General features: G+C 66.7%; 51 protein-coding genes and 1 other RNA gene. 28 read left to right on the forward strand and 24 right to left on the reverse strand.

Annotation, left to right across the window (positions count from 1 at the left end; all coding sequences use genetic code 11):
• Positions 1-71: 71 nt before the first annotated feature.
• A complete protein-coding gene (locus tag ABW18_RS06970) occupies positions 72-1,580 on the forward strand; it encodes a bifunctional phosphatase PAP2/diacylglycerol kinase family protein (protein ID WP_049698262.1) in 1,509 nt (502 codons plus the stop codon).
• Positions 1,581-1,620: 40 nt separating this feature from the next.
• On the opposite strand, the gene ABW18_RS06975 is transcribed toward ABW18_RS06970, so the two are convergent.
• From ABW18_RS06975 to ctaC, 3 genes are read right to left on the reverse strand one after another with little or no spacing between them, the layout of a single operon-like run.
• Positions 1,621-2,172 (reverse strand): GNAT family N-acetyltransferase, encoded by a 552-nt coding sequence (locus ABW18_RS06975; RefSeq protein ID WP_049698263.1) that lies wholly within the window; start codon positions 2,170-2,172, stop codon positions 1,621-1,623.
• A 39-nt stretch (positions 2,173-2,211) separates the two neighbouring features.
• Complete coding sequence (locus ABW18_RS06980) at positions 2,212-2,628, reverse strand: cytochrome c oxidase subunit 4 (RefSeq protein ID WP_049698264.1); 417 nt, start codon at positions 2,626-2,628, stop codon at positions 2,212-2,214.
• Positions 2,625-3,722, reverse strand: a complete 1,098-nt coding sequence (gene ctaC / locus ABW18_RS06985) for an aa3-type cytochrome oxidase subunit II (RefSeq protein ID WP_049698589.1) — start codon at positions 3,720-3,722, stop codon at positions 2,625-2,627. Before ctaC ends, ABW18_RS06980 begins: the two co-directional genes overlap by 4 nt.
• Before the next feature lie 416 nt (positions 3,723-4,138).
• Between ctaC and asnB the strand changes: the two genes are divergently transcribed.
• On the forward strand, positions 4,139-6,064 hold the full coding sequence (gene asnB, locus ABW18_RS06990) for an asparagine synthase (glutamine-hydrolyzing) (protein ID WP_049698590.1): 1,926 nt from the start codon (positions 4,139-4,141) through the stop codon (positions 6,062-6,064).
• A gap of 228 nt (positions 6,065-6,292) precedes the next feature.
• Here the strand turns inward: asnB and ABW18_RS06995 are convergent, their stop codons facing one another.
• The 3 genes from ABW18_RS06995 to ABW18_RS07005 all read right to left on the reverse strand — a co-directional run bounded on the left by ABW18_RS06995 (position 6,293) and on the right by ABW18_RS07005 (position 9,082).
• The gene (locus ABW18_RS06995; protein ID WP_200903225.1) at positions 6,293-7,264 is read right to left on the reverse strand and encodes a carbohydrate kinase family protein; all 972 of its coding nucleotides are present in this window, start codon (positions 7,262-7,264) and stop codon (positions 6,293-6,295) included.
• A gap of 175 nt (positions 7,265-7,439) precedes the next feature.
• Positions 7,440-7,799, reverse strand: coding sequence for a HesB/IscA family protein (locus tag ABW18_RS07000; RefSeq protein WP_005209017.1), 360 nt, complete (start codon positions 7,797-7,799; stop codon positions 7,440-7,442).
• Positions 7,800-8,011: 212 nt separating this feature from the next.
• The gene (locus ABW18_RS07005; RefSeq protein WP_049698266.1) at positions 8,012-9,082 is read right to left on the reverse strand and encodes a glycerate kinase family protein; all 1,071 of its coding nucleotides are present in this window, start codon (positions 9,080-9,082) and stop codon (positions 8,012-8,014) included.
• 145 nt (positions 9,083-9,227) lie between these two features.
• On the opposite strand from ABW18_RS07005, the gene ABW18_RS07010 reads away from it, so the two are divergent.
• From ABW18_RS07010 to ABW18_RS07020, 3 genes are read left to right on the forward strand one after another with little or no spacing between them, the layout of a single operon-like run.
• Positions 9,228-9,911 carry a DUF3043 domain-containing protein gene (locus ABW18_RS07010; protein WP_049698267.1) on the forward strand — a complete coding sequence of 228 codons (684 nt, stop codon included), beginning with the start codon at positions 9,228-9,230 and terminating at the stop codon, positions 9,909-9,911.
• 7 nt (positions 9,912-9,918) lie between these two features.
• A complete protein-coding gene (gene cobT / locus ABW18_RS07015) occupies positions 9,919-11,706 on the forward strand; it encodes a nicotinate-nucleotide--dimethylbenzimidazole phosphoribosyltransferase (RefSeq protein ID WP_049698268.1) in 1,788 nt (595 codons plus the stop codon).
• A gap of 19 nt (positions 11,707-11,725) precedes the next feature.
• Positions 11,726-12,511: an adenosylcobinamide-GDP ribazoletransferase gene (locus ABW18_RS07020; RefSeq protein WP_049698269.1), complete on the forward strand. Its 786-nt coding sequence runs from the start codon at positions 11,726-11,728 to the stop codon at positions 12,509-12,511.
• Positions 12,512-12,619: 108 nt separating this feature from the next.
• Here ABW18_RS07020 and ABW18_RS07025 read toward each other — a convergent pair whose 3' ends face one another.
• Together ABW18_RS07025 and gcvT are read right to left on the reverse strand one after the other, a co-directional pair.
• Positions 12,620-13,726 (reverse strand): branched-chain amino acid aminotransferase, encoded by a 1,107-nt coding sequence (locus ABW18_RS07025; RefSeq protein WP_049698270.1) that lies wholly within the window; start codon positions 13,724-13,726, stop codon positions 12,620-12,622.
• Positions 13,727-13,879: 153 nt separating this feature from the next.
• A complete protein-coding gene (gene gcvT / locus ABW18_RS07030) occupies positions 13,880-14,989 on the reverse strand; it encodes a glycine cleavage system aminomethyltransferase GcvT (RefSeq protein ID WP_049698271.1) in 1,110 nt (369 codons plus the stop codon).
• Positions 14,990-15,280: 291 nt separating this feature from the next.
• On the opposite strand from gcvT, the gene ABW18_RS07040 reads away from it, so the two are divergent.
• From ABW18_RS07040 to ABW18_RS07070, 7 genes are all read left to right on the forward strand, one after another.
• Positions 15,281-16,834, forward strand: a complete 1,554-nt coding sequence (locus tag ABW18_RS07040; RefSeq protein ID WP_049698273.1) for a leucyl aminopeptidase — start codon at positions 15,281-15,283, stop codon at positions 16,832-16,834.
• 198 nt (positions 16,835-17,032) lie between these two features.
• Positions 17,033-18,811 (forward strand): 2-oxoglutarate dehydrogenase, E2 component, dihydrolipoamide succinyltransferase, encoded by a 1,779-nt coding sequence (gene sucB, locus ABW18_RS07045; RefSeq protein ID WP_049698274.1) that lies wholly within the window; start codon positions 17,033-17,035, stop codon positions 18,809-18,811.
• 7 nt (positions 18,812-18,818) lie between these two features.
• Positions 18,819-19,703, forward strand: a complete 885-nt coding sequence (locus ABW18_RS07050) for a TIGR01777 family oxidoreductase (protein WP_049698275.1) — start codon at positions 18,819-18,821, stop codon at positions 19,701-19,703.
• An 8-nt stretch (positions 19,704-19,711) separates the two neighbouring features.
• Positions 19,712-20,443, forward strand: coding sequence for a lipoyl(octanoyl) transferase LipB (lipB, locus tag ABW18_RS07055; protein ID WP_049698276.1), 732 nt, complete (start codon positions 19,712-19,714; stop codon positions 20,441-20,443).
• A complete protein-coding gene (gene lipA, locus ABW18_RS07060) occupies positions 20,440-21,477 on the forward strand; it encodes a lipoyl synthase (protein WP_049698277.1) in 1,038 nt (345 codons plus the stop codon). The genes lipB and lipA overlap by 4 nt, the downstream gene beginning before the upstream one ends.
• A gap of 101 nt (positions 21,478-21,578) precedes the next feature.
• A complete protein-coding gene (locus ABW18_RS07065) occupies positions 21,579-22,322 on the forward strand; it encodes a DUF4191 domain-containing protein (RefSeq protein ID WP_049698278.1) in 744 nt (247 codons plus the stop codon).
• A 15-nt stretch (positions 22,323-22,337) separates the two neighbouring features.
• A complete protein-coding gene (locus tag ABW18_RS07070; RefSeq protein WP_049698279.1) occupies positions 22,338-22,742 on the forward strand; it encodes a nuclear transport factor 2 family protein in 405 nt (134 codons plus the stop codon).
• Here ABW18_RS07070 and ABW18_RS07075 read toward each other — a convergent pair.
• The gene (locus tag ABW18_RS07075; protein ID WP_049698280.1) at positions 22,729-23,232 is read right to left on the reverse strand and encodes an RDD family protein; all 504 of its coding nucleotides are present in this window, start codon (positions 23,230-23,232) and stop codon (positions 22,729-22,731) included. The genes ABW18_RS07070 and ABW18_RS07075 overlap by 14 nt on opposite strands.
• Positions 23,233-23,636: 404 nt before the next feature.
• On the opposite strand from ABW18_RS07075, the gene glnA (ABW18_RS07080) reads away from it, so the two are divergent.
• From glnA (ABW18_RS07080) to ABW18_RS07090, 3 genes are all read left to right on the forward strand, one after another.
• The gene (gene glnA, locus ABW18_RS07080; RefSeq protein WP_049698281.1) at positions 23,637-25,070 is read left to right on the forward strand and encodes a type I glutamate--ammonia ligase; all 1,434 of its coding nucleotides are present in this window, start codon (positions 23,637-23,639) and stop codon (positions 25,068-25,070) included.
• A gap of 342 nt (positions 25,071-25,412) precedes the next feature.
• Positions 25,413-25,916: a DUF4189 domain-containing protein gene (locus tag ABW18_RS07085; RefSeq protein WP_235434304.1), complete on the forward strand. Its 504-nt coding sequence runs from the start codon at positions 25,413-25,415 to the stop codon at positions 25,914-25,916.
• 58 nt (positions 25,917-25,974) lie between these two features.
• On the forward strand, positions 25,975-26,187 hold the full coding sequence (locus ABW18_RS07090) for a hypothetical protein (RefSeq protein WP_152930030.1): 213 nt from the start codon (positions 25,975-25,977) through the stop codon (positions 26,185-26,187).
• Here the strand turns inward: ABW18_RS07090 and ABW18_RS07095 are convergent.
• Positions 26,168-27,682 carry an MFS transporter gene (locus tag ABW18_RS07095; protein ID WP_049698284.1) on the reverse strand — a complete coding sequence of 505 codons (1,515 nt, stop codon included), beginning with the start codon at positions 27,680-27,682 and terminating at the stop codon, positions 26,168-26,170. The genes ABW18_RS07090 and ABW18_RS07095 overlap by 20 nt on opposite strands.
• A gap of 99 nt (positions 27,683-27,781) precedes the next feature.
• Here ABW18_RS07095 and ABW18_RS07100 point away from each other — a divergent pair, with 99 nt between their 5' ends.
• Entirely contained in the window at positions 27,782-28,591 is an 810-nt protein-coding gene (locus tag ABW18_RS07100; RefSeq protein ID WP_049698285.1) for a TetR/AcrR family transcriptional regulator, read from the forward strand.
• Here ABW18_RS07100 and ABW18_RS07105 read toward each other — a convergent pair.
• The 5 genes from ABW18_RS07105 to ABW18_RS07125 form a co-directional block, all read right to left on the reverse strand.
• Positions 28,537-29,175, reverse strand: a complete 639-nt coding sequence (locus ABW18_RS07105) for a biliverdin-producing heme oxygenase (RefSeq protein ID WP_049698286.1) — start codon at positions 29,173-29,175, stop codon at positions 28,537-28,539. The two genes, ABW18_RS07100 and ABW18_RS07105, sit on opposite strands and share 55 nt — an antisense overlap.
• Complete coding sequence (locus ABW18_RS07110) at positions 29,172-30,122, reverse strand: endonuclease/exonuclease/phosphatase family protein (protein WP_049698287.1); 951 nt, start codon at positions 30,120-30,122, stop codon at positions 29,172-29,174. Before ABW18_RS07110 ends, ABW18_RS07105 begins: the two co-directional genes overlap by 4 nt.
• A gap of 19 nt (positions 30,123-30,141) precedes the next feature.
• Positions 30,142-33,150 carry a bifunctional [glutamine synthetase] adenylyltransferase/[glutamine synthetase]-adenylyl-L-tyrosine phosphorylase gene (locus tag ABW18_RS07115; RefSeq protein WP_083444326.1) on the reverse strand — a complete coding sequence of 1,003 codons (3,009 nt, stop codon included), beginning with the start codon at positions 33,148-33,150 and terminating at the stop codon, positions 30,142-30,144.
• Between the two features lie 55 nt (positions 33,151-33,205).
• Positions 33,206-34,546 carry a type I glutamate--ammonia ligase gene (gene glnA / locus ABW18_RS07120; protein WP_049698592.1) on the reverse strand — a complete coding sequence of 447 codons (1,341 nt, stop codon included), beginning with the start codon at positions 34,544-34,546 and terminating at the stop codon, positions 33,206-33,208.
• 85 nt (positions 34,547-34,631) lie between these two features.
• On the reverse strand, positions 34,632-36,146 hold the full coding sequence (locus ABW18_RS07125; RefSeq protein WP_235434305.1) for an alpha/beta hydrolase: 1,515 nt from the start codon (positions 36,144-36,146) through the stop codon (positions 34,632-34,634).
• A 218-nt stretch (positions 36,147-36,364) separates the two neighbouring features.
• On the opposite strand from ABW18_RS07125, the gene panB reads away from it, so the two are divergent.
• From panB to ABW18_RS07140, 3 genes are all read left to right on the forward strand, one after another.
• Positions 36,365-37,234 carry a 3-methyl-2-oxobutanoate hydroxymethyltransferase gene (gene panB / locus ABW18_RS07130; RefSeq protein ID WP_049698288.1) on the forward strand — a complete coding sequence of 290 codons (870 nt, stop codon included), beginning with the start codon at positions 36,365-36,367 and terminating at the stop codon, positions 37,232-37,234.
• 98 nt (positions 37,235-37,332) lie between these two features.
• Complete coding sequence (pip, locus tag ABW18_RS07135; RefSeq protein WP_049698289.1) at positions 37,333-38,301, forward strand: prolyl aminopeptidase; 969 nt, start codon at positions 37,333-37,335, stop codon at positions 38,299-38,301.
• 46 nt (positions 38,302-38,347) lie between these two features.
• Complete coding sequence (locus tag ABW18_RS07140) at positions 38,348-39,844, forward strand: CYTH and CHAD domain-containing protein (RefSeq protein WP_049698290.1); 1,497 nt, start codon at positions 38,348-38,350, stop codon at positions 39,842-39,844.
• Positions 39,845-39,871: 27 nt separating this feature from the next.
• Here ABW18_RS07140 and ABW18_RS07145 read toward each other — a convergent pair whose 3' ends face one another.
• Positions 39,872-41,305, reverse strand: a complete 1,434-nt coding sequence (locus ABW18_RS07145) for an RNB domain-containing ribonuclease (RefSeq protein WP_049698594.1) — start codon at positions 41,303-41,305, stop codon at positions 39,872-39,874.
• A gap of 215 nt (positions 41,306-41,520) precedes the next feature.
• Here ABW18_RS07145 and rnpB point away from each other — a divergent pair.
• An RNA gene (gene rnpB / locus ABW18_RS22245) (RNase P RNA component class A) lies at positions 41,521-41,924 on the forward strand.
• A 73-nt stretch (positions 41,925-41,997) separates the two neighbouring features.
• On the opposite strand, the gene ABW18_RS07150 is transcribed toward rnpB, so the two are convergent.
• The 4 genes from ABW18_RS07150 to cobC form a co-directional block, all read right to left on the reverse strand.
• Complete coding sequence (locus ABW18_RS07150; protein ID WP_049698291.1) at positions 41,998-42,657, reverse strand: histidine phosphatase family protein; 660 nt, start codon at positions 42,655-42,657, stop codon at positions 41,998-42,000.
• Between the two features lie 8 nt (positions 42,658-42,665).
• Positions 42,666-43,403, reverse strand: a complete 738-nt coding sequence (locus ABW18_RS07155) for a zinc ribbon domain-containing protein (protein WP_049698292.1) — start codon at positions 43,401-43,403, stop codon at positions 42,666-42,668.
• 70 nt (positions 43,404-43,473) lie between these two features.
• The gene (locus ABW18_RS07160) at positions 43,474-44,631 is read right to left on the reverse strand and encodes a Nif3-like dinuclear metal center hexameric protein (protein ID WP_049698293.1); all 1,158 of its coding nucleotides are present in this window, start codon (positions 44,629-44,631) and stop codon (positions 43,474-43,476) included.
• A complete protein-coding gene (cobC, locus tag ABW18_RS07165; RefSeq protein WP_049698294.1) occupies positions 44,621-45,712 on the reverse strand; it encodes an Rv2231c family histidinol phosphate aminotransferase CobC in 1,092 nt (363 codons plus the stop codon). The genes ABW18_RS07160 and cobC overlap by 11 nt, the downstream gene beginning before the upstream one ends.
• Before the next feature lie 91 nt (positions 45,713-45,803).
• Between cobC and ABW18_RS07170 the strand changes: the two genes are divergently transcribed.
• The 3 genes from ABW18_RS07170 to ABW18_RS07180 all read left to right on the forward strand — a co-directional run bounded on the left by ABW18_RS07170 (position 45,804) and on the right by ABW18_RS07180 (position 48,008).
• Entirely contained in the window at positions 45,804-46,490 is a 687-nt protein-coding gene (locus tag ABW18_RS07170; RefSeq protein ID WP_049698295.1) for an HAD hydrolase-like protein, read from the forward strand.
• Positions 46,483-46,959, forward strand: coding sequence for a low molecular weight protein-tyrosine-phosphatase (locus ABW18_RS07175; protein ID WP_049698296.1), 477 nt, complete (start codon positions 46,483-46,485; stop codon positions 46,957-46,959). Before ABW18_RS07170 ends, ABW18_RS07175 begins: the two co-directional genes overlap by 8 nt.
• A gap of 65 nt (positions 46,960-47,024) precedes the next feature.
• The gene (locus ABW18_RS07180; protein ID WP_049698297.1) at positions 47,025-48,008 is read left to right on the forward strand and encodes an SURF1 family cytochrome oxidase biogenesis protein; all 984 of its coding nucleotides are present in this window, start codon (positions 47,025-47,027) and stop codon (positions 48,006-48,008) included.
• On the opposite strand, the gene ABW18_RS07185 is transcribed toward ABW18_RS07180, so the two are convergent.
• Positions 47,986-49,005, reverse strand: coding sequence for a cobalamin biosynthesis protein (locus ABW18_RS07185; RefSeq protein ID WP_049698298.1), 1,020 nt, complete (start codon positions 49,003-49,005; stop codon positions 47,986-47,988). The two genes, ABW18_RS07180 and ABW18_RS07185, sit on opposite strands and share 23 nt — an antisense overlap.
• 22 nt (positions 49,006-49,027) lie before the next feature.
• Here ABW18_RS07185 and ABW18_RS07190 point away from each other — a divergent pair, with 22 nt between their 5' ends.
• On the forward strand, positions 49,028-49,852 hold the full coding sequence (locus tag ABW18_RS07190) for a spermidine synthase (protein WP_049698299.1): 825 nt from the start codon (positions 49,028-49,030) through the stop codon (positions 49,850-49,852).
• Positions 49,853-49,968: 116 nt separating this feature from the next.
• Here ABW18_RS07190 and ABW18_RS07195 read toward each other — a convergent pair whose 3' ends face one another.
• The 3 genes from ABW18_RS07195 to ABW18_RS07205 all read right to left on the reverse strand — a co-directional run bounded on the left by ABW18_RS07195 (position 49,969) and on the right by ABW18_RS07205 (position 53,462).
• Positions 49,969-50,793 (reverse strand): maleylpyruvate isomerase family mycothiol-dependent enzyme, encoded by an 825-nt coding sequence (locus ABW18_RS07195; protein ID WP_049698300.1) that lies wholly within the window; start codon positions 50,791-50,793, stop codon positions 49,969-49,971.
• 66 nt (positions 50,794-50,859) lie between these two features.
• Positions 50,860-52,092 carry an oxygenase MpaB family protein gene (locus ABW18_RS07200; RefSeq protein ID WP_083444328.1) on the reverse strand — a complete coding sequence of 411 codons (1,233 nt, stop codon included), beginning with the start codon at positions 52,090-52,092 and terminating at the stop codon, positions 50,860-50,862.
• 68 nt (positions 52,093-52,160) lie between these two features.
• Positions 52,161-53,462 (reverse strand): family 1 glycosylhydrolase, encoded by a 1,302-nt coding sequence (locus ABW18_RS07205; RefSeq protein WP_049698301.1) that lies wholly within the window; start codon positions 53,460-53,462, stop codon positions 52,161-52,163.
• A gap of 215 nt (positions 53,463-53,677) precedes the next feature.
• Between ABW18_RS07205 and ABW18_RS07210 the strand changes: the two genes are divergently transcribed.
• The 4 genes from ABW18_RS07210 to ABW18_RS07225 all read left to right on the forward strand — a co-directional run bounded on the left by ABW18_RS07210 (position 53,678) and on the right by ABW18_RS07225 (position 57,594).
• Complete coding sequence (locus ABW18_RS07210; RefSeq protein WP_235434306.1) at positions 53,678-54,661, forward strand: CE1 family esterase; 984 nt, start codon at positions 53,678-53,680, stop codon at positions 54,659-54,661.
• A 55-nt stretch (positions 54,662-54,716) separates the two neighbouring features.
• Positions 54,717-55,685: a helix-turn-helix transcriptional regulator gene (locus ABW18_RS07215; protein ID WP_049698302.1), complete on the forward strand. Its 969-nt coding sequence runs from the start codon at positions 54,717-54,719 to the stop codon at positions 55,683-55,685.
• Between the two features lie 98 nt (positions 55,686-55,783).
• Positions 55,784-56,884 carry an NAD(P)H-binding protein gene (locus tag ABW18_RS07220; protein ID WP_049698303.1) on the forward strand — a complete coding sequence of 367 codons (1,101 nt, stop codon included), beginning with the start codon at positions 55,784-55,786 and terminating at the stop codon, positions 56,882-56,884.
• On the forward strand, positions 56,884-57,594 hold the full coding sequence (locus ABW18_RS07225; RefSeq protein WP_049698304.1) for a CPBP family intramembrane glutamic endopeptidase: 711 nt from the start codon (positions 56,884-56,886) through the stop codon (positions 57,592-57,594). Before ABW18_RS07220 ends, ABW18_RS07225 begins: the two co-directional genes overlap by 1 nt.
• Positions 57,595-57,671 lie beyond the last annotated feature (77 nt).

Below are 57,671 nucleotides of genomic sequence, written 5' to 3' on the forward strand. Positions count from 1 at the left end.
GTGTGTGATGTGGGCCGTGTGTTGTTGTGGGACAAGCACTCCCCTCCCCCGCCGACCGCTACGGTTGAACGATGACACGAGTGCGACACATCGGACATCGCGACAAAGACCCACTACATCAGCTGACGAAGGAGCTCGGCACACTCGACGCCAACCTCTTCCAGGCGATCGCTCGTTCACCGAGCCCGTTGCTCGATGAGACAATGCCCAAACTCACCGCGGCAGCCGACTATTCGAAGCTGTGGATGGGCATCGGAGCCGGACTCATACTCAGTGGGCGCCCTCGCTGGCAGCGAGCCGCGGTCCGTGGCCTGGCATCGCTCGCAGTGTCCAGTCTCGTCACCAACCAGGGCGCGAAACGAATCCGGCAACGCAAGCGACCCTCACCGTCGGTCGTGCCATTGGTGCGGCGGGCGGCGCACCAGCCGACGTCGAATTCGCTGCCGTCGGGCCATTCAGCAAGCGCCGCAGCCTTTTCCGTCGGCGTGGCGCTCGAGTCGCCGCCACTGGGCCTGGTGATGTCTGCGCTCGCAGGCCTTGTCGGATTGTCCCGCGTCGCGACCGGAGCGCACTATCCGGGCGACGTGTTCATCGGGTTCGGGATCGGCGCCGCCGTCGCCACGCTGGGCGGCAAGATCGCTCCGCCGATCATCCCGCACAACATCGCGGTTCCCGCACCCACCACCGAGGCCGCACCGCTACCCGTCGACGGTTCGGGTCTCGTGGTCCTCGGAAACCCGGCGTCGGGAGACGGCAACAGCGAGAAGGTCCTTGCGGCCGTCCGGACAGAGCTTCCGGGCGCCGAGATCATCGAACTCGGGCCGGACGACGACTACGCGTCGGTCGCCGATGACGCGGCCCGACGGGCCACCGCGCTCGGGGTCTGTGGCGGAGACGGCACGGTGGCCACCGTCGCAGCGGCAGCGCACGCCGCGGACCTCCCGCTCGCCGTCTTCCCCGGTGGCACGTTCAACCACTTCGCACGCGACATCGGGTGCGACACCGTCGACGCGGCGCTCGCCAAGATACGGGCAGGCGTCACCACCTCGGTCGACGCGGCGACACTCAACGAGGAACGGCTCATCCTCAACACGGCGAGCATCGGTGCATACCCCCATTACGTACGCGCCAGGACCAAATGGGAGCACCGCGTGGGCAAGGGTGCTGCCAGTGCACTGGCGATGCTCCAGGTCGCACGACACTCCACACCGGTCGAGATCACCATCGACGGTAAGACCGTCAAGACATCGCTGTTCCTGGTGGGGACGTCGATGTACGGTTCGGCAGGGTTTGCACCGGCACGACGCGAGCGGCTCGACGACGGGCTGCTCGACGTCCGCTTCCTCGAGGCCGGCAAGCGGTTGGCGACGCTGCGAGTACTGGGAAGCCTCGTGACAGGGCTCCTACAGCGATCGAAGCTGTACCACGAGATGCAGGTACCCGAGTTCACCTTCACCACAGCCGAACCCACCACCATCGCCCACGACGGCGAGGTCGGCGAGTCGTATACATCCGCCCGTTTTCGCGCTGAATACCGGACGCTGAAGGTCTACGGCCACAGCATCGTCGGCGACGACTGAGCTCTGGTCGCAGCACCGGACCAAGCGCTCAACCGCAGGATCACCAGACGTCGCCGGCTCTCCAATCGCAGGAGAGCCGGGCGACGGCTGAATCGAGTCCTCCTATGTTGCGAACCAGGACAGCGCCTTCGTCGTCGGGGGTCGGCGCCCATCCGTCCGGGCTGAGCACACCGAGCGTGCCGACCCACGGAATCCAGCCCCGCGACTCGTACAAGCGCATGCCCGCGTCCGACGCGCCGAGTGCGCCCAGGTCGTAGGCGTTGTCGATGACGTCCTCGATGGCAGCCATCAGCGCACCTCCCAGCCCCTCACGTTGATGTGTTGGCGAGACGGCGACGGCCTCGACGTAGCCGCATCGTCGTGGTTGGTCGTCGACGAGGACCGACCGGGCGACGACGGCCGCGTGGCCGATGAGTTCGTCGGATTCGTCGACGATGAGTGCGTGCATTCCGCCGAGCGCGTGGTCGAGGTCGGTGTCGTCGAAGTCACCGTCGAACGCGGCGTCGAGCAGGCGCATCAACTGGGGCATTCGTCCCGGCTCGAGGTGCGCGGTATGACAAAGCCGCACCCGGTGGTCGGATGCGGCTGTCATGGGATGCGAAGGGTTGTCCAGCGTGAAAGGGCTGCTATGTCAGTGCTTCTCGGGTCCGACGATGTACTCGAAGACCATTCCGGCAGCACCACCGATGATGCACGCCGCCGCGAAGATCGCGAGCCAGAGGTTGCCGGTGGCGAATGCGACGGCAAACAGCGCTGCGCACCCGGCGATCACGATCGGCCACCACGAGCCCGGGCTGAAGAAGCCGAGTTCGCCGGCGCCGTCCTCGATCTCGGCGTCCTCGTAGTCCTCGGGACGGATCTCGACGCGTCGTGAGACGAACCGGAAGTAGGTACCGGCGATCAGCGTCAGTCCGGCGCTGAAGAACATGCCGGTGACACCGACCCATTCGACGCCGTTATTGGTGAGTGCGGTCAGCACGGTGTAGACGACACCGCAACCTGCGAAGAAGAGCGTGAGCAGTTCGAAGAGTCTCGCTTCGATTTTCACTGGAGTGCTCCGATCGTGCAGTTCGCAATCTTCGTGTTGCCGGCGTCACCGGACGCTCCGACGGACCCGTCAGTCGCCCGACGCGTATCGAACGGAACCGTCACAACCGACTCGGGCTGCTGGCAGATGTGCTGCAGCGCTTGCGCGTTCGTCTTGCCGGGGTTCTCCTGCCGGTACTTGATGTACGCGTCGAAGTCCTGTGGCGACACTGCACGAACCTCGAAGTTCATCATCGAGTGGTACGTGCCGCACATCTCGGCGCAGCGTCCGACAAAGGCGCCTTCACGGTCGATCGAGGAGATCTGGAAGCGGTTGTCGGTGTGGTTCTGCTTCGGGAACGGCATGACGTCGCGCTTGAAGAGGAACTCCGGAACCCAGAACGAGTGGATGACGTCGGCCGAGGCGAGGTCGAACTCGATCCGCTTGGTTGTCGGGAGCACCAGCACCGGGATGGTCGCAGACGATCCGACAGTCTCGATCTGGTTGAACTTCAGGTAGTCGCGCACGTCGTTGCTGCGGCCGCCGTCGGGACCGGGCAGCTCGATGGTCTCGCCGCCGTGGATCTCACGCGTGTTCTCGGTCTCGAGATCGAACGGGTTTCCGTCGCGGACGAAGCCGTTGTACTTGGTGCCGTCGTCGAACGTGACGTCGCGGTAGCCGAACTTCCAGTTCCACTGGAACGCGGTGACATCGACGACGACCTTCGAGTCGTCGGTCTTCTTCTCGACGTTGGTCTGCACGATGACCGTGAAGTAGAAGAGCACCGCGATGATCACGAACGGGATGGCCGTATATGCCAACTCGAGCGGCACGTTGTACGCAGTCTGACGAGGGAACTCGTCTTTGCCCTTGCCGGGCTTGTAGCGGTGGAAGGTGATCGTCCAGAAGATCAGCGCCCAGACGATGATGCCCATCACGAGTGCGGCGATGACCGACCAGCTCCACAGGTCGCCCATGTCCTTGGCCTCGGGGGTCACGCCATGCGGCCAGCCGAACCGCATCGCGGTTCTCCCGTCGCAACCCGACATCAACAGTGCGCCGACGCCAAGCGCCGCGACAGCTCCGACCCGCTTGAGGCCGACCCGGTTGGCCATCCGCGACGTCGACGCGACACGCCGTACGCGGGGCCGTTCACCGTGTGCCAATTTCACGCCTTCCTGCCAGCTCGGAACCGTCGATCCGACGTCCGAGTCGCATCCCACCTGACCTGCAATGACACGGTCGGCGACATCGGACCCGCAGGCAACTCTCACCGTGCAGCGGGCACCGAAGCGCAGCCTTCGCGCCATGTACTACGCAGCGTAGACCAACTCGCGGGAACTTTTTCGGTTGGGGTGACTTCGCGCGTCGAAATCGTTTCCCGGCCCAGGTAATACCCTCCCGACCGCGTGTTTCGACGACCCGCGAGCCCTATCCGAGGGGTCGCGCCCACCCCGCATACGGCATACTCGTGACCGCGGCGATGACGTCATCGCCGACCATCGTCCCCGCGTCGAAAGAGGCTTTACTGGTGTGTGGCTTGCTCGGTCTGCTGACCTCCGATGAGACGGCGACTGATGCCGTCGATCTCGTCGCCAACGCCTCGCACTGCATGCGCCACCGCGGCCCGGACGAGCCCGGCACGTGGAATGACGCCGACATCGTGCTCGGCTTCAATCGACTGTCGATCATCGACATCGATCATTCGCATCAGCCACTTCGGTGGGGACCGCCGGAGAACCCCGACAGGTACGCCCTCGTCTTCAACGGCGAGATCTACAACTACCTGGAGATCCGCGCGCAACTCGCCGCTGACGAGGGCGCGACGTTCCGCACCGAGGGCGACGGTGAGGCGATCGTCGCGGCCTTCCATCACTGGGGACCCGACGCGGTCCGACGTCTTCGTGGCATGTTCGCCTTCGCCATCTGGGACACCGAGACGCGCTCACTGTTCCTGGCCCGCGATCCGTTCGGCATCAAGCCGATGTTCATCGCGACCGGACCCGGCGGCACCGCGTTCGGCAGCGAGAAGAAGAGCCTCCTGGAGCTGATCGGACGCCTCGGCCTGCCCGACACTCTCGACGAGCGCGCTCTCGAGCACTACGTCGTGCTGCAGTACGTTCCGGAGCCCGAGTCGCTGCACTCGTCGATCCGCCGTCTCGAATCGGGTTCGTACGCGACGGTCCGTCCCGGCAGCGCGCCGTCGGTCACCCGCTACTTCAGCCCGCAGTTCTCGGTCCGTCCCTTCACCGACGCCACACGTCAGAAGCGCTACGACGAGATCGCCGACGTCCTCTCCGACTCCGTCGCCAAGCACATGCGCGCCGACGTCACCGTCGGGTCGTTCCTGTCCGGCGGTATCGATTCGACGGCCATCGCGGCGCTCGCGATCCAGCACAACCCCGACCTGATCACCTTCACCGCGGCGTTCGAGCGTGAAGGCTATTCGGAGGCCGACGTCGCGGCGGAGTCCGCGGCAGCCATCGGCGCCAGGCACATCGTGCGGACGGTCACCCCCGAGGAGTACATCGCCGCGATCCCGGAGATCATCTGGTACCTCGACGATCCGGTCGCCGACCCCGCGCTCGTCCCGCTGTACTTCGTCGCGCAGACCGCCCGCGAACACGTGAAGGTGGTGCTCTCGGGCGAGGGCGCCGACGAACTCTTCGGCGGCTACACCATCTACAAGGAGCCTCTCTCGTTGAAGGGGTTCGACCGCCTGCCCTCCACTCTTCGACGCCTCGCGGGCAAGGTCTCCGACCGCATCCCCGAGGGGACCCGCGGCAAGAGCTTGCTGCATCGCGGGTCGCTGACCCTCGAGGAGCGCTACTACGGCAACGCACGCAGCTTCGACGACGCCCGGCTGCGCGCGGTGCTGCGCGACTACCGACCCGAGTGGACTCACACCGACGTCACCGAACCGATCTACGCGCGCAGCGATGGCTGGGACCCTGTGGCACGGATGCAGCACATCGATCTCTACACGTGGCTGCGCGGCGACATCCTGGTCAAGGCCGACAAGATGACGATGGCCAATTCATTGGAACTGCGAGTGCCGTTCTTGGACAACGAGGTGTTCAAGGTCGCCGAGGCGCTGCCGTTCGACGAGAAGATCAGCCACGGCACCACCAAATACGCGCTACGCAAGGCACTCGAGCAGATCGTTCCGCCGCACGTGCTGCATCGCAAGAAGCTCGGTTTCCCCGTCCCCATCCGCCACTGGCTCGCCGGGCCGGAGATGTACGACTGGGCACGCGAGACGATCGAGAAGTCGCAGACCGAGTACCTGCTGAACAAGCAGCCGATCCTCGACATGCTCGACGAGCACCGCGCGGGCACCGTCGACAACAGCCGACGCCTCTGGACGCTCCTGATGTTCATGATCTGGCACGCGATCTTCGTCGAGAAGACCCTCGTACCCGACATCACCGACCACAGCTACCCCGTGCGGCTGTAGATCCCAACCGCTGGTTGAGCAGGCCGCGAGCGCAGCGAGCAGCCGTAGTCGAAACCACCCCACCCCCACTGTTGAGCCGGCGTTGGCTGAAGTGATCTCGACAAGCTCGATCAGCGGAGGTGGCTCGATCAGCGGAGGTGGCTCGAGCAGCCGCCCCCACCGCTGGTTGAGCAGGCCGCGAGCGCAGCGAGCAGCCGTCCGTCGAAACCACCCGCCGCGCGGCCGCGCTCAGATCGCTGCGGCGATCTCCTTCGCGGCGGCGGGGCCGTACGCGCCCTCGATGCGACTGAGCGCGGAGTCGCGGTCCCACGACCAATCCTGCGTCGACACGGTTTCGAGGACCAGCACGGCAACCATCGAGCCGACCTGTGCGGCGCGCTCGAATCCGAGGCCTGCGGACAGCGACGAAAGGAATCCCGCGCGGAAGCCGTCGCCGACGCCGGTCGGGTCGACCTTCTCCGTCTCCGGCACGACGTCGACGCGCGTGCGCGTGCCCTCGCGGTCGATGATCTCGACGCCGCCGGCACCGAGTGTGGTGACGCGCACGCCGATCAGCTCGGCGACCTGCGCCTCCGACAGCCCGGTCTTCTGACGCAGGAGACCCCACTCGTACTCGTTGGTGAACAGGTAGGCGGCACCATCGATCAGCTCCCGCGCCTGCTCGCCGTCGAGTCGCGCGAGCTGCTGCGACGGGTCGGCGGCGAACGGGATGCCGAGGCGTCGACATTCCTTGGTGTGCCGCAGCATCGCTGCGGGATCGTCGGCGCCGATCAGCACGATCTCCGGTGCACCGACGCGTTCGACGACCTCACCGAGATCGATCTCGCGCGCCTCACTCATCGCTCCCGCGTAGAACGTCGCGAGCTGCGCCATCGTCTGGTCAGTGGTGCACATGAAGCGAGCAGTGTGCTGTGTCTCGGAGATGCGCACGCCACGGCAGTCGACGCCGTGCGCCTCGAGCCACTGACGATAGTCGTGAAAGTCCGAGCCAACCGAACCGACGAGCACCGGCGACTGCCCCAGCTCGCCCATCGCGTACGTGATGTTGCCCGCGACGCCGCCACGTCGGACCACGAGATCTTCCACCAGGAAGCTGAGCGAGATGTGCTCGAGATGATCGGCGAGGATCTGCTCCGAAAACTTCCCCGGAAACTTCATCAGATGATCTGTCGCGATGGAACCACATACAACGATTGCCACGTACTCCCCCAGCCTCTCAGCGTTTTGTGATGACCGCTGCGCGTGTCAGCGCCTTTACCGGCCCGCCGCACGAGCCGACCATGAACCGCATCACACGCTACCGAAAGCCCCGGAAATGACTGACCGCACCCCGGCATGGCCGAGGTGCGGTCAGAAAATCTGGTGCGCCGACGTATCAGTTGAACGAGTCGCCGCAGGCGCAGCTACCCGTCGCGTTCGGGTTGTCGATCGTGAAACCCTGCTTCTCGATGGTGTCGACGAAGTCGATCGTCGCGCCCTGCACGTACGGCGAGCTCATCCGGTCGACAGCCAGCTTCACGCCACCGAAGTCTGCGGTGAGGTCGCCGTCGAGCGAGCGGTCGTCGAAGAAGAGCTGGTAGCGCAGGCCTGCGCAGCCACCGGGCTGCACGGCGATACGCAGCGCGAGGTCGTCGCGGCCCTCTTGGTCGAGCAGCGCCTTGGCCTTGGCGGCTGCAGCGTCGGTCAGGATGACGCCGGTGGTGGTGGCGGTTCCGGATTCGTTCTGAACGGTCATCGATGCTCCTCGTACTGTGATGGTGCCGTTGGTGCTCGGCCTCGGTCGTGCTGCCATGTGTCACACAGCTCTGATGTACGCCGCGCTGTGGCAGCGACTCGAACGCGTCGGCTGACGATGCAGGCCTTTTGTTCGTCTGTTGTCAACGGTACCCCCTATGTGCGTATTCCCGGAGTGTGCACATATCTGCGTGCCGTCAACCGCAGGTTTTCTCACCCGGTCGGGAGCCACGATGCCGCGGCGCGGGCAGCGAGAGCGGTGAGTTGGTTGCGCGCGTCGCTCATCGCGAGTTCGACCGATCCCGCCTGTTCGACGATCGAGTGGGCACCGGCGATCCCGGCCTCGGCGATCTCGTCCGGGGTCAACGCCACCTGACCCGCGAAGACGACGGTCGGCGCACCAACCTCGGTCGCCGCGGCGTTCAGCGCCGACACGACTTTTCCGCGCAGCGTCTGGGAATCGAACTTCCCCTCGCCGGTCAGCACGAGATCGGTGCGCGCGATCTCCGCGGCCTGATCGGTGGCCTCGCCGACGATCGTCGCACCGGACACCCGGCGTGCGCCCAGTGCGAGCAATGCCGCCCCGAGCCCACCGGCGGCTCCGGCTCCCGGCTCACCACTGACGTCACGACCAGCAATCGATGCCAGCACTCGCGACCACTGCGTGAGTCGCTCCTCGAGACGGCCGACGGTCTCGGCGTCGGCACCCTTTTGCGGACCGAACACGGATGCGGCACCCAGCGGTCCCAGCAGGGGATTCTCGACGTCGGACGCCGCGATCAGCGCGACGTCGGCGAAACGCTCCGCAGCCTTCGCCGACCCGCCCAGGGCGTCGATCAACCCGTGGCCGCCGTCGGTGGTGGCACTCCCGCCGAGACCTACGACCACCTCGCGTGCTCCGGCCTTCAACGCGGCGTCGACGAGCAGGCCGACCCCGTACGTGTCGGCCGACTGGGCGGTGCGCGGCGTCGGCCCACCACCGAGTTGGTGCAGACCGCACGCCTGCGCACACTCAATGTAGGCGACGAGCCTCTCGGAGTCCCTGTCGTCGAGCAGCCATCGCGCCGTGACCGCGGCACCGAGCGGACCGACGACGCGCTCGGTCACGGTGCGCCCGAAACGCGCGGCGAGGACGTCGACGAATCCCGGTCCCCCGTCGGACTGCGGCGCGAGCGTGATCTCGTCGTCCGGTCGGCCCGCCGACCATCCCTCGCCGATGGCGTTCGCGGCCTCGACCGCCGTCAGCGTGTCGCCGAACGAATCCGGCGCTATCAGGACCCGCATTCGCCCCACCTCTGTTCGCTCGACACCCTGGCGTCGACGCAGGTGCGCGCGGTTGTCTCCCACACGTGACTGCTCGGGCCCATGCCCGGGAAGTATAGGGAGGTCGGCGAACCGCGGCAGCGCTAGATCACCTACCCTCGAAGGCGTGAGACTGCCATGGAACAAGGACGACGACACCGCCGACGAGGGCACGGTGTCACTCGACAAAGCGACGACGACCGTCGACGAAGCCGAGACCACCTCCGAGACCAAAGGCAGCGCATACACAGCGGGCAAGGGGCGCCCGACACCGTCGCGTCGTGAGGCCGAAGGCCGTCGTCGTGGCCCGGTCGCACCTCCGCCGACCACCCGCGCCGAGGCACGCGCCCGGAAGAAGCAGCTCAAGAGCTCGATGTCGCGTGAGGATCGTCGCAAACTCAGCGATGAACGCCGCAACCAGCGCGCAGAGCAGCGCGAGAAGATGATGGCGGGCGACGAGCGCTATCTGATGCCCCGCGACAAGGGTCCTGTCCGGCGCTACGCCCGCGATCTCGTCGATTCGCGACGCAACTTCGCCGGCCTGTTCATGCCGTTCGCGGTGGTGCTGATCGTGGTGATGTTCCTTCCGTCGATCGCCGCGTACGCGAACTTCGTGTTGCTGGCGTTCGTGGTCCTGATGGCCATCGATGCCGTGATCCTGGGCAGGCTGGTCAACAAGCGCGTTCGCGAGCGCTTCCCCGACACCGACGACACCGGCTTCCGCCTCGGTTGGTACGCATTCACCCGCGCCATGCAGCTCCGCCGCATGCGCGCACCCAAGCCACAGGTCTCTGCGGGCGACGAGGTCTGATCCGACGATGACCACGAGGGGCACCCGCACACTGGTGCTCGGGGGCGTGCGGTCGGGCAAATCGGGGGTGGGCGAGGCACTGCTCGCCGAGCACACCGAGGTCCGCTACATCGCAACCGGGCCGACGCTGACCTCCGATGCGGAGTGGGTCGCGCGAGTCGAGGAACATCGACGACGCCGCGACGAGCGATACACGACCGTCGAGACGACCGATCTCACCACCGAACTGTCGACCACGCCCGACGTCGCCACACTGGTCGACGACCTCGGCAACTGGTTGGCCGCCGACATCGACGCCACCAACGGCTGGGAATCGCCGATCGACCGCTCCGATCGCACGAAGCAATTGTGCGCGGCGATCAGTGCCGTCACCGCGGACCTCGTCATCATCAGCCCCGAGGTCGGGCTGGCACCGGTCCCCTCGACCGCCGTCGGCCGCACGTTCCAGGACGAACTCGGTGCCCTGAATTCGGCCGTCGCAGCCGTCTGCGACCGCGTCCTGCTCGTCGTAGCCGGCCGCGTCGTCGAACTCCCCGCCGACTTCCCGGCCCCGGAGGCGCAGACGGCACAGCAGCAAAGGTCACCACAGAAACCGGCGGCACCCGACGTCGCACCGGCGGCGGCCGTTACTGCAGCCGCTACTGAACCGGCGGCTCCGCACACCGCACCGGCAGCGTCCGGCAGCATGTCGGAGCCTCACGAAGTCGTCGCGACCGATGCCGAGGTTTTCGACCACATCGACCGTCCGGACGAGTCCGTCGCGCAGGCCGCGCGCGACCGTCAGCTCACCTTGACCAAGCCCGCTGGTTCGCTCGGCAGGCTCGAAGACCTCAGCGCATGGATCGCCGCGTGTCAGGGCGAGTGTCCGCCCCGCTCGATCGAGCAGGCGAACGTGGTGGTGTTCGCGGGCGATCACGGCGTCGCGCAGGCCGGTGTCTCCGCGTACCCGCCCGAGGTGACCGCGCAGATGGTCGCGAACATCGCCTCGGGAGGCGCAGCGGTCAACGTCCTCGCCCGCCAGAGCGGCGCGACGTTGCACGTCGTCGACATGTCGGTCGACGCCGACACCCCACCCGAGGTCTCGCGCTACAAGGTTCGACGCGGCAGCGGCGACCTCCGCGTCACCGATGCGTTGACCATCGCCGAGGCTCGCGCGTCCATCGCCGCAGGACGTGCCATCGTCGACGACTTGGTTGACTCTGGTGCAGACCTTCTCATCGCGGGTGAGATGGGCATCGGAAACACCACTCCCGCAGCGATTCTCGTCGGTACCCTGACCCGCCACGAGCCGGTCGAAGTAGTCGGCCGCGGCACCGGCATCGACGACCTCGGCTGGATGCGGAAGACTGCGGCCATCCGCGACGGCATGCGGCGCGGACGACGCTACATCCACGATCCCCTCGCACTCGTGGCTGCTGTCGGCGGCGCCGACATCGCCGCGATGGCCGGGTTCCTGGCACAGGCCGCCGTGCGTCGCACACCGGTGATACTCGACGGTGTGGTGGTCACGGCGGCGGCGCTCGTCGCGGCCGAACTGGCGCCCGGCGCCGTGAGCTGGTGGGTTGCCGGTCACCGGTCGGTCGAACCCGCGCACACCTTCGCGCTCGAACACCTCGACCTCGAGCCCATCCTCGAGCTGCGGATGCGCCTAGGCGAAGGCAGCGGTGCGCTGATGGCGCTACCCGTCGTCTCCTCGTCCGTGGAGATTCTGCGAGGCATGTCGACGTTCGACGAGGCAGGGATCAGCGATGCCGACTCGTCGGCGGCCCTGACCACCAGCGACGCGGGGGTCTGACCCGGGCGTGGGCGGCAGGATGTCGCCGGTCGACGCTCTCGCGGGCGCGTTCTCATGGCTGACCGTCGTGCCTATCCCGTTGCGCAACAACACTTTTGATCGACGATTCGGCGCCGCGGCGATCGCCGCGGTTCCGGTTGTCGGCCTCGCCCTCGGCACTCTTGTCGCGGTCCTTGCGTGGGCGTTGAGTCTGACCGACCTCCCCACCACCCTGATCGGCATCCTGCTCGTCGTCGTCCTCGGTGTGGGGACACGGGGCATGCATCTCGACGGCTTGGCCGACACCGCGGACGGCCTCGGATGCTACGGTCCACCCGAACGGGTCGCCGAGGTCATGCGCAGCGGATCAGCGGGACCGTTCGGGGTGGCGACCATTGCGGCGGTGATGATCGTCGACACAGCGGGATTCGCTGCGCTGACCGGTGATTCGCGATGGCCGGCCATTGCCGCGGCGGTTTTCGTCGGGCGCGTGGCCGCCGTGATCGCCTGTCGACGGTCACTACCGCCGGCACGCTCCACCGGGTTCGGCGCACTCGTCGCGGGTACCCAACGGGCATCAATCGTCGTGTGGTCGGTGTTGGCGATCGTCGCGATGGTGGTCGCGGGCGGTTGGCAATCGTTGTCGCCCAACGTGTTCGACGTCGGATCGGCGTTGGGTGCGGCCGTCACAGCCGTGATCGTGCTCGGCTTCGCGTGGTTGTTCACCCGACACTGCGCGCGCCGTATGGGTGGGATCAACGGCGACGTGCTCGGCGCGGTGATCGAGCTGTCGACGGCCATAGCCCTTGTGGGACTACTGATCTGAGTGCCGCTAGCTGACTACAGACTCCGACGATTCTGACCCGGATACGCCGCGGGCCCCCGAGGCCGGAGCGTCGGGGACCCGTCGGACGTCTGGATCAGGGGATTCGGATCAGGCCGGATACAGCGTCGTCATCCACCCGTGGGTGTCGGCGAATGTACCGCGCTGAATGCCGGTGAGTGTGTCGCGAAGCGCCTGGGTGACCTCACCCGTGGTGCCGTTGCCGATCGTGTAGTCGTCGGTCTCGCTCTTCACGTGGCCGACCGGTGTGATGACCGCGGCTGTGCCGCAAGCGAAGACCTCGGTGATGTCGCCCGACGTGACACCCTTGCGGAGTTCCTCGGTGGAGATGCGTCGTTCCTCGACGGAGAACCCGGCGTCGATCGCAAGGGTGAGCAGCGATTCACGCGTGATACCCGGCAGCAACGAACCCGACAGTTCCGGAGTCACCAGCCGCGCGTCGGCTCCCGAGCCGAACACGAAGAACAGGTTCATGCCGCCCATCTCCTCGATGAAGCGACGCTCCACGGCGTCGAGCCAGACCACCTGGTCGCAGCCCTGTGCGGTGGCCTGCGCCTGCGCGAGGAAGGCCGCGGCGTAGTTGCCGCCGCACTTCGCAGCGCCGGTACCACCGGGTGCCGCGCGCACATATTCGGTCGACAGCCACACGCTGACCGGCTTGATCCCGCCGGAGAAGTAGGCGCCTGCGGGCGAGCCGATCACCGAATAGACGTACTGCGACGACGGCGCGTTGACTCCCAGCCCCGCCTGCGAGGCGAACATGAACGGGCGCAGGTACAGCGATTCCTCACCGCCGGCGGGCGGAACCCATGCGTTGTCGGCAGCCAGCAGTGCCCGCAGCGATTCGATGAAGTCGTCGACGGGCAGAGGCGGCATCGCGAGGCGTTCAGCGGAACGCTGCAGCCGCAGTGCGTTGGCCTCCGGACGGAACGCGGCGATCGAGCCGTCGGGCTGCCGATACGCCTTCAGACCCTCGAAGACTTCCTGTCCGTAATGCAGAACCATCGCCGACGGATCGAGCGCGATCGGTCCGTATGGCGTGACCTTCGCACTGTGCCAACCGCGATCTATGTCGTAGTCCACCAGCACCATGTTGTCGGTGAAGTACTTGCCGAATCCTGGAGCGGAGAGGATCTCCGCCCGACGGGATTCCGACACCGGATGGGGATGCTCGGTACGGGTGAACTGCAAGGTCATTGGCCTATGGTAACGCCGCGAAGAAAACCTACCCTCACCGACCACCCACGCTGATCAAGACGGCCCCACCCGCCGATCGAGACCCTGCCTTCGCTGATCGAGACGCCGCCTTCGCTGATCGAGACGCCCCACCGCTGATCGAGCTTGTCGAGATCACACATGCGACTCGACGAACGGCGGGATCACCACCTCGCAGGTCAGCTCACGCCCGCGGACGTCGATCACGACCTCCGCACCCTTCTTGATGCCCGACGCCGTGTCGATCAGTGCGAGCGCGATGCCCTGCTTGAGGGTCGGAGAGAACGTCCCGGACGTCGTCTCGCCGACGGTCTCGCCACCCGGACCGGCAAGCACCGTCAGTCCCGCGCGCGGAACGCCGCGGCCCGTGGCCTTGAGTCCGTAGAGGCGTCGGGCAGGTCCGGCCTCCTTCTCCGCCACGAGGGCGTCGCGACCGAAGAACGTCGGCTTGTCCCACCCGACCGCCCATCCACTGCGTGCCTGGTTGGGCGTGATCTGCTCGGTGAGTTCGTGACCATGCAGCGCGTAGCCCATCTCGGTGCGCAGGGTGTCGCGAGCACCGAGTCCGGCGGGCTGGCCCCCGGCGTTGGTCACCTCGGTCAGCAGCGCGTCGAAGACCGGCCCGGCATCGCTCCATCGCGGGAGGATCTCGTACCCCCGCTCGCCGGTGTATCCGGTACGGCATACTCGCACCGGATACGACGCGTCGTCGGTCTCGAGGTCGGCATCCGCGTACGCCATGTACTCCATGTCGGTCGGAAGGCCAACGGCGGCAAGCACATCCGGACTCTTCGGTCCCTGGACGGCGAAGACGGCATAGTCACGATGCGCGTCGGTGATCTCGATACCGTCGGGCGCGACCGCCTGCAACGCGGCGACGACCTTCGCGGTGTTCGCGGCGTTGGGAACCAGGAACACTTCGTCGTCGGAGACGAGGTAGGCGATGAGGTCGTCGACCACTCCCCCGGACTCGTTGCAGCACAGGGTGTACTGCGCCTTGCCGGCGTGGATCTTCCCCAGGTCGTTCGTGAGCGTCGAGTTGACGAAATCTGCTGCGCCAGAACCCTTCACGAGCGCCTTGCCGAGATGACTGACATCGAAGATCCCGACGGCCTCGCGGACGGCGTTGTGTTCTGCGACGGTGCCTGCATACGAGACGGGCATGTGCCATCCACCGAATTCGGCGAAGGTGGCACCGAGTGCGTAGTGGCGGTCGGCGATGGGTCCGGCGAGCAATTCGGTCATGCGGGCAGATTACCGATCGACGTCGAGCCCGCGCACCTCGCACGACACAGCGGCCGACTCAGGGGACGCCGTAGCCCTGCACGCCCTCGACCGTCCGCAGATCGAAGTGGTCGACCGTGATCCCCTGCGCTTCGGCGCCGCCCACTGTCGTCACGACGTTGCCGTCGCGGACGGCCAGGCGCGCCTCTTCGAACTCACGCTCACCGGGTCACCGTAGGCAACGTTGCCGGTGTCGGACCCGCTCGGCGGAGATCGTGTCGGTCCGCGGAATGACGTGGCAGAGTTGAGCGGGTGAGTAAGAACGAGAGCGTCGACCGGACACGCGGTCCCAAGATCCAACTGGCAACCTCCCTCGACAAGAACGACGAGGTACTCGTCATCGGGCTCGTGTCACCCGAGAGTTCTGAACCCGAGGACTCCACGAAAACGGACTCCGACGCGGCGCCCACCCTGTTCATCGGCGACGGACTCCTCGACGACGCGCAGGCGTCGGCCATCAGCGACGCGCTCGTCGCGGTCGGTGCCAGCGGCGCACACGGGGATGTCTCGACCGTTCCCGCCCCCGAGTCGCTCGGCGTCGACGCCGTGGTGGCCGTCGGCCTCGGCTCGTCCGACGACGTCGAGAATCCCGAGAAGCTTCGCCAAGCCGCGGGCATCGTGGCTCGAGCACTGAACGGTCACGAGCAGGTCGCCACCACTCTCGCGGCGGGAGGCATCGAGCCCGTAGCCGAGGGCTTCTTCCTCGGCGCCTATCGGTTCGACGAATTCCGTTCTGCCAAAACGCTTCCCACGAAGACTCCGCCGACCTCGGTGCGCCTGCTCGTGGAGAACACCGGCAAAGCTGCGACCGCGCAGCTCGAGCACGCCGTCTCCGTCGCCGATGCCACCGCGATCGCCCGCGACTTCGTGAACACCCCGCCGAGCCACCTCTATCCGGAGGAGTTCGCCGAGCGCGCCCGCTACCTCGGTAGCAAAGTCGGCCTGAAGGTCGAGATCCTCGACGACACCGAGCTGGAGAAGGGCGGGTACGGCGGGATCATCGGCGTCGGCAAGGGCAGTTCACGCCTGCCGCGACTGGTCCGGCTGACGCACACGGGAAAGAAGGACGCCAAGAAGGTGGCGCTCGTCGGCAAGGGCATCACCTTCGACACCGGCGGCATCTCGATCAAACCCGCAGCCAACATGGACCACATGACCTCCGACATGGGTGGTGCCGCCGCCGTCATCGCGGCCACCATCCTCGCCGCTCGTCTCGACGTCGACGTCTCGGTCACCGCCACCGTGCCGATGGCCGAGAACATGCCGTCGGGCACCGCCCAGCGCCCCGGCGACGTACTCACGCAATATGGCGGAACCACGGTCGAGGTCTTGAACACCGACGCCGAGGGTCGCCTTGTTCTTGCCGACGCGATCGTGCGCGCATGCGAGGACGACCCCGACTACCTCATCGACACCGCGACGCTCACCGGCGCCCAGATGGTCGCGCTCGGGGCGCGCACGCCGGGTGTCATGGGCACCGAGGAGTTCCGCGACCGCGTCGCCGAGCTCTCGCAAGAGGTGGGCGAGAACGCGTGGCCGATGCCGCTTGCCGCCGAGTTGCGCGCAGATCTGAAGTCGCGAGTCGCCGATCTCGCCAACGTCACCAATCACCGCAACGGCGGCATGCTCGCCGCGGGCCTGTTCCTCAAGGAGTTCGTCGCCGACGGCGTGCAGTGGGCCCACATCGACGTCGCCGGACCGGCTTTCAACTCCGGAGCGCCGTGGGGTTACACCCCCAAGGGCGGAACCGGCGTTCCGGTCCGCACCATCGCGCGCGTGATCGAAGACATCGCCGAGAACGGCTGAGCGCACCCCTATCCGCCACCATCCCCGACTCGCCAACGCAGTTGCGTCGACACGCCACATGGCGCGGGCCGGTGGCGGGTAGGGTTTAGCGCGTGGGCATCGGCCACCCGCCGACGCCCGTGTCTCGGAGGCGCACACACCACCGCGACAGACCACACATAACCCAGACACATACGTCGAGTCGAGGAGTCAACAACGATGGCCTTCTCCGTCCAGATGCCAGCCCTTGGTGAAAGCGTCACAGAGGGGACAGTCACCCGGTGGCTGAAGGAGGAGGGAGACACCGTCGAGGCCGACGAGCCATTGCTCGAAGTCTCCACCGACAAGGTCGACACCGAAATCCCCGCTCCGACATCCGGTGTGCTGACGAAGATCGTCGCCCATGAGGACGACGTCGTCGAGATCGGCGGCGAGCTCGCGGTCATCGGCGAGGAGGGTGAAGCAGCCCCGTCCGACGATTCGGATTCGGATTCGGCAGGCGGCACCGAGCCGGAGCAGGCCGCCGAACCCGAGCCGGAGCCCGAGGCACCGTCCACCGACGCCGACGCCCCCGCCGAGAAGCCCGCAGCGCAGGCTGCGCCCAGCGGATCGGCATCCGGAACCGACGTCCTGATGCCGGAACTCGGAGAGTCCGTCACCGAGGGCACCGTCACCAACTGGCTCAAGCAGGTCGGCGACGAGGTCGCCGAGGACGAGCCACTCCTCGAGGTCTCGACCGACAAGGTCGACACCGAGATCCCGTCGCCCGTCGCAGGCACACTGATCGAAATCGTCGCCAACGAAGACGATGTCGTCGAGATCGGCGGCAAGCTCGCGGTGATCGGCGACAAGTCTGCGGCCGGCGCGGCGCCAGAACCCGAGCCGGAGCCAGAGCCCGAGCCGGCAAAGGCAGAACCCGAGCCAGAGCCGGAACCCGAGCCAGAGCCAGAGCCCGCCAAGGCTGCTCCGGAACCCGAACCCGCGAAGGCCAGCACTGCGCCAGCGGCCAAGGAATCCTCTGATCCGCCGACCGTCGAATCCACGCCGTACGTGACCCCGCTGGTCCGTAAGTTGGCCTCCGACAACGACATCGACCTCAACTCCATCAAGGGAACCGGTGTCGGTGGCCGTATCCGCAAGCAGGACGTGCTCGCGGCGGCAGAGGCCAAGAAGGCACCCGCGCCCGCTGCTGCACCGGCGGCATCGTCGGCTCCGGCCGCTGCCGCATCGGCGCCGGCCGCACACGGACCCGAGGTCCGCCCCGAACTCGCCAAGCTGCGTGGAACCACGCAGAAGATCAACCGCATCCGGCAGATCACGGCGAAGAAGACGCGCGAGTCCCTGCAGGAGAGCGCACAGCTGACCCAGGTCTTCGAGATCGACATGTCGAAGGTCGCGACGCTGCGCAAGGCCGCCAAGGAGTCGTTCAAGGCCGCCGAGGGTGTGAACCTCACCTACCTGCCGTTCATCGCGAAGGCCGTCGTCGAGGCGCTCAAGGCGCACCCGAACGTCAACGCGTCGATCAACGAGGAGAAGAAGGAGATCACCTACTACGACAAGGTGCATCTCGGAATCGCCGTCGACACCGAGAACGGACTGCTGTCCCCGGTGATCCACAACGCCGACGACCTCTCGCTCGCCGGTCTGGCACGTGCCATCGCCGACATCGCGGCACGGGCTCGCTCGAACGGCCTCAAGCCCGACGAGCTCGCGGGTGGCACCTTCACCATCACCAACATCGGCAGCCAGGGCGCGCTCTTCGACACACCGATCCTCGTTCCGCCGCAGGCAGCGATGCTCGGCACGGGCGCGATCGTCAAGCGTCCGGTCGTGATCACCGGCGACGACGGTTCGGAGTCGATCGCGGTGCGCTCGATGTCGTTCTTCCCGCTGACCTACGATCACCGCCTCATCGACGGCGCCGACGCGGGCCGCTTCCTGACGACCATCAAGAAGCGCCTCGAAGAGGGCGAGTTCGCAGCGGAACTGGGGCTGTAAGGCTCGCATGCTGATTGCCGTCGCGGGTTCCCACGGGCTGATCGGTTCGGCTCTGGTCGCCTCGCTGACCGACGCCGGCCACACTGTCCGACGCCTGGTTCGTCACGAACCACTGTCCGACGACGAATTCGGTTGGGACCCCGAGACCCTCGGGGTCCCGGCCGAAGCCCTCGACGGTGTCGACGCCGTGGTCAGTCTCGGCGGCGTCGGGGTGGGCAACCAGTTGTGGACGGGTCGGTTCAAACAGGAGCTGCGCGACACCCGGATCACTCCGACCGAGGTGATCGCCGAAGCCGTGCGGAAGGCGGGAGTCCCGACCTTCCTCAGCGCCAGTGCGTCGGGTTACTACGGCGACACCGGCGAACACGCGGCGATCGAGTCCGACGGCCCGGGAAGCGGTTTCCTCGCCGACCTCGTCGTCGACTGGGAGGACGCAGCGGTGCGCAATGCGGGCGAGAACACTCGCGTTGTCTTGTTGCGCACAGCTCCGGTGCTCTCCGGCTCCGGCGGCCTGCTCGCCAAGCTCCGCCCCCTGTTCAAACTCGGCCTCGGCGGCACCATCGGCAGTGGGCGCCAATACTTTTCGTGGATCACGCTCGTCGACGAGATCCGCGCCATCGAGTTCCTTCTCTCGTCGACGATCAGCGGACCGGTGAACCTCGCCGCTCCCGACGCGGTACCGTTCGCCGACTTCGTGTCGGCGTTCGGTCGGGCCGTACACCGTCCGACGATCGCGCGGGTGCCCGGTTTCGCCGCGAAGTTCGTCGGCGGCGAGATGGCGCAGGAAATGATTCTGTTCAGTCAGCGCGTTGCCCCCGGAGTGCTCACCGACAACGACTTCACCTTCACCCACCCGGACATCGACTCCGGGCTGGCCCACGCGAACCGGTAGGGATCCCCATGCCACGCGAATCCATCCGTACCGATCCTGAGACCCCTTTCGAGGTACGCACCCTCGGCGTCGTCGACTATCAGGACGCCTACGACACCCAACACTCCCTCGCTGCCGAGCGCGCCGACGGCACGCTCGATCACGATCTCCTCCTGCTCCTCGAACACCCCTCCACATACACGGCGGGCAAGCGCACCGAGCCGTCCGACCTTCCGACCAACGGCGCGAACGTCGTCGACGTCGACCGTGGTGGACGCATCACCTGGCATGGTCCCGGCCAGCTCGTGGGCTACCCGATCGTCGCTCTCGCCCAGCCGCTCGACGTCGTCGATTACGTACGACGCATCGAGTCGGCGCTCATCGCGGTCTGTGCGCGGTTCGGCGTCACGGCCGGACGCGTCGACGGCAGGTCGGGAGTGTGGGTCTGCGACGACGCGGGCGAACGCAAACTCGGCCAGATCGGCATCCGGGTTGCACGCGGAATCACCCTGCACGGGTTCGCACTGAACGTGAACCCCGACATGAGCGCATTCGACGCCATCGTCCCGTGCGGCATCGCCGACGCAGGCGTCACCTCGCTCGCACTCGAAGCGGGCCACGAGATCACCGTCGACGAGGTGCTCGTCGACATCGTCGACGCGGTGCGCTCGGCGTTCGACCACCGTGAGGTCGGCGCCGATGTGATCGGGGTAACGGACCCGCAGGCGAGCGTCGAGCCGGGCGTAGCATCGGTGCGGTGACCGTGTCTGATTCACAAGCCTCCACTCCCACCGCCCCCGATGGCCGCAAGCTGCTGCGTCTCGAGGTCCGCAACGCGCAGACCCCGATCGAACGCAAACCCAAGTGGATCAAGACGCGCGCAACGATGGGTCCCGAGTATTCAGAGCTCAAGGGACTCGTGAAACGCGAAGGGCTGCACACGGTCTGCGAAGAAGCGGGATGCCCCAACATCTACGAGTGCTGGGAAGACCGCGAGGCCACCTTCCTGATCGGTGGCGAACAGTGCACTCGACGCTGCGACTTCTGCCAGATCGACACCGGTAAGCCGGCCGATCTCGACCGCGACGAACCACGACGTGTCGCCGAGAGCGTGCAGGCGATGGGTCTGCGCTACTCGACGATCACCGGCGTCGCACGCGACGACCTCCCCGACGAGGGTGCGTGGCTCTACGCCGAGACGGTGCGAGCAATCCACCGACTCAACCCCGGCACCGGTGTCGAGAACCTGATTCCCGACTTCCACGCCAAGCCCGACCTTCTCGACGAGGTCTTCGACGCACGTCCCGAGGTGCTGGCGCACAATCTCGAGACGGTCCCCCGCATCTTCAAGCGCATCCGGCCTGCGTTCCGATACGAGCGGTCGCTCGACGTCCTCACCCAGGCACGCGACTTCGGACTCGTCACCAAGTCGAATCTGATCCTCGGAATGGGCGAGACACCCGAAGAGGTCCGCGAGTCCATCGTCGACCTGCACGAGGCGGGCTGCGACATCCTCACGATCACGCAGTACCTGCGGCCGTCTCCGCGGCACCATCCCGTCGAGCGCTGGGTCAAGCCCGAGGAGTTCGTCGAGCATTCCGACTTCGCGCGTGAGGTCGGGTTCGCCGGTGTGATGGCCGGACCGCTGGTTCGTTCGTCGTATCGTGCCGGGCGCCTCTATGCACAGGCGATGGCCCATCACGGTCGCGAAATCCCCGCCGCGATGGCTCATCTCGCCAACGAGGGGTCGGCGAGCCAGGAAGCGTCGAGCGTCCTCTCACGCCTCGCGCACTGATTTCCGACGAACCCTCAGGCGTCGGCTCAAAAAGCCCTGACGCCTGAGAGCTCGGCCAACCCCCGGCGTGCCGGTCGGCGGTCGGACGTATCCTAGAGGGCATGGCAAAGGCGTCTGCAGCAAGCAAAGAGGAAAAGGCCGCGGCGAAGAAGGCTCGTCGTAAGGCCTCGCGCGAGCGTTACACGCAGCTCTGGCAGGCGTTCCAGATGCAGCGTAAAGAAGACAAGCGGCTCATCCCGTACATGGTCGGTGTCTTCTTGCTGGTCGTGGCGGTGTTCGTCGTTCTCGGATTCGTGTTCGGCAGTCCGTGGCTGTTCATCCCGGTCGGCGTCATCCTCGGCCTCCTCGCGGCGTTCGTCCTGTTCGGTCGTCGTGTCCAGAAGACGGTGTACACGCGGGCCGAGGGACAACCGGGCGCAGCCGGTTGGGCGCTGGGCAACATGCGCGGCCAGTGGCGGGTCAGCCAGGCCGTCGCGGGCACCAGCCACCTCGACGCCGTGCATCGCGTGATCGGCAAGCCCGGGGTGATCCTCGTCGCCGAGGGCTCCCCCACCCGAGTGCGCTCGTTGGTGGCACAGGAGAAGAAGAAGGCCGCACGCGTCGTCGGCGACACACCCATCTACGAGGTGTACGTCGGCAACGACGACGACCAGGTGCCGCTCTCCAAGCTCGAACGCCACCTCAACAAGCTGCCCCGCAACATCGACGGCAAGCGCATCGACGCCCTCGAGGGTCGGCTCAGCGCGCTGAGCAGCCGCGGCTCCGGACCTGCGATGCCGAAGGGCCCCCTGCCCGCGAACGCGAAGACGCGCAGCATGCAGCGCACCGCGCGTCGTCGTAGCTGACCTCGCGGCACCCCGATGCGTGAATTCAGAGAAGCGGTCGAGCGCGGCGACGAAGCCGCGATGGCCGCATGCCTCGCCGACAATGTCGTCTTCACCAGCCCGGTCGCCTTCACGCCGTACGAGGGCAAGGCCATCACGGCGGCGATTCTGCGCGGCGTGATGCGGGTCTTCGAGGACTTTCACTACGTGCGAGAGATCGGCGAGCCCGACGGGCGCGACCATGCGCTGCTGTTCGAGGCAAAGGTGTCGGGTAAGACCGTGTCCGGTTGCGACTTCCTCCACCTCGATGACGACGGCAGGATTGTCGACTTCACGGTGATGGTGCGGCCGTTGTCGGCCGCGATGGCCCTCTCCGAAGCGATGGGCGCCCAGTTCGACCAGATTCGCGCAGAGGCGACGGCAGAGCTCAGCGGGTCCTGATCATCGCTGTGCCGGTAGCGCGATCATGCAGCGCGCGGCCGTTGTAGTCGTTCATCAGCGCGGGCACGATGAACACGATCAGCACCTGGCGCGCAAGCGCGCGGATCGGGCCGACCGCTGCGAAGTGCTCGGAGCCGCTCACCTCTGCGGAGGTGCGATCGGCGCCGTAGTCGACGCGGGCCACGCGGGTACCCACGGCGAATTGCCCCGGCGTGAAGCCGAACAACGTCACGGTGACGACACCGACGACGAACCACACCGCCAGAATGACCGTGCCCATGTCGGGTGAACCGAAGCGGACGAACAGCAACGAGAGCCCGCCTGCGATCAGCCAGTCGACCATCAATCCGGCGACGCGATGCCAGCCACCCGCGAGCGAGCCGGGACCGGTCTCGGGGAGCCCGAGGTCGGCGCCACGGTATTCGACGTCGACGTCGACGTCGTGCCCAGCCTGAGGCCCCGACAGCCATGATCCGGTAGCGCGGCCCATCGCAGGCACCCTCTCTCCTCGACCCCCGACAGGTGAACCGCCGGCGGAATGTACGCCCGACGAGCCCGTGCAGAGCGCTCGTCCTTGCACGTCAGTGTATGCCCCGCACATGAGAGCACCGGCAGCCCCGCACAGGTCGGCATCGGCACTCGTCGTCGAGCTTCCGTACGTATCGCCGATGAGTGGTCAGATTCACCACGCGCGCAAGGCCGGAATCAGGAATAGTTATGGTGTCCCACGTCCGCGGTGTGTAACACAGGAGAAACACGTCCTTGACGCGCGGGCAACGTCCGATCCATACGGTCTGAGCTGAGATCCGCTGCTGTCTCTCGGTGGCGGACGAGCGTGTCGGGTGACCGTCTCGTGGCCACCCGCCGGCGAAATAGTGAAGGAGTCACCGCACGGTGTACAGCAGCAAAGAAGAACTACTCGAGGGCATCAAGAAGGAAGGTGTCGAGTACGTCGACATCCGATTCTGCGACCTGCCCGGCGTGATGCAGCACTTCTCCATCCCGGCAACGGCGTTCGACGAGAGCGTCTTCGAAGAGGGCCTCGCCTTCGACGGTTCGTCTGTCCGTGGATTCCAGTCCATCAACGAGTCGGACATGATGCTGCTGCCGGATCCGGCAACCGCTCAGATCGATCCCTTCCGCAAGGCCAAGACGATGAACGTCAGCTTCTTCGTCCACGACCCGTTCACCCGTGAGGCCTACAGCCGCGACCCGCGCAACGTCGCCCGTAAGGCCGAGGACTACCTGGCCTCTACCGGTATCGCCGACACCTGCTTCTTCGGTGCCGAGGCCGAGTTCTACATCTTCGACGGCGTGTCCTACGGCTCGGAGATGAATGGTACCTACTACGAGGTCGAGTCCGAGTCGGGCTGGTGGAACGCCGGTTCGCCCGTCGACCCCGACGGTTCGCCGAACCTCGGTTACAAGGTCCGCCCCAAGGGTGGCTACTTCCCGGTGGCGCCGTACGACCACTACGTCGACCTGCGCGACGAGATGTCGACCAACCTGACCAACGCGGGCTTCGAGCTCGAGCGTGGCCACCACGAGGTGGGCACCGGCGGCCAGGCCGAGATCAACTACAAGTTCAACACGCTGCTCCATGCGGCCGACGACGTGCTGCTGTTCAAGTACATCATCAAGAACACGGCGTGGGCGAACGGCAAGTCGGTCACCTTCATGCCGAAGCCGCTCTTCGGCGACAACGGCTCGGGCATGCACGCTCACCAGTCGCTGTGGAAGGACGGCAAGCCGCTGTTCCACGACGAGGCCGGCTACGCGGGGCTGTCGGATCTGGCTCGCTACTACATCGGCGGCATCCTGCACCACGCGCCGTCGCTGCTGGCGTTCACCAACCCGACCGTGAACTCGTACAAGCGTCTGGTGCCGGGCTACGAGGCTCCGATCAACCTGGTGTACAGCCAGCGCAACCGGTCGGCCTGTGTGCGTATCCCGATCACGGGCAACAACCCGAAGGCCAAGCGCCTCGAGTTCCGCTGCCCCGACAGCTCGGGCAACCCGTACCTCGCCTTCGCCGCGATGATGATGGCCGGACTCGACGGCATCAAGAACAAGATCGAGCCGCACGAGCCCGTCGACAAGGATCTCTACGAGCTTCCCCCGGAGGAGGCCAAGAACATCCCGCAGGCACCGACCTCGCTGAGCGCCGTCATCGACAAGCTCGAAGAGGATCACGAATACCTCACCGCCGGTGGAGTGTTCACCGAGGACCTGATCGAGACCTGGATCGCGCTCAAGCGTGAGAACGAGATCGAGCCGGTTCAGATCCGCCCGCACCCGTACGAATTCGCGCTGTACTACGACTGCTGAGTCGCAGCACAACAGCACCACACGCCGCCCGCCCGACCACTTGGTCTGGCGGGCGGTGTGCGTCGGGCGTCATCCACACGGCAGACCCTGACGCCGACAACAGAACTCGACTCCGACCCGCATCCGACCCCATGCGATGCTGTTCCCATGACCTACCCAGGATCGGGACAAAACGGACCGTGGCCCCCGCAAGGACCTCCACCGCAGGGCCCCTATCCCTCCTACCCTGGCGGTCCGGGACCAGGAGGATACGGAGGCGGAGGATACGGAGGTGGAGGGTTCGGAGGACCCCCACAGCCGCCCCGACGCGGCAACGGCGGGCTCGTCGCCATCCTTGCGGCCGTGGGAGTGCTCGTCGTACTCGCGATCGTCGCGGTGGTCGGTGTGGTGATCTGGGCGTCCAATCGCTCCGACGACTCGTCGACCGTTGCGTCGTCGAGCACGACGACCACGACGACGACCGATGACTACAGCGCACCGACGACCCGCGACTTGGATTCGACTGCTACTCCCGGCCTTCCTCCCGCGGCCCCGGCCCCTGCTCCTGTCGACTACTACGGCGCCATCGCGGTCTCGACGCAAACCAGCGACGTCGGCTATGCCGTCAACTCACTGTCGCGGGCGGAGGCCGAGCGTAGCGCGCTCTCTCAGTGCGGGGTGTCGAGTTGTCAGGCTGCGATCTGGTGGCGCAACGCCTGCGGCGCCATCGTTCAGTCCCAGGCCGACCTGTCGTGGGGATGGGCATGGGCAACGACCGAACGGGCCGCGAGCGACGCGGCAGCCACGCGACTGACCGGCGGTTCACCGAAGGTGATCTTCAGTCGTTGCACCTCCAACGCGGGCTGACTCCACGCTGGTGATGCACTTCACAGGGGCCAATGGGGCCTTCGTACCCTCACACGACATGCCAACAACACGTAATCTCTTGGTCATGACCCGCATGCTCTTTGTTGAAGATCTCGTGCCAGGTGACCGCATCAGCATCGACGGGATCAAGGCCGTCGTCCGCAAGCAGGTGCCCCACGGGGAGACTCAGCGACTCATCGAACTCGCACACAGCTCCGACAGTCGCACCGACATGATCGTCGACGTCGGCGTCAAGATCGAAGTCTTCTGAGTTCAGCACTCTCCTGACGATCGGCCACGTCCGACGTCCTCGTCATCCACACCACCAGTAGCGCCGTGGACACGAGCACCCCGACGCCGACCCAGGCCGCGACCGACGCCCCTTCGACAAATGCTCTGCGGGCAGCGTCGAGCACATTCGACGCCTGAACGTTGTCGAGATGTCGTGCGGTCGCCGCTGCACCCGCAAGGCTCGTACCCGCCTGCCCCACCGCCAGATCCGCGGGAAAAGCCATGCGGTACACCAGGTTCAACACACTACCGAGCACCGCGATACCGACCGCCCCGCCGAGTTCGCTCGAGGTCTCCAAGAGTCCCGACGTCGCACCCGCGCGTTCGGCAGGCGCCACACCGATCACATGGTCGGCGATCACCGACGACGCCGAGACGATTCCCGTCGCGATCAACGTCGACCCGATCAGCGCAACGAGAAGCGTGTGCACTCCCAGCAATCCCGCGAGCACACCGAATCCTGCTGCCCCTGTCAGCAATCCGGCGATCATCACCATCGGTCTGCCCCATCGCACCGAGGCGACGGCTGCGAGTGGTGCGGCCACAGCGACCAGCGCGCTGGGCGCGATACTCCACAGCGCGGCCTTCAGCGGCGAGTAGCCGAGGACCGACTGCAGGTACTGCGTCACGATGATCGAATTCCCGAGCAACGCGAACATACACACGACGTTGGTCCAGATCGACACCGAGAAGCGCCGATCGTCGAACAGCCCGAGGTCGATCATCGGATCGCTGAGTCGTTTTTGGCGCGCGACGAAGACCGTCCCGAGCGTGAACCCGACCACGAGTGCGACCCCACGCTCCACCGACCATCCTTCCGCGGCGAATTCCTTGATCGCGTAGATCGTCGGCAGTATCGCTCCGAGGACGAGCAGCGCACTGAGGATGTCGACGCGCCGATCGACGACCGCGGTATCGGCCGGTAGGAGCAGGGGCGCGACAACGAGCAGCACGGCCATCACCGGAACGTTGATCAAGAACACCGATCCCCACCAGAAGTGTTCGAGCAGCAGGCCGGAGACGATAGGGCCCACCGCGACCCCGCCCGCGAGCACCGCGTTCCACGCCGCGATCGCCTTGGCCCGATCGGCGTCGTCGAGGAAGATGTGGCGGATCAACGCCAGCGTCGACGGCATGAGCGTCGCACCGGACACCGCCAGCACCGCTCGTGCCAGGATCAGCAGCGAAGCCGTCGGGGCAAAAGCGGCAAGAATCGACGCGCCGCTGAATCCGACGGCACCGATCATCAGCAAGCGCCGATGCCCGACGCGATCAGCGAGCGAGCCCATCGTCAACAGCAGGCCAGCCAACACGAATCCGTAGATGTCGAAGATCCAGAGCTGTTGTGTTGCAGATGGATTCAGGTCCGAAGCGATAAAGGGAACCGCAAAGAACAGCACCGAGACATCCATCGAGACGATCAGCATGGGCATGCACAGCGCCGCTAGCGCTGCCCACGGTGAACGAGGGGACATGACACCACCTCTTTCTGCGTATTGCATAGACTGTTTATGTAGTACGCAGATACTAAGCGGATAACTGTGTACAGCACAAGCAGTTTGTAGGATGGCGGCATGAGCACCACGGAAGATTCGACGCCCTCGCAGCTCCCCCGCTCGGTCGCGCAACTGTGGGGACGCGAACCCGTCGCCGTCCGACGGGGGCCCAAACCATCGCTGACGATCCGCGAGATCGCACGCGCCGCGGTCGCCATCGCTGACGAGCGCGGCTGGGAGTCGGTGTCGATGAAAGCCATCGCCGACTCGCTGGGTCTCTCCACGATGTCGCTCTATCGCTACGTCGACGGCAAGGACGACGTCGTCGACCTCCTCGTCGATGAGGCTTACGGCCTTCCGGACCCCGAACTGACCGCATCGGGGCCGTGGCGCGACCGGGTCGGTGCGTGGGCACGGTCGGCGGCAACGGTACTGCGGGCCCGGCCGTGGATCACCGAGATCCCGATGTCCCGCCCGCCGATGGGTCCCAACACCGTGTCGTGGACAGAAGCGGGTGTGCGAGCGTTCGACGACGTCGAACTGTCGGGTCAGGAGAAGCTCAACGCGCTGCTACTCGTCGACGGATTCGTGCGCCACCATGTACGCCAGGCGACTCAGATGGGACTGCTCGGACAGCCAAACGACACCGATACGTCCGGGAGTGGCAACGACTACGAGACGACGATGCTTGCCCTGGTCGACGCGGAGCGGTTTCCAGCGCTCACGGCGGCGGTATCTCAGATGCACGATGGTGATGACGACTACTTCACCGAACAGTTCGACTTCGGGCTGCGAGTGCTCCTCGACGGACTCGAGGCAATGATCTCTCGCGCTCAGGCCGGTCTGGCACCCACGCGCGCGGCGTCGAGATCCGCGAACAGCTCCTGATTCAACTCGAACGCCGAGATCGCTTCTGCCACAAGGTTGTCGACGCCGCTCTCGCCGATGTCGAGCGCGTCGATCCGATCCCGGTAGGCATCCTTGTAGCGCTTGAGCTTGTCGATACCGTCGAACGTGTAGAAGCTCAGCGTCGACGCGTCGAGACCGTAGTGCTCACGCATCCGATGAGCGACAACTTGCCCGCCCGACAGGTCGCCGAGATAGCGCGTGTAGTGATGCGCGATGTAGCGTGCCGGCTCGTGGACCGTCGCCTCGATCGCGGCGACGTACCGGTCGACAGCGGGCAGCGGCGTGATGGTCTCCGGGTCGATGCCGAGCGCGACGAGATCGGAGCGGAGCCGCTCCGTCCGACGCAGCCGGTCGTCGAGTACGGCGCCGGCAATCGGATCTCCGGACAACGCGGTGCCGACCTCTTCCAGCGCGCGGTACACGAAGTACAACTGAGCGGCCAGCCGTCCGTACTGATCGGCGTCGAGGCGGCCGGACAGCAGATCGTCGATGAAGGTGGCGCTTTCGGCCTGCTGGTGGGCGACGGCGGTCGCCTCGCGCAATCGTTGGGAGATGGTCGTCATGATGCAACCAGTGATACCACCACGCCGCGGTGATCGGAACCGCGGAGATCGAAGGTATCGACCGACGACGCGGTGAAGCCACGAACGACGACGTGATCGAGCGCGAGGAACGGCATGCCACCCCACTTGTCCGTCGGATAGGTGGGCACGAAACCCGCGCCGGATTGCTCGGCGGTGTCGGCGAATCCGTTCTGGAGGAAATCGCGATAACGAATCTGATCCCACGTCGCGTTGAAATCACCGGCCATGATCGCCCGCCCAGCCGGAATCGACTGCATCCGAGCGTGTAAGAGGTCCATGTCGCGTACCCAGACGTCCGTCCGGCCCCGCAATGGAGCTCCGGGATGCATCGCGAACACCTGGGTGTCGCGCGCTCCCGGCAGGTCGGTCCGTGCCTTCAGATTGTGCAGAACCGTGTTCGGATCTATCTCGCCCTGCCCGCTCAGCGGCGTACGACTGAAGATCGCGGTGCCCATCGCGAACGTGCCGGGCACGGCGTAGGAGTACGGGAGTTCCCTCGCGACACCGCTGGCGTTCAGCCGCGCGAGCGATTCGGGTGTGACCTCCTGCAACGACGCGAGGTCGACGCCTTCGCGCGTCACCACATCGGCGAGCTGGTCGACGTCGGCCTGGCCGAACAGCAGATTGGCCGTCAGCACGGTGAACCTCTCCCCCGCAGGCGGCGTCTGTGCGACCCACAACGGCAACTGGGTGAAACACAGCGCCAGCACCGCGGCAATGGCCACCGGCAGGATCAACCAGCGTCGGAACACGACGAACACGACGACAGCGAGCACACCGGGAACGATCGCGAACGGCACAGCGCTGGTGAGGAAGATGGTCAGCTCGCCGCGCGAGCGCGAGTAGTGCAGCCAGACCGCAACACCGACCGCGACCACCATCGCCCAGCCGACGAGCAGCAGTGCGAACCCGAAAAGCCGTCGCATCAAACCCCGAATACTCTCATCACGCGCCAAAGACCTTGAGCACAACGGCTTTCGCGCGGCGGGTGACCCGGAGGTAGTGGTCGAGGAACTCCGCGGCCTGATCCTCCGGCCAGCCTGCAGCAAACGCTATCTGCCGCAACTGCTTTCCCGGGCCGGGGAGCTGATCGACGGGTTTGCCGCGCACCAGGACGAGGCAGTTACGCGCCTTGGTCGCGGTGATCCACGCGTCCTTGAGTAGCGCGACGTCGTCTTCGGCGAGCAGCTCTGCCGACCCGATCGCGTCGAGCGACTGCAGCGTCGACGTGTTGTGCAGCGACTGATAGCGGTGCCCGTACTTGAGTTGCAGCAACTGGACGGTCCACTCGATGTCGGCGAGTCCGCCGCGGCCGAGCTTGGTGTGGGTGGCCGGATCCGCTCCGCGCGGCAACCGCTCGGCGTCGACACGTGCCTTGATTCGACGGATCTCCTTGACCGCGTCGGCGGAGACGCCGCCTTCGGGGTAGCGGATGCGATCGGCCATGTGCAGGAACTCGATACCGAGATCCTCATCGCCCGCGACCTGGTGGGCGCGCAGCAACGCCTGCACTTCCCACGCCTGCGCCCACTGCTCGTAGTACGCGGCGTACGCGGCGAGCGTACGCACCACGGGACCGTTGCGTCCTTCGGGACGCAACCCCGTATCGACGATCAGCGGCGGGTCGTCGCTGGGCGTTCCGAGCATCGAGCGGACCACCTCGGCGATAGTCTGCGCCCACCGCACGGCCTTGGTCTCGTCCTCGCCGGGGTTCGGTTGGCACACGAAGAGCACGTCGGCGTCGGAACCGTAGCCGAGTTCGCCACCGCCGAGCCGGCCCATACCGATCACCGCGATCCGCGCGGGCGCGGGGCGACCCTCGTCGCGCTCGGAGTCCTGGATCGCAAACGTCAACGCGGCGTTGAGAACTGCGGCCCACACGCTCGACAGCGCCTCACAGACCTGCGGCACGTCGAGCAGGCCGAGAACATCCGCGGACGCGATGCGGGCGAGTTCGGCGCGCCGGTGCGACCGCGCCGCCGCAACCGCACGACGCAGGTCGGGCTGTCGGACCGTCGACGCGACGAGTCCCTTGGCCACGTCCTCTGGACGTACCTCGCACAGTCGTGGGCCGTCGGCTCCGTCGGTGTAGAGATTGATCACCTCGGGTGAACGCATCAACAGGTTGGCGATGTACTCCGACGTGCCCAGCACATGCATCAGGCGAGCCGCGACGACGCCGTCGTCACGCAGCAGACGCAGGAACCAGTCGTTGTCCATCACGTCGCACAGCCTGCGGTAGTTCAGCAGACCGGCGTCGGGATCCGGTGTGTCGCCGATGTATTCGAGTAGCTGCGGCAGGATCAACCGCTGCACCTGGCCACGTCGCCCCGACGCGGATGCGAGCGCACGGATATGACTGAGTGCCCGCTCGGGCTGCGCGTAGCCGAGCGCGGAGAGGCGCCGCTGCGCCGACTCGTCGGTCAGCGTCAGCTCTGTGGTGTCCAGACGCACCGCCGCCTCGAGCAGCGGACGGTAGAACAGCTTCTGGTGCAGTCGTCGCACCCGCAGGCTCTGATGCTTGATCTGCCTGCGCAACACCGACGTGGCGTCGAGGTCGCCCTCGCGCCTGATGTGGGCGGCGCGTGCCAGCCACCGCATGTTGTCGTCGTCGTCGAACTCCGGGAGCAGGTGGGTCCGCGACATGCGCTGCAACTGCAGGCGGTGTTCGAGCAGTCGCAGGAACTGATACGACGCGTTGAGGTTGGCGCCGTCATCGCGGCCGACGTATCCGCCTGCCGTCAGCGCATCGAGTGCCTCGACGGTCGAGCGAACCCGCAACGTCTCATCGACGCGGCCGTGCACCATCTGCAGCATCTGCACGGCGAACTCGACGTCGCGGATGCTACCGCTGCTGAGCTTGAGGTTGCGGTCGCGTTCTTCTTCGGGCACAAGCGATTCCACACGACGTCGCATGGCCTGGACCTCGGGCACGAAGTCGTCGCGCTCGGAGGCCTGCCACACCATCGGGTTGATGGCGTCGTGATAGCGCTGACCGAGCTCCATGTCGCCGGTCATCGGTCGCGCCTTCAACTGCGCCTGGAACTCCCACGTCTTGGCCCACCGGTTGTAGTACGCGACGTGGGAATCGAGCGTCCGGGTGAGGGCCCCGGACTTGCCCTCCGGGCGCAGCGCGGCGTCGACCTCGAAGAAGGCCAACGACCCGACGCGCATCATCTCCCCCGCGATACGCGCCGACGTCCCGTCTGCCGGCTCACTCACGAACACCACGTCGACGTCGCTGACGTAGTTCAGTTCTCGCGCACCGCATTTGCCCATCGCGATCACCGCGAGTCGCACCGGGATCGGCTTGTCGCCACACACCTCGCGGAACGCGACAGCGAGCGCCGAGGTCAGCGCGGCGTCGGCGAGGTCGGCGAGCAGCGCTCCGATCTCGGGAAACCAGATGACCGGTTCATCCTCGACCGTCGAGGCCACGTCGTGCGCCGCGACCTGCAAGACGAGGTTGCGGTAGGCAGCCCGCAGCGCGACCACTGCCTTCGGGCCGCTGAAGCCGGCCCGATAAACCTTGTTGCCGCGCTCGATCTCTCCGGGTTCGGCGACCGCGTCGACGGCCGCGAGCATCTGCCGATTGATCTCCGCGGTGTCGGGGAGCTCCGCCGGAATCAGACGTCGCCACGCCTCCGGCTCGGCAACCATGTGGTCGCCGAGGGCGTCCGACGAGCCGAGAACTGCCAGGAAGCGCCCCCGAAATCCCTTGTCGGTGCGCAGCAGCGTGTCGATCTCCGACCAGTCGTCGCCCAACTGCGACCGCATCCGGACTATCGCGCGCAGCGCGAGGTCGGCGTCGGGAGAACGCGACAGCGACCACAGGAGTTCGATGGACTCCTCGTTGTTCCAGCCGAGGTCGGAGAGATTCTTCTCGGCGTCGGGGTCAAGCAGACCCAGACGCCCTACTGCCGGTACGCCGCCCCGACCTCGAAGTGTTGTCACACCTAGAAAATAGCGTCCCGCACCCCGATACCGGACACGGGTTGCCAACAAGCAGTTAGAGCGGGAGGTAGTTCTTCAGCTCGAACGGCGTGACCAGGCTGCGATAGTTGTCCCACTCAGCCCACTTGTTGCGCAGGAAGTAGTCGAAGACATGCTCGCCGAGTGTCTCCGCCAGCAACTCCGACTTCTCCATCTGGTGCAGCGCGTCGGCGAGGCTGCCCGGCAATTCCTTGTAGCCCATTGCGCGACGCTCGGCGGGCGTGAGCGCCCACACGTCGTCTTCGGCCTCATCGGGCAGTTCATAGTCCTCGACGATCCCCTTCAGCCCGGCGGCGAGCAGCACCGCGAAGGTCAGGTAGGGGTTGCAGGCAGAATCGGGGCTGCGGACCTCGACGCGGCGCGACGACGCCTTGTTCGGCGTGTAGAGCGGCAGACGCACGAGCGCCGAGCGGTTCGCGCCACCCCAGGTGGCCGCTGTCGGGGCCTCACCACCGTAGATGAGCCGCTTGTAGCTGTTCACCCACTGGTTGGTGACCGCGCTGATCTCGTTGGCGTGGTGCAGGATTCCCGCGATGAACTTCTTGCCGGTCTCCGACAACTGCATGGGATCGTCGGGGTTGTGGAACGCGTTGGCGTCACCCTCGAACAGGCTCATGTGGGTGTGCATCGCCGATCCGGGGTGATCGCTGAAGGGCTTGGGCATGAACGTCGCCCACACTCCTTCGCCGATCGCGACCTCCTTGATCAGGTACCGGAAGGTCATCACGTTGTCGGCCATCGAGAGCGCATCCGCGTAGCGCAGGTCGATCTCCTGCTGGCCTGGCGCGCCTTCATGATGCGAGAACTCGACGGAGATGCCCATCGACTCGAGCGCCTCGATCGCGTGCCTGCGGAAGTTGGGAGCGGCGTCGTGAACAGCCTGATCGAAGTAGCCACCGCTGTCGGCGGGCGTCGGCACGCTGCCGTCGAGGGGTGCGTCCTTGAGGAGGAAGAACTCGATCTCGGGGTGGACGTAGCAGCTGAATCCCTGGTCGGCGGCCTTGTTCAGCTGGCGACGCAGCACGTGTCGCGAGTCGGCCCAGCTCGGTGTGCCGTCGGGCATCACGATGTCGCAGAACATGCGGGCCGAATGGTGCCTGCCCGACGACGTGGTCCACGGCAGGATCTGGAACGTCGACGGATCGGGCTTGGCAACGGTGTCGGCTTCGGAGACACGCGAGAAACCTTCGATGGCCGAGCCGTCGAAACCTATACCCTCTGAGAACGCGCCTTCGAGTTCTGCGGGCGCGATCGCCACGGATTTCAGATATCCCAGGACGTCGGTGAACCAGAGACGAACGAATCGGATGTCGCGCTCTTCGAGGGTCCGCAGCACGAATTCCTTTTGGCGATCCATGACCGCCGACATTAGAAGTAGCCTGTTAAATCGGTGTTACGTTCATAATTCAAACTCGACAACCTGCACATTTGGCGCAGTCATCTCAACATGCGAGAGGCCCGTTCAACCCATCGAGATTTAAAAGGTAATCATCGACGGCTTCGTCAACGCACCGATTACCCTCTAGCGCCGCGGTATGGCTGTATCCGTCGACGGTGATCAGCGTGCCGTGTGTCCGCCGAGCGATCTCCTCACCCACGGAGTAGGGCGTCGCCGGATCGTGCGTCACGGCGACGATGAGCGGCGCGGGAGTCGGCACACTCGGCGCCGCCCCCGGCCCCGACCGAGGCACGGCAACGCGCTCCGGCGGCCAGAAGGCGCACGGATCAAGCGGGGCATGCCCGGTCCCGCGACCGTCATCGGTGTAGGGCGCGGCGGCGCGCAGTCTGCGATCGAGGTCGTCGTTCGCGGCACGGTCGGCGATGCGCAGCCCATCTGCACACCCGATCGCGAGATAGGCATCGGCCGAGTTGTCGTAGGTTCCGCCGGGTCCCCGACCTTCCAACAGGTCGGCGAGTGACATCAGCGTCGCTCCGCCGCGCCCGGCAGCGAGGTCGGCGAGTCCCGAGCGCAGCGTCGGCCACAGGTCGGTGCGATACAGCGCCATACTCGTTCCGTCGACGGCCGACTGAAAGTCGAGTGTGCGGCCAGACCCGGCGGGCGCGGGGCTCCGCGTCAACGACCGCACGAGGCGTTGGTACTGCGCCAGCGCTCCCGCGGGGTCGGCGCCGAGCGCGCACCCGGGCGTCCGCGTGCAGTCGCGCGCAAAGGCGTCGAATACCTCCTGGAACGATGTCGCCTGCGCCACGGAGGTGTCGGCCGGATTCGCGGCGGGGTCGACTGCGCCGTCGATGACCATCCGGAACAGTCGATCCGGGTAGCGCTGCTCGTACTCGAGCGCGATCTTCGAGCCGGACGAGAATCCGATGAAGTCAATCCGCGAGCGGCCGAGCGCGGCGCGGAGTCGGTCGACGTCGTCGACGACCTGCGACGTGCCGACGAGTCCGAGGAACTCGTCGCCGGTTCGCGTCGAACACTTCCGCGCGATGCCACGATTGGTCGCCTCGGCGGCGGCGATTCCCTGCGGCGAACGATCCCCGCTGTCGGCCTCGCGCTCGGCGTCGAGTTCGGTTGCCGTCCGACACCGCACCGTCGGCGCCGACGCACCGACACCGCGAGGATCGAACGTGACCACGTCGCTGTGCGTCGTGAATCGCTGCGCCGCAAGACGATCCGCCGCTCCCAGCAGATAGTCGACACCCGACGCACCGGGTCCTCCAGGATTGACCACCACCGTCGAGTCACTGCGCTCCGATGCCCGTAGCCGGGCGACGGCGAGCGTGATCGTGCGGCCCTGCGGCTTTGCCGGGTCGAGTGGCACCGCGAGCGTCCCGCACTCCACCCGCGCGGCGGACGGGCCTGTGCCCACACCCTGTGTACACACTCCCCACTCGATTGCCCCGGTGTCGGCGGCGTGCTCGGTCGACGCGCAACCCGCGCACACCAGCAGACCCACCATCACCACGGTCAGCAGCCGCACGCGACGCCGGCCTGACACACGCCGAGACCGCACAGGCCGCCGCGCACGAAAAGAGCAGGTCACCCCGGTGATGGTACGGGCGCGAGCATCGCCGCCCCGACAACACCCGCACTCCAGATGTGAGCAATCACACGTCTATCGAGGGTTTTCGCGGAGCGCTTCGGTGGGACCATGGAGGCGTCCGAACACAGCCCGGGTACCCGCCATGCGGGACTCGAGGAAGAAAAGAGACAACGATGTCCCACGAGGCAGCTCATTCCGACGCGCCCATCTACGGTGGCGCTCCAACATCCGGCGAAGCCGCTCCGCGTCGACGCACCACCCGCATCCATCATCTGGCACAGATGAAAGAGCAAGGCGAGAAGTGGTCGATGCTCACCGCATACGACTATTCGACGGCCCGCATCTTCGACGAGGCCGAGATCCCTGTTCTGCTGGTCGGCGATTCCGCCGCCAACGTCGTCCTCGGCTACGACACCACCATCCCCGTCTCGATCGACGAGCTGATCCCGCTCGCGCGTGCCGTCGTCCGCGGCGCACCCCACGCGCTGGTCGTCGCCGACCTCCCGTTCGGTAGCTACGAAGCAGGTCCGCAGCAGGCACTCGAGACGGCCGTCCGCTTCTTCAAGGAGACCGGGGCACACGCGGTCAAACTCGAAGGCGGAGAACGCGTTGCCGACCAGATCGCCTCGCTGACCGCAGCCGGAATCCCCGTGATGGCGCACATCGGTTTCACCCCGCAGAGCGTCAACGGACTCGGCGGCTTCCGCGTCCAGGGTCGCGGCGACGCGGCGGACCAGCTCATCGCCGACGCGATCGCCGTCCAGGAAGCCGGTGCATTCGCTGTCGTCATGGAAATGGTCCCCGCAGAACTCGCGGCACAGATCACGCGCAAACTCACCATCCCGACGGTCGGCATCGGAGCGGGCAACGAAACCGATGCCCAGGTGCTCGTCTGGCAGGACATGGCAGGCTTCACGCACGGCAAGACCGCACGGTTCGTCAAGCGGTACGCCGACGTCGGCGGCGAATTGCGCACCGCCGCAGCGACTTACGCCGACGAGGTGCGCCGCGGAGTGTTCCCCGCTCCCGAGCACAGCTACTGACCGACAGATCTGATCCACACCCGGCGCGGCCGGTCTGATTCGCATCGGCGCGGCCGATCCGAATCAGGTCGGCATAGCGTTCGGCATAGGGTGAGGGCATGCGAAGCCTCTACCCGCCCATCGAGCCCTACGCGTCGGGACATCTGGCTGTCGACGACGGCCAGGAGATCTATTGGGAGACCTCCGGCAATCCCGAGGGGAAGCCGGCGGTGTTCGTCCACGGCGGTCCCGGCGGAGGCACCTCCCCCGATCAACGTCGCTTCTTCGACCCCGCGCGCTATCGGATCGTCTTGTTCGACCAACGCGGCTGCGGAAAGTCGCGTCCCCACATCGCCGACGGCGCCGACCTCTCGGTGAACACCACTCCCAAGTTGATCGCCGACATGGAGTCGTTGCGCACACACCTCGGCATCGAGCGCTGGCAGGTGTTCGGCGGTTCGTGGGGTTCGACGCTCGGGCTCGCCTACGCGCAGGCACACCCCGACCGCGTCACCGAGTTGGTGCTCCGCGGCATCTTCCTGCTGCGTCGCAGTGAAATCGACTGGTACTACAACGGCGGTGCCGCGCATATCTACCCCGACGTGTGGGAGTCGTATCTCGCACCGATACCCGAAGACGAACGCGACGGCGACCTCGTCGCCGCCTATCACCGACTACTCACCTCCGATGACCCCGACGTCGCGGTTGCCGCCGCACGTGCCTGGACCGGCTGGGAGCAGGCGACGAGCTACCTCATCCCCAAGCCCGAAGAGGCAGCGGCGTCGAAGGAAGACGCGGGACCGCGGTTCGACCTCGCGTTCGCCTCGATCGAGAATCACTACTTCGTGAATCACGGCTTCCTCGAGGATGGCCAGCTACTCCGCGACATCGACCGCATCGCACACATACCGGCGGTGATCGTGCAGGGCCGATACGACGTCGTGTGTCCGATGCGCAGCGCCTGGGATCTCCACCGCGCGTGGCCGTCGGCGACACTGCACGTCGTCGCCGACGCAGGCCACGCATCGTTCGAGCCGGGCATCGCACATCACCTCGTCGAAGCGACCGATGTCTTCGCCGATCGCTGACCCGGTCGCCTAGACTCAAATCACCTAATACCGACAGGAGAACGAGTTGCCCGCAAGCGAGCAGGTCGAGGTGGAACTCAAATTCGATGTCGATCCGGGCATCACACCGCCCGACCTTCGCGTCCTCCCGGGCGTGGTGGCGGCCACGGAGCCGGAGACGTTCACTCTCGACGCAACGTACTTCGACACAGAGAACCTCGACCTGGCGTCGAACCGAATCACCATGCGGCGCAGGCGCGGTGGGCATGACGAGGGGTGGCACCTCAAGCGGCCCGCCGATGTGCCGGGAGCGCGACGCGAACTGCAGGTGACCTTCGACGACGCGCCCGCCGACGGCGACATCCCCGACGCACTCGTCGACCCGGTACTCGTCTACACCCGGCATCGGCCACTGATGCCCGTGGCGGCGATCTCGACCGTCCGCACGATCACGACGCTGCTGGGAACCGACGGCGTGAAGCTCGCCGAGTTCGCCGACGACCGCGTGACCGCGCAGTCGCTGCTACCGGGCGGGTCGTCGCAGCAGTGGTCCGAGTGGGAGATCGAACTCCTCGAGGGCGGCACCCCGAAACTGCTCAAGGCCGCACACAAATTGCTCCGTGGCGCGGGCGGTCGGGAACCGTCGAGTGCGTCGAAACTCGCACGAGCCATCGGTTCGACGCCCGCGGTGACACCGCCTGCCACACTGGGTCGTCACCCGTCGGCGCTCGAATTGGTGATCGCCGACGTCACCCGGCACCGGAACTCGCTCATCGCCTGGGATCCACTGGTTCGTGAGGACGCCGACGACGCCGTGCACCAGATGCGCGTGACCGCACGCCGCATGCGCAGTGTGTTCTCCGGCTTTCCGACGGTGCTCGACGCCGCGCGCACCGACCACATCGCAGGCGAACTGAAACTGCTGGCACGCATTCTCGGCGACGCACGCGATTCCGAGGTGCAACTGGAGATCGACAGCGCTCTGCTGCGCGACGAGGTCGCGTCGGAGACGCTGGTGAACGCGTTGGCGGGCAAGGAATCCGCGGCACACGACCGCGCCGTCGCCGCGACCCACGCGGCGATGAATTCGGAACGCTACTTCCGACTACTCGACGCCATCGACGAACTGATCGCCGATCCGCCTGCCGGACCAGACGCCGACCTGCCCGCGACGACCGCAGTCGACAAGGCGATCACCAAGAGCCGCAAGCACATTCGGAAATCCCAACGCGAACTCGCAGAGCTGACCGAGGGATCGCACGAGTGGTCGGAGCAGTTGCACACCATCCGCAAGCGCGCAAAACGACTGCGCTACAGCACCGATGCCGCCGAGCCCCTGCAGAAGAAGAAGTACAAGAAGATCTCGCAGACGGCCAAAGAACTCCAGTCGGCGTTGGGCGACTACAACGACTCGCGGATCAACCGCGCGCGGCTGGCCGAGCTGGCGGCGTCGGGCGAGTTGTCGGGCTTGGACCTGTTCGTGCTCGGCCGGATCGACGCTCGTGAACAGGCCAACGGCGAGCAGGCGATTGCCGCATACCGCAAGGCATCCAAGGATCTCTGACGCCCAAGCGTCCGATGCGGGCGACCGCTAGACGTCCGATGGCGCGAAGCGGACCGTCCGCGACGTCGGGTCGGCTGCGGTCAGGGTGACCTCGATGTTGGAGGCCGCGGTCGGAGAGCCTTCGGATTCGGCGAGGATCGGCGGTTGCTCGATGAAGATCTTCGCGCGCTTCTTCGCTGTCGCCTCGGAGAGGACCACGGCGTCGAAGCGCTCGCCGACGCGGTCGGTGAGTATCACCGATTCGGCGAGATCGGTGCTCGCCCGGTCGGCAGAAGACCCGAGCGAATCGGCGGATCGTAGGATGCCCGGCAGCGTCGGCAATGCACGTAACACCCAGTCGGGCACAGGGTTTCCCGATGTCACGGCCAGGCACACCTCGGTGGCGAATCGATCGCCGAGGCGTCGCAGTGGCGCTGTCACGTGTGCGTAGACACCGCCGATGGCCGAGTGCACCATCTCGTCGCGGGTTGCGGGGGCCGTGTTCGCCTCGCCGGTCTGCACGCCGAGCGGGAGATACCCCGCGCCGCGCATGAGCGAACTCGCCTGCGACATCAGGGCGAGGGTCGACGGCTCGTCGACCGGAAGTCCGGCGAGGAACTGTCCGGGAGTCGCGCCGTCGGGCCACGCCACATCGAGAGCGTCTGCTGTCGCCCTGAGCTTGTCGACGGCGTCGGCGGGTGCCGGCGGCAGCGTGCGGAGCAGCCCGATGCCCGCGTCGGCCATGATCTGTCCGGCGCAGGTGCCGGTGAGTAACGACAACTGCGAATTCCACATGTCGGCGGGCGTGCGGGCTGCGAGGGAGAGCGTCCACCCGTCGTCGACACGGGTCACCTCCTGGTCGGGTAGATCGAGCTCGATTGCCCCGCGCGCCAGCGCAACTCGACGTCGGAGCTCACCGAAGGCGGGCAGCGCGCTGATCGAAGGGTGCAGGGTGCGCGCGTCGGCGTCCGCGGTCACTCCCGCGTAGTCGAGTCGAGCGACCGATTCCACGAGTGCACGCTCGAGGTGCACTCCGGCCACCTCACCGTCGGGTGCGACGCGGATAGTCCACAGCACCGCGGGACGCGTCACGCCGGGGAGCAGCGATCCCGATCCCTCCGACAGCACCCTCGGATGCAATGGCACCGACCCGTCGGGGAAGTAAATGGTCGCGCCGCGACGTCGACTCTCGGCATCGAGCGCATGCTCTGGCCGAACGAGCGCGGCGACGTCGGCTATCGCGTAGTGGACCTCGAAACCGTCTGCGTCGAACGACATCGCAACCGCCTGGTCGAGGTCCATCGACCCCGGCGGGTCGATCGTGACCAGCGGAATGTCGCGGCGGTCAACACGCTCGGCGGCGTGTGCGTCGACCGCGTGCTCCGCCTCGTCGAGCGCGGCTTCGCCGTAGTCCTCGCAGATCCCCAGCTCGGTGCGGATCGACTCGAAGTCGATATCGGGGGCGGAGAATCTGCGCTGCACACACTCGACACTATCGCCGACCGTGCGCTCCAGACTGCCGACTGTGCGCCTCGTACCGTCGACTGGGCGCCTCTGACCGTCGACTGGGCGCTCCAGACCGTCGACTGTGCGCTCCAGAGTGCCGACTGTGCGCCTCACACCGTCGACTGGGCGCTCCACACCGTCGACTGTGCGTGCTGGATGCCCGTGCCAGCGGGCTAAGCTGTACGGGCGAACGAGTCGGCCGGGCGGCCGCGGCGAGCGGAACGGCCAGGTCACTGGCAATGCCGCGCGCCGAGGAAAGTCCGGACTCCGCAGAGCAGGGTGGTTGTCAACGGCAACCCGGGGTGACCCGCGGGACAGTGCCACAGAGAACAGACCGCCGACCGCGAGGTCGGTAAGGGTGAAACGGTGCGGTAAGAGCGCACCAGCGGCGCGGGTGACCGCGTCGGCTTGGTAAACCCCACCCGGAGCAAGGCCGAAGCACGGACCGTGAGGTGCGTGTGCACGGATGATCGAGGGCTGCTCGCCCGAGTCCGTGGGTTGGCCGCTCGAGGCACCCGGCAACGGTGTGTCCAGATGGATGGTCGCCGCCGACTTCGTGTCGGCACAGGATCCGGCTTACACGCCGACTCGTTCGCCCCCGGTCCTGATATACCCACTCGGCCGTATGTGACGCCCACTCGGCGGTATACGACGCCCGGTCGGCAGGGTCAGTTCAGGTGCGCGGTCTCGTTAACCGAGCGCACCACCGAGCCGCCGTCCGGGTAGAACTCGGTGACCGATACGGACGCGAGGTCGAGGTGGAGGTGGAACAGCAGCTCCGGCCCGACTGTCAGCGCGTGTTGGAGCAGCGTCTTGATCGGTGTCACGTGCGACACCACCACAACGGTCTGCCCCGAATACTCCTGGACCAGTTGGTCTTTCGCGGCGATCACCCGCTCGGCCACCTGCGCGAAGCTTTCGCCGTCCGGTGCCGGGGCGGTGTGATCGCCGAGCCAGCGGGCGTGCACCTGCGGGTCGCGGGCAGCGGCCTCGGAAAACGTCAGCCCTTCCCAGCCACCGAAGTCGTTCTCGATGAAGCCGGCATCCTCGATCACCTCGCCACCGATGCGGTCGACGACGGCCTGCGCGGTCTGGCGTGCGCGGTCGAGTGGCGAACTGACGACGGCGGCGACGTCGACCTCCGCGGCGATTCTCGACGCCGCGGCGAGTGCCTGCTGCTCCCCCAGCTCGGTCAGCCGGGGGTTACCGCGCCCCGAATAACGTCGTTCGATCGACAGCGGCGTCTGGCCGTGACGTAGTAGCACGAGGCGCGTCGGTTCTGCGCGCTGTCCCTGCCACGACGGTGTGGCCACGGAGCCAGAGCTCACGGTTACGCCTACAGACCGGACTCGTTGGTGCGGACGAGAACCGCGCCGCACTCCTCGCAGCGGACCACGTCGTCTGCGGCGGCAGCGGCGATCGACGCGAGGGTCCCGCGGTCGAGCTCCATCCGGCACGCTCCGCAGCGTCGTGCCCGCAACAGACCCGCGCCAACCTTGCCCGCGGCGCGCTGACGGTCGTAGATCGCGAGAAGGTCAGCGGGAATGTCACCGGCGATCGCCTCGCGGCGCGTCGTCGCGACCTCACGATCAGCGTCGATGGTCGCTTTGGCCTCGTCGCGTCGTTTCTCGGCGTCGGCGAGCTGGGTCTGCAGATGTTCGACGGTCGCCGACGCGCGCTGCCGTTCTGCTTCGACGGCTTCCTGCCGTTCCATGACGCCGAGGAGGTCGTCTTCGAGGACTGAGCGGCGGCGGGCGAGACTGCCGAGCTCGTGCTGCAACTCCGACAATGCCTTGGGCGCCAGGCCCCCGCCGGCGAGCAGCGCGGAGTCCTTGCGCTCGCGGTCGGCCATCCCGGTCACCTCGCTGTCGACGCGTCGATACTCGCGGGTGAGGTCTTCAGCGGAGATGTCGGCGCGCACGAGGTCGTCGCGAGTCGAGTCGATCCGGGTGGTGAGCTCGGCGATCTCGGCTACCTCTGGAAGTGATCTGCCGCGATGGTCGACGCGCGCCACGACGGCATCGGCGTCGGCAAGGTCGAGCAACTGCCGCTGCGCGGACGGGTCGGCCTTCACTCGGCATCGACTTTCATGGGGCCTCCTCGGTTCACACGTTCGGTCAACGGTACGCGGTACCCGCTGTGGCTCAGCAATCCGCATGCACCGTGAACGGGTCCGTCGGCGTCGCGAAGACCTCGACGTCGAGCGCGAGCCTGTCCGCCAGCAGTTCGGCAACCTGTGTGCACCACGGGAATTCGGTGGCCCAGTGCCCCGCGTCGACCAGCACCGGTCCGCCGGCGCGCAGCGCCTCGTCGACCGGATGGTGCCGCAGGTCGCCGGTCAGATACAGGTCGACGCCGAGGCCACGCACCGTATCGAGCAGCGAGTCGCCGGCCCCACCGCACACCGCAACGGTCTCGACGACGCGGTCGGGCTCACCGGTTGCACGCACTCCCCACGGCGAGCGCAGCGCGCCGGCGGCTCGCGTCACGAACTCCCCGACTGTCGACGGCGATGCGAGCCGCCCGATTCTGCCGAGACCGGTATCTGAGTCGATGGCTTCCTCGGCGAGGATGTCGAACGCGGGCTCCTCGTAGGGATGAGCAGCGCGCAACGCGGCAAGCACTGAGCGGCGCAGTCCGCGCGCCGCGACCATTTCCACCCGCGCTTCGTCGACATGAGTCCGTTCTCCCAGCGACCCGATCGTCGGGTTGGCCGCACCTCGCGCCTCGAACTGGCCGACGCCGACCACCGACCACGCGCAGTCGCGGTATTCACCGATCGCCCCGGCTCCCGCGGCGAACATCGCCTCGCTGACCTGCTCGGCGCTGCCCTCGGGCACCATCACGACCCACTTGTCCATCGGCGCCAGCGGCGCGGGCTGCAGCGGTGATGTCTCGACGACGCCGAGCACGTCCGCGAGCGCGTCCGACACTCCCGGACGCGCGCTGTCGGCGTTGGTGTGCGCGGTGAACAACGCCGTGTGCGAGCGGATCAGCCGATGCAGCACAGAGCCTTTCGCGGTGTCGGCGGCAACCGAATCGACGCCGCGCAACAGCAGCGGATGGTGCGCGACGATGATGTCGACGTCGCCTGCGACCGCCGCGTCGACGACGGCATCGGTGACGTCGACGCAGATCAGCGCCCGCGCAACGGCTTCCGTGCGATCCCCGCACACGAGTCCCACCGAGTCCCACGCTTCCGCCAGTCTCGGCGGGTAGGCGCGATCGAGTAGATCGGCAACCGACCCCACTGATGTCTCAACCCCTGATGTCCCCGTTGCGAACTCATCCTCATGCGTCATCGTCGACGTCCTTTCGTGCGCGGGCGAGTGCGTCGATCATCGCGGTGACAGTGGCGTTGTCGCGTACCGCGAGCCGTAGGTGATCGCCGTCGAGGCCGACGAAGTTGGCGCAGCTCCGCACTCCGAAACCCGCTGCGCGAAGGGCATTCTTGACCGCGATTCCATTCGGCATCTCGATGAGGATGAACGGCGCGGTGGGTGGTGTGCACACCCTGATCCCCGCGAGTGCGAGTCGCTCCAGCATGAGTTCTCGCTCGGCAGCGACGGCGCGAGCGGCGTCGTCGCAGAAGCGTTGGCCTGCGGGACCGACGCACTCCGCCAGCGCGGCGAGCGCGGGCGTCGACAACGGCCATGGTCGACGCCCCAGGCTCAACCGTTCGACGATCTCGGGTGACGCCAGGAGGTACCCCGCGCGCAGGCCGGCAAGTCCGAAGGTCTTTGTCACACTGCGGATCACGACGACGTCGTCGGCTCGCATCGACGCGAGGGACTCCGGCTCACGCTCTCCGGTAACCGCGTCGACGGTGAGGTCGGCGAACGCCTCGTCGACGACGAGTATCCGACCCGGCCTGCGCATGGCATCGAGCGCGGCTCTGCTGTGCAACACCGACGTCGGGTTGGTCGGGTTGCCGACGACGACGAGGTCGGCATCGTCGGGGATGCGGTCGGCGATGTCGTCGGGGTCGATGCGCCACGGCGGCGGCAATTCCACCTGGGTGATGGGGATTCCGGCTGCCCGCAGCGCGATCTCCGGCTCGGTGAACGACGGCTGGACGAGCGCGGCGTGCCGGGAGCCGAGCCGCGGCAGCATCTCGAACCCGTCCGCGGCACCCGCGAGCAGCATGACCTCGCTCGGATCCCGTTGGTGTAGCGCACAGATCGCGGCGATCGCGGTATCGGCGAACGCGGCGCTTGGATACGACGCGAGGTGTGCACAGGCGTCGACGATCGCTGCGCGGACGAACTCGGGCGCCTCGCCGCGGACGTTGACGGCGAAATCGACGACGCCGGGCTCAACGTCGACGTCGCCGTGTCGGCTGAGCCGGTACACGCTGTCCTGCGGAATCGAGCCTGCTGTCATAACCGTCGAGCCTAACGGTCGAGAGCCGACGGACACCCCGACCGCACCACGCTATTCGGACACCCACGGCGGTACATGTCACGATGGAGCCGTGACTTCTCCGGCAGATCCGCGTGATCCGCGGACAGCACTGTTGTTCGACCTCGACGGCACGATCACCGACAGCTTCTCCGGCATCGTCAACAGCTTCCGGTACGCCCTCGCCGAGGTCGGCGCGCCCGAGCCACCCGACGACGTGGTCGCGGGAGTCGCGGGACCGCCGATGATCGACACGCTCACCGGCCTCGGACTCGATCAGGAGACCGCCGACGAGGCGATGCGCGCCTATCGCAAGCGCTACACCGACGTCGGATGGCTCGAGAATTCGGTGTTCCCGCAGATCCGCGAACTTGTCGAGGATCTGGCGGCCCGAGGCCGGAAGATGACGATCGCGACGTCGAAGAACGAGAACACGGCGCGAGCGATCCTCGAACATTTTGCGCTCGCCGACCACTTCGAGGCGATCTGCGGTGCCAGTGACGACGGTTCACGTCGCAGCAAGGCCGACGTGATCGCGTGGGCCCTGAGGCAATCGGGCATCGCGCCCGACCCGGACACCGGACTTCCAGATCACCCCGTCGTGATGATCGGCGACCGTTCGCACGATGTCGAGGGGGCCGAGAGCTTCGGAATCCCGACGGTCTTTGTCTCGTGGGGTTACGCTCGGGCCGGGGAAGGGGACGCTGCCTCGTGGCGCGTCGATTCTGTTGTCGATCTGCGTGAGGTCCTAGGTGTCTGATCAACTACACGTCTGTTTCGTGTGCACGGGCAACATCTGCCGGTCGCCGATGGCGCAGAACATTTTCCGCTCCGCCATCGACGACGCCGGGCTCTCCGACAGGGTCCGCGTGACCAGTCGGGGTACCAGTAGCTGGCACGTCGGCGAACCCGCCGACAATCGCGCACGCACCGAACTGCTCGCCCACGGCTACTCCGACGCCCACACCGCGGCACACCTGGCCCCCGACGACTTCGATGCGGACCTGCTCGTCGCGATGGATTCCGGCCACGCCAAGGATCTCGAACGCAAACGGCTCGGCGACCGCGTGCGGCTGCTGCGCAGCTTCGACCCCGACGCAGGCGACGACCTCGACGTCGCCGACCCGTACTACGGAACACAGGGAGACTTCGCGCTCACCCGTCAACAGATCGAAGCGGCCGTTCCGGGCATGTTGGCCTGGGTCAACGACCGCCTGGGCAACAGATAGCCGCCGCGGCGTCGAACGGCGCCCCGCACAGCCGACGTCTGCGGGCACCTCGGTACCGTTGAGGCATGCGTGTGCTGCGAACCTTCCTCCGACCTGGGTGGATTGCCCTGGCCGTGGTGGTCGTGGCATTCGCGGCGTTGTGTTTTTCCATCCTCGCTCCGTGGCAACTGGGTAAGAACAGCAAAACCAGCGACCGCAACCACCTCATCGAGCAGGCGGTGTCGATCGCGCCCGTTCCCCTGGCGTCCGTGGCGCCTGCCGGTAGCGGATTCCGATCCGACACCGAGTGGCGCGAGGTTCACATCACCGGCACCTTCCTGACCGACAAGCAGGCCCTCGTGCGACTGCGTTCGGTCGGCGAGCGCCCGGCCGTCGAGGTCCTGACGCCATTCCGGGTCGCGGGTTCAGACCGGGTACTGGTCGTCGACCGTGGGTACGTGCGACCCGAGCAGGGCCAAACTCCGGTCGTTCCCCCACCGCCACAGGGTGAGGTGACCATCGACGGTCGAATCAGGGCCAGCGAGGGCACGTCGCCGGGTCGAGGCGCGGCGGTCGTCGACGGCGCGCTGTCGGTGTACACGATCGACCCCGGTGAACTGTCGCGCGCGACGTCCACCGCAATGGACCCCTTCTATATCCAGATTTCGCCGAACCAGCCGGGGGCGCTCGGCGAGATCCCGCTTCCCCAACTCGATTCCGGCCCCTATCTCTCCTACGGGCTGCAGTGGCTCGCGTTCGGAATCATGGCGCCGCTCGGGGCCGGGTACTTCATCTATGCCGAGATCAAGCAGCGTCGCCGGACCCGCGGCACGGCGTCGACGGATTCCGCTGCGGTGACCACGGATTCGCAGGCGCCCGCCACCGCGACCTCTGCGAGTGCCACCTCCGAACGCGCCGCGCGCCGCAAACGATTGCGCGCAGAACTGCGTGGCGACACCGCCGTCGACGACTCCGACCACTCCGAGACGACTCGGATCGGCCTCGGTCCGGACACCGAACACGCGCCCGACGACGTCCGCGACAAACTCACCCAGCGCTACGGCGGCTGAGCAGCCGACGCTGTCGAACTGCGCCGAGCACGTAGGCGATCAACGCACTCGACGCCAGAGCTCCGAGCTGTACCCGCCGCGACAGGTGCGTCGTCGAATACAGATCCGCAACCTCCGGCGGGTGACCATCCCCGAGCGCGGGACGCTCTTCGACGCCGTGCGGGTACACCGTGCGACCGCCCAGACGAAGCCCGAGCGCTCCCGCGAACGACGATTCGACGACGCCCGCGTTCGGACTCGGATGCGCCGCGGCATCGCGTCGCCACGCGCGCAGAGCGCCTGCGCGGTCGTCTCCGAGCACAACGACCAGCACCCCGGCGAGCCGTGCCGGCACGAGGTTTGCGACGTCGTCGAGTCGCGCCGAAGCCCATCCGAACCGTCGGTACCGGTCGTTGCGGTAGCCGACCATCGAATCGAGGGTGTTGACGGTTCGGTACGCGATCAGCCCCGGCACACCCGCGACGCCACCCCAGAACAGCGGGGCCACAGCAGCATCCGAGGTGTTCTCGGCGATCGATTCGACTGCGGCACGCACGATCCCGGCAGCGTCGAGGTGTTCGGGGTCACGACCACACAGGCTGGGTACCAGTGCGCGGGCGGCGTCGATGTCGTCGACGGAGAGACTGTCCGCCACCTCGCGCCCGACCCGGTTGAGCGTGGTGCCACCGAGTACTGCCCAGGTCACCGCGGCAATGGTCGCAATCCGCACAGGGGAGAAATCGACGCGCCTGGTGGCGCTGTCGACTCCGACGCCGACGCCGATCGTCGCACAGACCGACGTCGCGGCGAAACCTACGCCAGCCGAGCGCGAGTCGGCGTAGACGCTGCGCTCGAGTCGGCCGATCGCGCGCCCGATGCCCGCGACGGGATGCCACCGGCGTGGGTCGCCCAGTGCGCGATCGAGGAGGTAGCCGACGCACAGCCCGACGGGGACGTCGAGTGCTCGACCCGCCGGACCGAACGCGCGCGGACTGGTACTGGATGGGGCTCGACGCACCGCGCGATCGTATCGTCACCTCATGGCCAAACCCCGTCCCGCACCCGTCCCGGGTAGCCACCCGATCGACAGCGGCACCGCCGAGGTGGTTGCCGATCCCATCTCCGGCGGCTGGCTGCTCCTCATCAACGGGACACACAGTTCGCACATCCACCCCGACGATCCGTCGGCACTCGATTTCGAATACCTCCGGCAGATGGCGGCGGTCATCGACGACCGATATCCCGATACGTCGACGCCGCTACGGGTTCTCCACCTCGGCGGGGCGGCGTGCGCGCTTCCCCGGAACCTGGCCGATCGCTACCCGCGGGCGAGGCAGGTTGCGGTCGAGATCGACGCGGAGCTCGCCCGATTGGTGCGGGAGTGGTTCGACCTGCCGCGCGCACCGCTGTTACGTATTCGCGTCGGCGATGCGCGGGCCGTGACCGAGTCGCTGACCGAGGGGTCGCGGGACGTGGTGATCCGCGATGCCTTCGCCGACGCACGTACGCCGTCGCATTTGACGACCGTCGAGTTCGTACAGGCGGTCAAACGAGTGTTGGCTCCCGGCGGGCTCTATCTCGCCAACTGCGGCGATGCGCGAACTCTCGACCTGGTGCGCGCCGACGCCGCAGCAGTCGCGGAGGTCTTCGCCAATGTCATGCTGATCGCCGATCCCGCGATGCTCAAGGGACGTCGAACCGGCAACGTCGTCGTCGTGGGCAGCGACGACGACCTCGGTCCGTCGTCGACCTTGGTGCGCACCCTGCTGAGCGATCCTCTCCCCGCCCGCACGATTGCAGGAAGCGAAGCGCGAGCGTTCGGGCGTGGAAAACAACTTCGCGATCCCGAACAAGGTGTGCGATAGGGGTATTTAATACCCCCCGATACTCCTGGTATCGATCGTTCAGATGACACTTTCTTGGGCAACTAAAATTGATCGATGCGATATCTCAAAACCCGATAGAAAGCCCGTTCGAGGTTTCAGATCACATAGTCGAGCCGAGCGAGCACGTCCTTCGCCAGCCCCTCGTCACCGGTGACGGTCACCGTGCTCGGATCCGCATCACGCCGACCGCCGACCAGGCGGGCCAGATCGACTCCGTCGACCCGCAGGGTGACGTCCGCGGCGTCGTCGCCACCGTCGAATGACTCGACGAGCCCGGCACGCCCCTCCACCGCGACCCTGGCGTCACGAGGTGCGACACCACCGATCTCGAACCGAACCCTGCTACCTTCCGGCGCCGACGCACGCTTGCCCACCACGAACGGCAACGACGAGCAGATCTCGTCGAGTGCGACACCCGCGGTGACAGGATCGGACGGCAAGCCGTCGGCAAGGGCGTCACGCAGATCGATCTCGTGAATCCAGCAGTCGAAGACGCGGATGCGCATGAATCGCCCGTAGGTGTCGGGCCCGGCCGGAGTGGCCGTCTGCGCGTCGAACTCGTCCTGCGTCATCGCCGTGAGTGCTGCGGTGCGCACGTCGATGATCTCGTCGAGTGCGGCGAGCACCTCTTCGCGAGGCTTGTCACGGAAGTGATCGGCCCATCGCTCGTTGAGTTCGCCGATCGGATTCTTCACGTGCGTTCGCGAGGCGATGTCGTCGGCAGCCTCGACATCCCGGCCGGCGAGCATGCTCTCCGTGCCGATGATGTGCGCAACGATGTCGGCGTTGGTCCAGCCCGGGAGCACAGATGGCGCCGACCACTGCTCGTCGCTCAGTTGCGCCGCGAGTGACCGCACAGTGGACCACTCGGCGAAAAGTGCCGCGGTGATCGAGTCCTTGTCGACGACGGTGAGTGGCATGTTCTCGTCCTTCGTGTCCTGCGGCGCTGTGCGCCTACGCGCGGGGCTGTCAGTGCACCGCTGACACTAGCGGTTCTCGAGGGCTCCGAGGTGCGTTTGGCGGTCGCCGAAATGGCGAAAGTGCGCGCGCTCAACGGCTTTGGCACCGAGAAACTCGAGGTAGCGTTCGCCGACCGGCGTTTTGCCGATGATGCGGTGGTTCACCGTATTGCGCAGCCACGCGGAACCGATTGCCCACGGAAGTGCCTGCCGCTGCCCCAGATCTCGCATTCCTCGAGGGCCGAGGAAAGCTTGCAGCATGCTGAGCAGTCGGAGCCGGGTGTAGATTGCCGACGCAGCGGGAAACCACCTGTAGTTCAGATCTTTCTGCGAATCGACCAAAGCTGTCGTGAGCTGGGCTCCGGCGTCGGTGACGTCACCCTGTGCCAACAGCACCGCGTAGCTGAACTGATGCTGGGCTACCTCCTCGTCGAACAACCAGTCGTCGTCGACGCCGACCAGCCACCCCACGTACTTCCACAGATGCATCAACGCGCGAGAGTCCTCGCGACTGACAGGCACTCCCAGCGCCCGCACACCCATCAGGAGCGTCCCGCTGAACAGGCTCAGCGTTCCGGCCAGGTCGGCTTGATTGATCGGTAGCCCGTGACGGGCGACGTCCCATCGGCCGTTGTTCTCGAACGAGTGGTTGACCAGTGCGTGCATGAGTCGCACGTGAACCGTGAGTTTCCAGCCTTCGCCCCCACGCTGCATGCCGCCACGGCGGCCGACCTCGATCCCCCAGGCCTGGGTTTCGCCGAGCCTGCGCATGACGGTTGATCCGGTGAGGCCTCCGGTGGCGACAAGGAGATCGGGAGGCCCACCGAATCGATAGCCTCCGATCAACGACAGTTGCAGGAGGACATCGTTGGCGTTCTGTCCCAGCCGTCTGTACACGCCGGCGCCACGCTCGAGGAGGTCGGAATCGACCCACTCGGGCGTGTTCTCGACGGTGGCGAAGAACTCGCGCAGAGCCGGGGGTGCATCGGCAGGAACTTCCTCGAGCGCGTCCCGGAACTGCTGCATGCTGACCCGATCGGCCGAATCCCGTGGTGCGCGCATCGCCTGGACCAGAGCGGCAGCAGGTTCGTCGCGCATCATCATGCGCCGACCGATGATGTCGAGTTCAGCGGTGGTCGGCTCGCGCAGGCGCATGGAGACCTTCAGCAGCCGTCCGATTCGTCGGCCGCGGCGCTCAGCCGAGTGAAATCGCACTGGCGGACGTTTCGCCGAACCCTCGGGCCGTTCCATGACCGACATGAGACTAAACTAACAATCTGTCTCACTCACCGCAATGACCACTTCTCCGACACACGGATCGCTGCGGGTCAGCGCACCGGCTGGTCGCAACTCGCGGGAGCGGCGACCAGCGAGCACCACTGGGCGGGGCGAGTCGGACGATACGTCGACCCCACCCCGTTGCGCGCGGTGATGTCGCGATAGGCCGCCACCGCGTCGGTCGGCTGTCTGCGCAGCGTCGGATCTGTCTTGACGTCGACTGTGTACAGCCCGAATCGTGGTGTGTACGAACCCCATTCGTAGTTGTCGGTCAGGCTCCAGTAGTTGAATCCGATGACCGGTATGTGGTCTGCGCGCGCCCGTCCGACCCAGTAGACGAGGTCACGCAGGTGATCGCCGCGCCGGTAGCCGTCGGCGCGCGGTGCGCCGTTCTCGGTCGGCATGCCCGTCTCGACGACGTAGAGGGGCGTGCCGGGATAGCGCCGCGCGAGATCACGGAGGGCGTAGTAAATGCCGTCGGCCGATACCGTTGCGTTCCAGTTCTTTCCGGTGGCCGCGTTGATCGCGCTCAGATCGGTGACCGATGCCGAGTAGTAATAGTCGACGCCGATGAAGTCGAGCGAATCGCGCACCCGATCGACGAACGCGGCGTCGACGATCGGCTCGACGGTCGGGACGTATGCGATGTTCGACGACACCATGGCGCCGGGCTGGCGTTGGTGAATGTATCGGTAGATCGAGGTGTGCACGTCGACGAGCCGATCGCGCATCGTCGCGCTCGCGGACACGGGAAGCCCACCCATGCGCAACTCGTTGACGGCGTAGATCGTCGGCTCGTTGATCGTGATCCACAGCGGATTGGCACGTGCGTACCTGTCGACGACGAATCGCGCGTTCCGCAGCCACGCCCGCGGAGTCGACGCATCTGCCCACCCACCGCGTGCCGCGACCCATCCCGGGTAGACCCAGTGGTCGAGGGTGATCATCGGCCGCATCCCCGCGCTCACGATCGCTGCGATGAGGTCGTCGTAGTAGGCGAGCTCACGACGGTCGACGACTCCGGGCTTCGGCTCGATGCGGGCCCACTCGACGCTGACCCGAAAGCCCGTGACACCGAGCGACTTCGCGAGCGCGATATCCGAGCGATACCGATGACGGAAGTCGACGGCCGACCCCACCTTGTCGTCGGTTTTTCCCGCCGCGACATATCGTGTCCAGTTGCTGTCCGGAGACGACCCTTCGGACTGGAAACCCGACGACGACACTCCCCAGAGGAATCCCGGAGGCAGGGTTCCCGGTCCACCTGCCGACGAATGTGCTCCCGGCGGTTGCGCTCCTGCCTGGGCGGGAAGTGCACACACCGCCGCGAGCAAGGCGACCACCAGCAACATCAGCGGTGTGCCAGCGCATTTCCGACGAAGAACCCCACAGACTCCCCTGCCGGTCGGTGTGTGGGCCGGGCGACGCACCATCATGGCGCTCAGCATCGCAAACAAGACGCTGCGGTCGTGCCGAATCGGCACGACTGCACCGTGAGGCTGCGCCGGCACGTGAATCCCCCGGACGGATCACACCGTTGTTTGCGCCGACCCACTATTCTTGCCGGGTGCCGCGATCCGCCCGACGCCGTGCCTGGCGCACTGCACTCTCACTCGTCCTCGGCGTTCTCACCGCCGTTGCTGTTGCCTCGGTTGCCGAGACCGTCCCGGCGGCGAACGCCGTCGAACCACGTCATCACGTGGCCGACCTCTCCGGTTGCGCCGGACCGCACCGTCTCGCACCAGGGACGTCGAAGCATACGACGACCGTCGGCGGCGTCGAGCGCACCTACAGCGTCAACGTGCCCGCCGGTTACAGCGGGCAGTCGACGTACCCGTTGATCCTGGCGTTTCACGGGCACGCCGAACCCGCAGCGACCTTTGCACGGTTCACCGGCCTCGCGCAGCTCCCCGCGATCGTCGTCTATCCGGAGGGGCTGCGCGGCACCGACGGGCTCGTCTCGTGGCAAGGGGCGCCGTACTCCTCGCCGCGCGCCGACGACATAGCCTTCACCAGGACGATCCTGCGTGAGATGCGGGCGGCGGCGTGTATCGACTCGAGCCGCACGTACGCGGCGGGCCGGTCGAACGGTGGCGGACTCGTCGCGATGCTCGCGTGCAGGCTGCCCTCCGAGTTCGCCGCCTACGCGGTGGTGAGCGGGGCCTTCTACGACGTCGGGCGCCCGAATTGTCCCGGTGCCCCGCCCGCGTCCATCATCGATTTCCACGGCACGGCCGACCGAACGATCCACTACGACGGCGGCGTTCGCCACGGCGGCGCCTACGCGCCGGTGATGGATTGGCTGTCGGGGTGGGCGGCACGCGACGGTTGCCTGCCGCAGCCGCTCAAGTTTCCGGTCAATCGCTACGTCACCCGTATCGACTGGCCGTTCTGTGCAGCGTCGGGTCACGAAATCACCCACTACCGCGTCAATGGCGGCGCGCACGTGTGGCCAGGCTCCACCGGCAGCCCGTCGCGGGCCGGGCAGATGAGCAACTCGATCTCGGCAACGTCGCTGATCTGGCAGTTCTTCACCCGCCACACAAAGTGACACGATCAGCGCATTGCGGACCACAATTGTCCGCAATGCGCGCGAGAATGAGCGCATGCTCGATTCGTCTGCACGACTTCTCCAGCTCCTGTCTCTGCTCCAGATGCGCCAGGAGTGGTCGGGCGACGACCTCGCCACGAGGCTGAACATCACCAAGCGCACGGTGCGTCGCGACGTCGACAAGCTGCGCGACCTCGGCTATCCCGTCGACTCGACGGTCGGCGTCGGGGGCGGCTATCGGTTGGGCGCGGGCGCCGAGATGCCTCCGCTGTTACTCGACGACCAAGAGGTGCTCGCCGTCGCGCTCGGACTCAACGCCATCAGCAGTGCCGCCGTCAGCGACATGACCGAGGCTTCTACCGGTGCACTCGCCAAGTTGCGACAGGTGATGCCCTCACGGTTGCGGCATCGACTCGACGCCCTCACGCTCGATACCCTTCCGCAGGGACGCCGCGACACCGAAGTCGCCGCAGACGTGCTGTCCGACATCGCGACCGCATGCCATCGCTCCGAGCACCTGCGATTCGACTATCGACGTCACGACGGAACCGAGAGTCGACGCGAGGTCGAGCCGTACAGACTGGTGCGCAAGGGATCTCGGTGGTATCTGGTGTCGTGGGATCCCGACCGCGACGACTGGCGCTCGTTTCGCGTCGACCGCATGACGGTGAAGTCCCCCAACGGACGACGCTTCGTCCCTCGTGAACTCCCCGAAGGTGGTGCCGCCGCATTTCTGGCGCGCAGCCTCGGCGCGGCGTATCGGTCGGCCACAGCGCGGGTGCGCATTCACGCACCACTGGCCGTAGTCGAGAAGATGGTCGACGATGCTTGGGGCACAATCGAATTCGGCGATAGTTCGAGCTGCGAGCTCACGATCTACAGCACATCGCTCACCTCGATCGCACGCTGGCTACACGCCTTCGACGCCGACTTCTCGGTTCTCGAACCCGCAGCGCTGCGCGACGAATGTCGGGCCGTCGCGGAACGCCATGTGCAAATCGCCGAACGATACCGCCGCGCCTGACCTCGACGCGATGTCGCCAAGTGATGTTGCCGTGATGATTCCGTGATGCCGTAATCACGAGTGGGCCACGCGCTCGTGCGCTGGCTATGGTGGCGCCAATGCGGCTCATGGTCACCGGTGCAACCGGCTACGTCGGCTCACGACTCGTCGACGCCCTTCTCGCTTCCGACAACGAGGTCGTCGTCGCGTCACGATCACCAAAGCGGTTGTCGCGGTACGGATGGTCCGACGACGTGACCGCGGTCGAGATGGATGTCGACGACGCCGACTCGGTACATGCCGCCATCGAGGCGGCAAGTCCCGACGAGCACCCGGTGGACGCCCTGTACTACCTCGTCCACGGCATCGGGCAGGCCGACTTCGCCGACGGCGACCGCGCCGCCGCACGGGCCGTCGCCCAGGCGGCGCGCAGTCGAGGCATCCCCCGCATCATCTACCTCGGCGGTTTCGTGCCAGATGGCGACGAGATGTCGGCGCACCTGCAGAGCCGTGCCGACGTCGGTGAGGGCCTCGCGATCGACGGCGGCGCCGAACTCGTCTGGTTGCGTGCGGCGGTGATCCTCGGCGCGGGCTCGACGTCGTTCGAGATCTTGCGCTACCTCGCCGACCGCTTCCCGGTGATCCCCGAGCCCGGCTGGATCGACAATCCGATGGACCCGATCTCCATCCGCGACGTCATCCACTACCTCGTCGCGGCCGCCGACCCGTCCCTCCCCGCGGGTTCCTACGACATCGCCGGCCCCGACACCGGCGTCTACCGATCGATCCTCGACGAGTATCTCCGCGCCGTGCGCATGCCTCGACTGCGCGTGCGTGTGCCATCGATCAGCACCCGGCTCGCGGGTAAGGTCGGGGGCATCATCACTCCAGCCCCCGCAGCATTGACCGAAGAGTTGGTCACGTCGCTGCAGTATCCGATGCGCGCCTCCGAGCACCGCATCACCGAGTTCGTGTCCCCACCGACCGGAGGTCTCACCACTATGCGAGACGCCATCCGCGCATCGGTCGACTCGCCGTATCCCCGACCGGTGTCCGAGCTCGACGATCTGCATCACCTCGCCGATACCGACCCCGACTGGGCGGGCGGCGACCTCCTGCGTGCCCGTCGCGCAGCACTGGGTGCGGTGGTCGGCGTGATCGGTACCGTCGCGGGCGTGACGCTTGTCGCACGGCGTGTTCTCGGGCAATTTCTGCCCTGATGTCGACCGCCTCCCTGCCCCGGTCGGTGACCCGGCTCCTCGACGCTGTCGCCGTCGACCGCAACACAGATCAGCCCGTCTATTCGACGCCTCGTCGGCTCGCCGTGGTCGGATTCCTGCTCATCGGCGCCGTCGTGCTGGGGGTATCGCTATCGGTGACACCCGGCGACACCGCGTTCTACCCGCTGACGCTTGGCCTCGCGGCCACCTGGATCATCGGGGCGATAGCCACCAGCCGGCTGCCTGCCGGAAGGTTCTCCCTCGACGGCGAGGGCTCGACGTCGGGAGCCGTTGCGCTCGGAGTGGTCGCAGGCGTCGCGATGGGCGCGGTGTTCGTCATCGGCGCGTTCCTCACCAAACTGATCGGACCGCTCAGCGACCTCGTCAGCAGCGTGCTCGCCTTCGCCGACTACGGCAGCATCGCGGTCGTCACCGCGATCACCTTGATCAACGGCGCCGCCGAGGAACTGTTCTTCCGGGGCGCGGTGTACTCGGCGGTGCGCCCGCATCACCCGGTCGTCGTGTCCACCATCGTCTACACCATCGCGACGCTGGCCAGCGGAAACGTGATGCTCGGATTCGCCGCGATCCTCCTCGGCGCGGTGTGCGCGATCCTGCGCCGCTGCACCGGCGGCGTCGTGGCACCGATCTGCACCCACGTGGTCTGGTCGACGATCGTCCTGTTCGCCCTGCCGCCGATTTTCGGCTGACTCCGGAGCTTCCGGCCTCCACCGCCGACACGGGCCCTAAATGTGTGTCGTATCGAAGGATGTGTGTGCTGCAGCAT

The organism is Gordonia jacobaea, assembly GCF_001186365.1.
Taxonomy (GTDB): domain Bacteria; phylum Actinomycetota; class Actinomycetes; order Mycobacteriales; family Mycobacteriaceae; genus Gordonia; species Gordonia jacobaea.

Coding starts and splice junctions, on each gene's coding strand:
- ABW18_RS07105 (WP_049698286.1), bottom strand. CDS start 29,175: ATGACGACCATCTCCCAACGATTGCGCGAGGCGACCGCCGTCGCCCAC.
- ABW18_RS07215 (WP_049698302.1), top strand. CDS start 54,717: ATGCTCGATTCGTCTGCACGACTTCTCCAGCTCCTGTCTCTGCTCCAG.
- ABW18_RS07070 (WP_049698279.1), top strand. CDS start 22,338: ATGCGTGAATTCAGAGAAGCGGTCGAGCGCGGCGACGAAGCCGCGATG.
- glnA (WP_049698592.1), bottom strand. CDS start 34,546: ATGGATCGCCAAAAGGAATTCGTGCTGCGGACCCTCGAAGAGCGCGAC.
- ABW18_RS07225 (WP_049698304.1), top strand. CDS start 56,884: ATGTCGACCGCCTCCCTGCCCCGGTCGGTGACCCGGCTCCTCGACGCT.
- ABW18_RS07180 (WP_049698297.1), top strand. CDS start 47,025: ATGCGTGTGCTGCGAACCTTCCTCCGACCTGGGTGGATTGCCCTGGCC.
- sucB (WP_049698274.1), top strand. CDS start 17,033: ATGGCCTTCTCCGTCCAGATGCCAGCCCTTGGTGAAAGCGTCACAGAG.
- ABW18_RS07100 (WP_049698285.1), top strand. CDS start 27,782: ATGAGCACCACGGAAGATTCGACGCCCTCGCAGCTCCCCCGCTCGGTC.
- panB (WP_049698288.1), top strand. CDS start 36,365: ATGTCCCACGAGGCAGCTCATTCCGACGCGCCCATCTACGGTGGCGCT.
- ABW18_RS07025 (WP_049698270.1), bottom strand. CDS start 13,726: ATGACCTTGCAGTTCACCCGTACCGAGCATCCCCATCCGGTGTCGGAA.
- ABW18_RS07090 (WP_152930030.1), top strand. CDS start 25,975: ATGCCAACAACACGTAATCTCTTGGTCATGACCCGCATGCTCTTTGTT.
- ABW18_RS06970 (WP_049698262.1), top strand. CDS start 72: ATGACACGAGTGCGACACATCGGACATCGCGACAAAGACCCACTACAT.
- ABW18_RS06975 (WP_049698263.1), bottom strand. CDS start 2,172: ATGACAGCCGCATCCGACCACCGGGTGCGGCTTTGTCATACCGCGCAC.
- ABW18_RS07095 (WP_049698284.1), bottom strand. CDS start 27,682: ATGTCCCCTCGTTCACCGTGGGCAGCGCTAGCGGCGCTGTGCATGCCC.
- cobT (WP_049698268.1), top strand. CDS start 9,919: ATGACCACGAGGGGCACCCGCACACTGGTGCTCGGGGGCGTGCGGTCG.
- ABW18_RS07205 (WP_049698301.1), bottom strand. CDS start 53,462: ATGTTGCTGGTGGTCGCCTTGCTCGCGGCGGTGTGTGCACTTCCCGCC.
- ABW18_RS07195 (WP_049698300.1), bottom strand. CDS start 50,793: ATGCCACTCACCGTCGTCGACAAGGACTCGATCACCGCGGCACTTTTC.
- ABW18_RS07200 (WP_083444328.1), bottom strand. CDS start 52,092: ATGTCGGTCATGGAACGGCCCGAGGGTTCGGCGAAACGTCCGCCAGTG.
- ABW18_RS07050 (WP_049698275.1), top strand. CDS start 18,819: ATGCTGATTGCCGTCGCGGGTTCCCACGGGCTGATCGGTTCGGCTCTG.
- ABW18_RS07005 (WP_049698266.1), bottom strand. CDS start 9,082: ATGCGGGTCCTGATAGCGCCGGATTCGTTCGGCGACACGCTGACGGCG.
- gcvT (WP_049698271.1), bottom strand. CDS start 14,989: ATGACCGAATTGCTCGCCGGACCCATCGCCGACCGCCACTACGCACTC.
- ABW18_RS07075 (WP_049698280.1), bottom strand. CDS start 23,232: ATGGGCCGCGCTACCGGATCATGGCTGTCGGGGCCTCAGGCTGGGCAC.
- lipB (WP_049698276.1), top strand. CDS start 19,712: ATGCCACGCGAATCCATCCGTACCGATCCTGAGACCCCTTTCGAGGTA.
- ABW18_RS07020 (WP_049698269.1), top strand. CDS start 11,726: ATGTCGCCGGTCGACGCTCTCGCGGGCGCGTTCTCATGGCTGACCGTC.
- ABW18_RS07190 (WP_049698299.1), top strand. CDS start 49,028: ATGGCCAAACCCCGTCCCGCACCCGTCCCGGGTAGCCACCCGATCGAC.
- pip (WP_049698289.1), top strand. CDS start 37,333: ATGCGAAGCCTCTACCCGCCCATCGAGCCCTACGCGTCGGGACATCTG.
- ABW18_RS07220 (WP_049698303.1), top strand. CDS start 55,784: ATGCGGCTCATGGTCACCGGTGCAACCGGCTACGTCGGCTCACGACTC.
- ABW18_RS07160 (WP_049698293.1), bottom strand. CDS start 44,631: ATGACGCATGAGGATGAGTTCGCAACGGGGACATCAGGGGTTGAGACA.
- ABW18_RS07065 (WP_049698278.1), top strand. CDS start 21,579: ATGGCAAAGGCGTCTGCAGCAAGCAAAGAGGAAAAGGCCGCGGCGAAG.
- ABW18_RS07000 (WP_005209017.1), bottom strand. CDS start 7,799: ATGACCGTTCAGAACGAATCCGGAACCGCCACCACCACCGGCGTCATC.
- ctaC (WP_049698589.1), bottom strand. CDS start 3,722: ATGGCCAACCGGGTCGGCCTCAAGCGGGTCGGAGCTGTCGCGGCGCTT.
- cobC (WP_049698294.1), bottom strand. CDS start 45,712: ATGACAGCAGGCTCGATTCCGCAGGACAGCGTGTACCGGCTCAGCCGA.
- ABW18_RS07110 (WP_049698287.1), bottom strand. CDS start 30,122: ATGCGACGGCTTTTCGGGTTCGCACTGCTGCTCGTCGGCTGGGCGATG.